This is a genomic window from Caballeronia sp. GAFFF2 (assembly GCF_023631485.1).
Taxonomy (GTDB): Bacteria; Pseudomonadota; Gammaproteobacteria; order Burkholderiales; family Burkholderiaceae; genus Caballeronia.
Map to the genome: position 1 here is coordinate 113900 of NZ_JALQDA010000030.1, position 55770 is coordinate 169669.

Genomic DNA, 55770 nt, shown 5'->3' on the forward strand with positions numbered 1-55770 from the left:
ATTGATTTTATCGATGCCGACTGGCTCGACCAGATCCGTCGGTTCCGTCGCCGACGGCCCGTTGATGCGATCGTAGCCGTGATGTGCAATCGGCATTACAAGAACGCTCCATTTGATTCGGAAGAACTCGCACAGCGGCTCACGCGTCAGGCTCGGACGCTGGGCTGGGCGGCGCCTGTGTATCTTGTGAATGCAACGGATTTCGAGGACAAGCTCCCTGTCTCGGAGGAGGCGATTGGCATTCTTTGGTCCGATAGGCGTCTGAAAGCCGATGCGGTCGAACCCTTGCTCAGCGCGCTTGCTCATCGTCTTGCGGACAGTGGTGTAAGACGCCTCGCTCAAGATGCCCACGATCGGTATGCGGCGCAGGTATCGCAACACATCAGCGAGTTGCATGTCGGGCTGCTCAACCTCGTTTTACAAACCGCTCAGTCTCGCCTCTGGCGTCACCCGGTGCACGGGCTGCTCTTTGCTCCGCTCTTTAAGGAGCGGGAGCTAATCGCATTTCAGCGCGGCGAAACGCAAGACGGCGTGGTGCCGCGCCAGCTCGAGCGGCGCCTCATTTGGCAGACCGTTGCAGAACATAGTGGAGCACCCTATGGACGTCGGGTGGGGTTCTACTGGCCCAACGCGCTCGCGGCCCTGGTAATGGTTGGAGCGATAGGCTGGTGCGCGGCGCTGACCGTCTCGTTCATCGGCAATCGCTCCGTCATGGCCGATGTACGGGCCGCGGTCGACACGGCCCTTGCCACGAAGCTAGGCACGCCGGCAGCAATACGCGCTCAACTCGCCCTACAACAAAAAATCGACACACTGGAATATCGCCAGCAACATGGCGCACCGTGGTACATGCGTGCAGGCCTGAATCACAACGATCGGATACTCGCTGCGCTCTGGCCGACCTATGCAAGCATCGCGGCGCGCAACCTGCGCGATCCGTCCGCCCATCAACTCGAAGCCACGCTCACGCAACTCGCTCAGTCTCGCGCCGACGCACTGCCCAGCACCGAAGAACAGCAGCACGACTACGACGCGCTCAAAACGTATCTGATGCTGGCGCAACCTCAACACGCAGACGCTGCCTACCTCGCCAAGCAGTTGCCGACCACATGGCCCGCAATCGCCGGCATGAGCACGGGCGAATGGCTCGACACCTCGCAACGGCTCGCGTCGTTCTACGCGTCTCATCTGCGCGCGCATCCTGAATGGCGACTCCATGCATCGGATGATCTGACCCAAGCCGCGCGCAACATGCTCGTCAATCAGATCGGCCTGCAGAACTCCGACGACACGCTCTACCAATCCGTGCTGGAGCAGGCGAAGGGCAAATACGCCGATATGTCGCTCGTGACGCTGATCAACGGAGCGGACGCACGCGGCTTATTCACGACGACTCAAACCGTACCGGGCATCTACACGCGCGCCGCATGGGACGGCATGATCGGCGAGGCAATCGACAAGGCCGCCAAGGAAGGGCGCGTGGCGGCCGACTGGGTGCTCGCCGACGAACGCGCCGCGCGCGTGCCGGGCGCGGCGCTCGAAGCGCATCAGGACATCGAGGAAGTGAGGCAGCGCCTGCGCGCGCGCTATTTCGCAAGCTATACCGCCGCGTGGCAGGCGATGCTGAACAGCCTGCAATGGCAGAATGCGACCAATCTAGGCAGCGCGATCACGCAGCTCACGCGCTTGACCGATGCGCAGACCTCGCCGCTGATTGCGTTGATGAAATCGGTTCAGTATCAGGCACAGGCGGGACGTCCCTCGCAGGCGCTCTCGGATACGCTAGTGCGCAAAGCACAGGACCTGATCGGCAACAAGACAGGCATCGCGAGTGCTCAGGAAGTCGATCCGCTGGACAAACCTTTCGGCCCGCTGCTCGCGTTGATGGGCGATGACGTGGTGACGGGCACGGCCAGCAAGTCGAACGGCAAGCCCACGAAAAGCGTCGCCGATTTCAGCGGCGTGAGCCTCGCGCACTTCCTGACGGTGGCCACGACCATGCGCCTGAAGCTGCAGCAAATCGCCACCAGCACCGACGCCCAGGCGATGGCCCGACAGATGGCACAGGCGGTGTTTCAGGGCAAGCTTTCGGAACTCACGCAGGCACGCGACGATGCCGCGCTCACTGCCGCAAGCCTTGGCTCGCAATGGTCGGGATTCGGCGACTGAGCGGGCGCGTACCGGGCGATTATCCGGTGTGTCGCGAGAGCTTCCGTCTGTTCTGCACACCAGTGATCAACCTGTTCGAAGTGGATGCGCTGCCGCTGCGACCTACGGACTGGCATGATCGCGAACATCGCGTTCAACCCGGCGTGGCGGGGCACGTCGAGCCGTATCACGTGCTCGCAGTGACCGCCGCAGATCCGGAGGACAGCGCACGTCACGCATATAGCGCCTTCACGAGCTTTCGCCATCGCGGCTGGACGCTGCAGTACGAGAAGCCAGAGCGCTATTTCCATACGTCGATGCGTTTGGGCGTGACGGGCCGGGAGCTTTGGCTGACGCTATCCGGGCAGTTGTGGGAGCGTCTCCACGCGGACGCTGCGCACGATGAGAACCGTCCGCAACCGGATCGCCATCTGACGGTGAGGGCACTGGCGAACAATGGACGCTTGCCGCGCATGGCGCTTTCCGAGGCGACGATCACCGAGACAGTGTCGGGCTTTACCGGTATCGCGTCGGTGCGCAACCTGAGCGCGCCGACGCTGCCGTTGTATCCGCCGCGCCATCACCCGGAGTACGACTGGCGCTTGCTCGGCCATTTCACGGCGGGCGGCGCGAATGAATTGAACATGATCGGGATGGTGGGCGCACCTGCATTTCGCGAGGCGCTGGAGCTTTACGACTGGTCGCCTGACGACAGTACTCAGCGGCGCATCGATGCTATCGAAGACGTGTGGTTGGCCGAGCATGAGTCGGTGGGCAAAGGACATATGCGACGCGAGGTTCGCGTGTACGTGCGCCTCGATGCTAGGGCATTCGACGGGCCGGGTGACGCAGCGCTGTTCGGTGATGTGCTAAGCCGGTTCGTGGGCCGCTATGCAAGTTTTCATCATGCGATGCGGTTGGTGCTGGACGTCGAGGGTAAGCAGACCGTGTATCCGGTGATGGAGTTCGAGCGGGCGCCATTTTGATTCGCGTTACCGCAGCGCGTCAATCACTACGGTCGTCGCCCGCGACGTCTGCCGGCGGCTTGCGCAATACCTGTGTTGTCTGGAATTGTTGGCGTGGCGCTGCCGGTCGACGACGGCTTCGTCGCACACTGTCCGTACTTGCGTGAGAGACCGCTTCAAGCCGCTCTCCGCACTTCCCTTTCCGCCGCGAACCTGACCACCACAACCAGCCCATGCGGTTCCGCATCCCTTAACACAACCTCCGCGCCGATCCGCGCCGCCACCGTGGCGACGATCGACAAACCAAGACCCGAGCCTTCGGTATCCGTGCCGAGCACGCGATAGAACGGATCGAACACACGCTCCCTTTCTTCCGCCGCAATGCCGGCGCCGGAGTCCTCCACGCGAATGAACGCGCGGCCATCGATCACGCCGGCCGATAAATCCACGCGCCCATCTTCCGGCGTATAGCGGATGGCGTTATCGACGAGGTTCTTCAGCAAGATCGAAAGCTCGGCCTCGGGCACGTCGATCACCACGTCATCCTCCGTACTCGACACGCCGATGTCCAGACGCTTCGCCTCGGCAAGCGGCATCAAATCCTCGAGCACGTTGCGAAAAACTTCCTGTACACGCAGCCTGCTCGGCTTGCCCACGGTCTTGTCCTGCACGCGCGCGAGCGTGAGCAACTGATTGAGCAGCGCACGCGTGCGCGCGAGACCTCGCCGCAACGAGAACAATCGTTCGCGCGCGGCGGCGGGCATCTCCGAGGCGTCGAGGCGCTCGGCCTGCAACGAAAGCGCCGTTAGCGGCGAGCGCAGTTCATGCGCGGCATCGGCGACGAAGCGGCGTTGCATCGCCAGCGAAATGTCCACGCGGATCAGCAGGCGATTGATCGCCACGACGAACGGCGTGATCTCGGAAGGAACCGTATCTTCCGTGAGCGCCGAGAGATCGTGCTCGGGACGCTGATCGAGATCGCCCGCCAAAAGCGCGAGCGGACGAAACATGCGGCGCACGAGCCAATGAAGCGTGATGAGCAAAACCACCGCGAGCGTGCCGAACGGAATGACGGTGGCAAGCGCACTGTTGCGCGCGATCTCGTCGCGCCCCATGGTCTTCTGTCCGACCACGACACGAACGCCGTCTTCGAGCGTCTTCACGATGATCCGCCAGCGCAGGCCAGCCACGTTCGCATACTGAAGGCCGTCCCGCAGGTCGGCGGAGAGCGCGAGCGGCGCGCGTTCATCGAGTGTCTGAATCACGATCTTCGATGCGAAGTCCACACCCGGCACATCGGCAAGCGTTTCGCGCCGCATGACGGCGAGACTGCGCGGCGTCACGAGCGCGGTGATCTGCTTGAGCTGCCCGTCCTGCAACTCGTTCGCCTCGTGAAAAGCCGTCTTGAACGCGATGAAGCCGCCGATGAGCGCAATCGCCACGATCAACACCGACAGCCATGCCGACAAACGAAACTGGAGCGAACGGTTCATGTCTGCTTCGAGACCATCCAGCCCACGCCGCGCACATTCTTGATCGCCTGCGCGCCGAGCTTCTTGCGCAGCGAATGAATCAGGAATTCGACGGCGTTGCTTTCGACTTCCTCATTCCAGCCGTAGATGCGGTCTTCGAGTTCCGTGCGCGAGAGAATGGCGCCGGGGCGCAGCATGAGCGCCTGAAGCAACGCAAACTCGCGGCTCGACAGACGCGTGACGTTGCCCGCGGCCGTGACTTCGCGCGTGGCGGGATCGAGCGAGATGATGCCGTTCGACATGACGGGCGCCGCCTGACCGCTGCGCCGCCGCACCACGGCGCGCATCCGCGCGAGCAGTTCGGACATCTCGAAGGGCTTGAGGATGTAATCGTCCGCGCCTGCATCGAGGCCACGAATACGCTCTTCCACCGCATCGCGCGCGGTGATGATAAGTAACGGAACCAAATTGCCGCCGGCCCGCACCGCGCGCAACACGTCGATGCCGTCCTTGCCCGGCAAGCCCAGATCGAGCAGGGCAACGTCGTAGCTGTGCGTTTCCAGGCTCGTCAACGCAAGCCGGCCGTCACGCACCCAGTCGACAGCGTAGCTGCCGTCCTTGAGGGTGTCTTGCACAGCTTCGCCGATCATGCGGTCGTCCTCGACCAGCAACACCCTCATGCCATTTCTCCGTGGGCTCACCTTCCCCCCCGCGCGCAAAACATCTGCGAAAAGGGCGGCAAAAGCGACTTTACACCGAGTGAGAAGGGGGATGGGGACATCGGCATGGAGGATGCGTCTTCTTGACTGAGTCTGAAGTCTCGAAGCGTAGACTTAGCTGGTGCTTAGGAATAAAAGACCAGGCGAATCGTTTGCTCGATGGGCCATGCCATCCGCGAAAACCCGCATCGCCGCCAATCCTAAGCTTGAGCTAAGTCTCGGCTGCAACGGTGTCGCTCTGCACGGAATCATCGCCCGCCCGTTCGCCCATAAGACAGACATGACCACCACCGCGCCCACGAAAAAAGCCCCGCGACGGCCGCCTTCCGCCGTTCTCGCCCGCCCGTTGGCCTGGGAACATTACGATCTCTCGCAGTCGAATGTCATGTTCGAACGGCTCCCCGCGCCGGGCGAACTCGCGCTCTGGCTCGTGCCTACCGAATTCCGCTTCGTGTCCGCATCGAACGTCGGTCTTTGGCTCACGGTCGCCGAGCGCAAACGCGCGCGCATTCATCCAAACGCGGCGGTGGGACGGCGCTTTGGCGTCGGACGGGCGACGCTTCGGCTGCTGCTTTCCGGGGTGCTCGCGTGCCGGCAACACGAAGTGAAGCTGGAGGAAGGGCCCGAGGAACGCATCGTGGTGGCGAATCTGCGCGATGGCCAGTCGGTCGGCGTCGACATCGCTTATTGCGGTATCTGGATCGTCATTGCGATGGCGGCTGACAGAGTAGGGCTGAAGATAGCGCCGAATCTGTTCGCGCCGCGCGATACGAAGGATTTGTTCGCAGCCGCACGAGCGCGCGCGGAACGCGGTGAGGTGCGATCGCTGCAAGAGCGGGCCGCGCAGGAGACGACGTGGCATACGCTTCCGCTGCTCTTGCCGGGCGAAGCGCGTGGCGCTGTCGTGCTCGAAAGACCGTTCGAACGCGTGCGAGCGTTTGGCTGGGAGCGTCCGTTCGATGCAATTTGACCAACGGCGCTAAGCGTCCGCTAAGGAATCGATTGTTATTCTGCGGAGACTCACGGCTCTCACGGAATACTTCGACATGCAAATCAATACGGAAACGCAGGACCGACACGACCTCAAGGTGCCGGCCGTCACGCTCGGCTTCTGGCTCATCAAGATCGCGGCGACGACGCTCGGCGAGACCGGCGGCGATTGGGTCACGATGTCGCTGAATCTCGGCTATCTGGTGGGCTCCGCGATTTTCGCGATCCTGTTCGTCGGCTTCGTCATGGCGCAGGTGCGGGCGAAGGGCTTCCATCCGTCGTTCTACTGGATCACCATCGTCGCGACCACGACGCTCGGAACCACGCTCGCCGACTTTGCCGATCGCTCCGTTGGGCTCGGTTATCCGGGCGGCGTCTCGTTGATCGTCGTGTGCCTGGTGCTGTGCATCTTTCTTTGGTATCGCGTGGAAGGAACGGTCGCGGTGTCGAGCGTGACCACACCGCGCGCCGAATGGTTCTACTGGATCACGATCCTGTTCTCGCAAACGCTGGGCACCGCCGTCGGCGACTGGCTCGCAGGCGACGATCGCGGCGGTCTCGGCCTCGGCTACGAAGTGAGCGCGCTGATTTTCGGCACGCTGCTGCTTGCCGTGTGCCTGATGTACTTCTTTACGCAGATTTCCCACACGCTGCTCTTCTGGCTCGCGTTCGTGCTGACGCGGCCGCTCGGCGCCACGCTGGGCGATTTCTTCGATAAACCCGTCGACCAGGGTGGACTCGCTTTCAGCCGCTTCACGGCTTCGGTCGTTCTCATCGTGGCGATGGTCGCGGCTGTGTGGATCACGGATCGAGTCGATAAGCGCAAGGCAGCGGCGTATCCGTGACCTGAGTCACGCAAAAAAAAATTTTGACGCGCTATCATCCGGGAAAACCCGTATTTGTCCGAGTGCCGGCGATCCCGGCCGACGATGAATCGGCATTGTCCCTTTGCATCGGCGGCGGCCAAAAGCCGTGTCCGATCTCCGACCGGATGTCGACCCATGATTGCGATCGTCTTTCGACGAGCGGCTGACCGCCTGCTCGTAGCAGATCCCGGCCTCGCGCGCTTCGTCACGGCGCTTCGTGCGACGCTCGCCACGTTGATTAGCGCCTTCATCTGCATCGAAGTGGCCGCGCGATTCGGGTCACCGCCGGTGGTCGCCGGACTAGCCGTGCTGTTCTGCATGATCGCCCCGCTGTTCTTGCGCGATCACACGCTGCGCGGCTGGTTAGTCTCCCTTTCTTCCCTCTATCTCGTCGCCGTGTCGAGCTTCGCCACGGCGGCCGCGCTCGATGCCGTGCCGTTCGTCGCCGATGCGGTGTTCATCGCGCTGCTCTTCGCCGGCATGCTGGTGCAGGCTTGCGGACCTCGAGCGCTTGGCAGCGCGCTGATCGGCATCGTGACTTTTTACTTTGGCGTGTATCTGCATCCATCGTCGAACAAGGCTGGTTTGATCCTCGCGCTGTCGATGGTGGCGCCGTGCGTGATCGTGTGCGTCGCGCGCGGAATCGTGCCGCAACGCCGGATTGCCGCGATACAACTGGCGATTCGCACCGTCGCCTTGCGCGCAAGAGACGTGCTCCGCGAAACGCACCGCGCGGGGCGCATGCACACGGCGTTGTCCTCGATGAACGAAGCGGCCATCGCCTTCGAAGACCGGCTCGCGCTTCTAGACCCGGACGACGCCGGCGCGCTGCGCGAAGCGCTCGTGGAACTCGAAGTCGCCGCAGGCCAATATGTCTTCGATGCAACGAGCCGCCCCGCACGCGAAAGCGCCTTCCGCTCGGCGATTGCGAAGCTCGAAGGCATCGAGACGACGGACTCGAAGCGCAAGAACGCGCCGCCGCCGCGCAAGAGAATCGACATGAGCCAGCTACGCACGAGCCTTTCGTGGCTGCCCGCCTTGCGCACGGGCGCGGCAGCGCTGATGGCCATGCTCGCGGGTCACGTGCTCTCGTCGGAGCGCTGGTTCTGGGCCGTCATCACGGTGTTCGTCGTGTTCCTCGGTACGCGTTCGCGCGGCGACACGCTGTATCGCGCCATGCAGCGTATTGCCGGAACACTCGCGGGCGGACTGGTCAGCGCGCTTCTGGTGACGAGTCTGCACGATCAGCCCGCCGCGATTGCAGCCGCCATGCTGCTCTGCGTTTTCGGTTGGGCGTACTTCATCATGAGCGCATACGGGCCGGGCGTGTTCTTCATCACCGTGCTCGTGGGTCTGGTCTATGGCGGTCTCGGCCTTGCCGTGCAACCGCTGGTCGAACTGCGGATCGAAGAAGTGGCCATTGGATGCCTCGCCGCCTTGATCGCCGCGTTCACCGTCAAGCCGCTCGATACCGCGAGCCATATCGAGGCGCGCTTCGTCGGCGTGGTCGATGCCTTGATCGAAGGCGTGAGCGTGGCTTCAGCCAATGCGGATGAAAACCAGGGACGGGCCGCCGCCGCGGTCAGAGCGCTGGATCGTCAATGGCACGACTTCCGCGTTGCATTGCGTCCTCAGCGCGTCTTTGTTTGGGAGCCGCGTTACGAGCAGATCGCCGGAGCCTTGCAGTGCTGCGTCCACAACGTGCGCGCCATGCTCAGCGAGCGCTCCGATACGCGACAGGATGCTGGCAGCGAACACAGCTTCGGCTCGGTGATGGCGCGGCTGGAAAGCATACGCGCGCGTTATGCACGGCCGATACGCAACACGCTTCCTATCGATACCCGCACCAGCGATGCACTCGTCTCGCTCGATGGCGCCGTCGCGCTGCTTGCGTCACGCATTCGCGATGCACAAGCCAGCCGCGATATCTCCGTCACGTGGCGCACGCTTGCTTCGTTACGGGCGCGAATCGGCTTCCATTGAGGCAGACGGCACGTGCGGTTAATTGTCGAGATAAGGCGCGAGGTCTCGCGTCGCATCCGCAAATTTGGCGCTCAGATAATCGAGCAGCGCCCGCACGCGCGGCGCCATGTACTGACGCCGCTGAAACAACGCATGCACGGGCGTGTCGGGGCAACGCCATTCGGGCAGCAGAAGCTCGAGCCTGCCAGCCTGCAGATCCGCGCCGATGTCCCATATGGACTTCATCGCCACACCGTGTCCTTCGAGCGCCCATTGCCGCGCGAGTGCGCCATCGTTCGTCTCGCGTGCATGCGTGAGCGGAGCGGTGAAATTCTCGCTGTGGGCATCGCGCATGAAACGCCATTCGTTCGCCACGCCAGCAGCTGAACTCAGCAAAATGAAGCGATGCCGAGCGAGCGCCGCGACGTTCTCTGGCCTGCCATGCGCCTCGATATAAGCCGGTGACGCGCATAGCGTGCGACGGTTCGGCGCCATGCGCTTGGCGATCATCGTGCTGTCGGCGGGCACGCCGAAACGTATCGCGAGGTCGATATCGTCGAGTAGCAAATGCGACAGCGAGTCCGACAACACCAACGCAATGCTCACCTCGGGATGCATCTCGTTGAAGGCGTCGAGCCATTGCGTGAGGACATGGCGGCCGAAATCCGACGTGGCCGAGACGCGCAACTTGCCGCTCACCACGGCGCGTCCGGCGTGCAGCGCGGCGTGGGCGTCGTCGAGTGTTTGCAGCGCGTGCTGGCAGTGCGACAGGTATGTGCGGCCTTCGTCGGTCAGTCTCAGACTGCGCGTGGTGCGCTCGAAGAGTTGCACGCCGAGCGCGCTTTCGAGTCGCACGAGCCGCGCGCTGGCCGCAGCCGGCGATAGATCGAGCTTGCGGCCGGCCGCCGAAAGACTGCCAAGCGCCGCTGCTTCGACGAAGAGCCGGATGTCACCCAGGTTATCCACGCGCTGCCGCTCCAGGTTTGGTAGGTGGGACGATCGCGCCGAGGTGCGCGTGGGTATCATACCCGCGCCCTTATTTGCTCACCACGCCGAGTTGCTGCAGGAAAGCGAGGTTGTCTTCGAGATGCCAATTGTCGGTAATCTTGCCGTCGCGGATACGGTAGATATCGGTCGCGATGAAATCCACCGGTTGTTCGTTGCCCTGCACGCCGTTGAACGTGCCGGTGAAATGCCCCGTGAAGTGCAGATGCGTGACGACGCGGTCGCCCGCGACGATCATCTGTTTGACCGCAGCGTGGACGTCCGGCACGGCTGCATGAAACGTTTTCGATGCAGTCAGCGGCCCGGCAATGCCCTGCGGGCGGCCGGGCGGCAGCGTGCGGTCCGTGAAGTCGTCGGCGAGCGCGGCGCGTGCCTGAGCTTCGTCGCCGGTAGTCCAGAACGTGTCGTAGGTGCGGGCCGCGTGAATCTGCCGCGCCGCCTGCTGCTTCGACAGAGTTTTGTCGACGATAAGCGTCTGCGGCTCGACGAGGCTGTCGGCGGCGGACGCCGGCAGCGCACTTGCAACAAGTGCTGCACCAAGGGCAGCGGACACGATACGTAAGAGCGACATGATGTTCTCCGTGAATGGCTGTTCGTATGAGGTTTACGCGGCGCAACGCGGACTTCGGTTATTGCTTGCAATGCGCCTTGCATGAAAGCCATTCTGCTTTCATCGATGTCGCTTGATAATGGGTCTGCCTCTTGAATGATTCTTCAGCGAAACCAAAAAGTGCCGCGCGTCTTCAAGCCTTCGCGGCCGGCGCATAAAGCGTGATGCCGAAGCGCGACGCGGCCTCGCGCATGCGGGCCTTGTCCGCGTCGGTCGGGTCGTGCGGGACGACCTGGCCGCTTTGCGCATCGGCACAAGCATCGACGAAGCGGTCGAAGCCTGCGGGCGTGCAGATCACGAGATAACGGGCTGTCTGCGCGCCGGAATTGATGAGCTGATGCCGCGAGCCACGCGGCAGCACCGCGGTCGAGCCAGCCAGCAAGCGATGCCGCGTACCATCGACGATGGCATCCAGTTCGCCTTCCAGCATCAGCAGCGTCTCTTCCTCATTCTCGTGACGATGCATGGGCGTGGCGCGTCCGGCAGGCGAGAACATTTCCAGCATGCAGTAAGCATCGTCCGTATGATTGCCGGACACGAGCAGGCGAGCGCGGGAACCGCCGAAATCGTATTCGACCGGGTTATCGTTCAACATGAACATGAAAAATTCTCCATATAGTTCGTATGACGTACTAATGAGACATGAGCCGAAATCACTCTCACCGCGCTACTCTAAGCGAATATCGGCCATGCATTGGGGGCAGCCGTGCCACGTCTTTCACGCTAATCTGTCGCGAATGACGCCATGAAGAATCTCAGCCAGTTCGTTAATTTTTCTGCTGTCGCGCGCCACGGCAGCTTTGCGCAAGCAGCACGTGAACTCGGGCTTGCGCCTTCATCCGTGGCGAAAAGCGTCGCACGCTTAGAAAAGGATCTCGGGGCGCGGCTTTTTCACCGGACCACGCGCGCTGTCACGCTCACCGAAGAAGGTCGCGCGCTGTTTGCGAAAAGCGCGCGCTTGCTCGAAGAAATCGAAGCGCTCGATCTGGACTCTGTCAGCGACAACGACGAGCCCGCAGGCGTGCTGCGCATTGGCGCACCGATAGGCTATGGCGTGCGTGTCGTGTTGCCGGTGCTCGCGCGTCTGCGCGAACGTTATCCGCTACTCGAATTCGATCTGCGTCTTTCCGATGGACGCGTGAGTCTCACCGACGAAGGACTCGATGCGTCGATCCGCTTCGGCGAGCTCGAAGACTCGTCGCTAATTGCGCAAAAGATCGACGAGCAGGCGCTCGTGTTATGCGCGAGCCCGACGTACCTCTCGCGGCACGCAAGAATTCGCGCGGTGAGGGACCTCGAAGATCACACGTTGATTGCGTTTCGTCTGCCGACGAACGGGCGCGACCGGCCGCTCGAATTCATCGAGAACGGAGAAAAGGTATCGGTGGAACCGCAAGCGCCGTTTCGCATCAGTCACGGCGAGGCGCTGGCGGAGGCCGCGTTGCTCGGTATCGGCCTTGCGCAGATGCCCGAGTTTTTCGCGCGTCAGTATCTCGCGACGGGCGCGCTCGTCGAAGTGCTGGCGAATTGCCGCCCCGCGCCGCTTGCCGTGAATCTCGTGCTGCCGGGCTCGCGTGTGCGGCCCGCGCGGGTACGCGCGTTGATCGAAGCATTCACGGCAAGTGCCTGACGCGCAAAGCCTCAATGGCCCGTTTCGTGCTTGCTCTGCTCGGCGACGGTGAGAATGGCTTCGGGCATGACCTCGAGGCGCGCCTTGGGAATGGGGTCGCCGCTTTCGTCGGAAAGACCGTAGCTGCCTTCCGCGATTTTTTGCAGCGCGCGTTGGATGTCGGCGATACGCAAGTCGTTCACGTTGCGCAGCGCCTGATTCGATACGTATTGCTCGCGTCGCTGTGCGTCGTCTTCGTATTCCTCGGCTTCGGCGCCTTGTTCTTCCTGTAGATTTCGCTCGCTCGCAATCGTGCCTTCTTCGTTGCCGAGCAATTCGCGCTGCAATGCTTCCAGACGTTCGCGCTGCTTTGCGATGAACTCGTCACTCAAGCCGTTTTCGTCGGTGGCCATGATGGTGCCTCGAGTAAGTGTTCATCAAACGTACGCTTCGGCAGTCGGCATTGTCAAGGCAACTTGTTCGTGGCCGTGCTCCGACAAAAGCAGGGCCGCTCAGGTCTCGCTCCACATGCGCAGCAGATTGTGATAGCAGCCGACGAGCGTTCGCTTTGCGGCTTCATCGCCTTGCGTGGCGTTCAGGCGTTGAATGGAGTTGTCGAGATCGAAGAGGAGGGCGCGTTGAGCGTCGTCGCGCACGAGGCTTTGCGCCCAGAAGAAGCTCGACACGCGTGCGCCGCGCGTCACGGGCCGTACTTGATGCAGGCTCGTCGCGGGATAAACGATCGCATGTCCCGCGGGCAATTTCACTTCCTGCACGCCATACGTGTCTTCTATGACGAGTTCGCCGCCATCGTAGTCTTCGGGACGGGACAGGAAGAGCGTGACGGAGACGTCGGTACGCACGCGTGCGCCATGACCCGGCACGATACGGATTGCGCCATCGACATGACTGCCGAAGTGCATGCCGCCTTCGTAGCGATTGAAGAGCGGTGGATACACGCGATTGGGCAGCACCGCGCTGATGAAGAGCGGATGCCGTTCGAGCGCGCCGACGATGGCGTCGCCCATTTCATGCGCAATGGGCGAGCCTTCCGCGATCTGCCGGTTATGTTTGACCGGCGCGCCCTGATAGCCAGCGGTTGCGCGGCCGTCGACCCATGAGTCCGTGGCGGCTTCAAGCCGTGCGCGCATGGCGGCGGCATCTTCGGGCGTGAGAACGCCGGGTATGGAGAGGATCATCGTTCTGGCTTTTCAACTGCGCGCGCCGCGCCTTGGTTCGGCGTGGCGCGCGCAGGCACATCAACGGAAGCGGTAATTCAACGTCGCGAGGAAGGTGCGGCCGTAGCCCGGCACCGCGCGTCCGCCATCCGACGGGATCAGCGCGTCGTAGTAACGCTTGTCCGTCAGATTCAGCACGTTGAACTGGATATCGTAACGCTTCTGATGATAGGCGGCCATCGCGTCCCAGCGCACGTATCCGCCCACCTGAACGAGATTGTTGTTCGCTGCATAGCGCGAGGACACATACGAAGGCCCGCCGCCGATCTGCCATGCCGGCGTGAAGTCGTAGGTCGTCCAGAAGTTGAGCATGTGATGCGGCGTGTTGGCGAGCGTGTTGCCGGTCGTGCCGTCGAGCGCCTTCTGCACGGTGCCGTCCATGTAGGTGTAGCCGCCGAACATCTGCCACTGCTTCGTGATGTGGCCCGCGACGCCCAACTGATAACCGCGCACGCGGACGTCGCCATCGAGCGTGTATTCGCCGGTCGAAACCTGCGTGCGAGCGTTGGTCTTCTCGATGTTGAAGAGCGACTGCGTCACCGAAAGGCCGCCGTTCAGCAAGTCCCACTTCGAGCCAACTTCGTACGAACGGTTCTTTTCAGGCGGCGTGTTCTGCTGATTGTTGGTGAGCGTCAGTGCTTCGAGCGACGGGTTGAACGACGTCCCGTACGACACGTAATACGATTGCCAGTCGGCCGGCTGCCACACCACGCCGGTACGCACGCTCGTGAAGAAGTTGGTCTGCGTGGCGTAACCGGGCGCGTTGATCGAATTGTTGATCGACGCTTCATAGCGGTCCCAGCGCACACCGCCAATCCACTTCCAGTTCTCGCCGATGGACACCGTATCGTTCAAATAAAGACCAATGCCGTTCGCGCTCGATTCGGCCAGATTCGTCGCGACTTCACGATAATTCGCCGGGCGCGGCACGTATGCCGGATCGACGAGCGGCACGATGGCGAGCGTATTCGAAGGCAGGCCGGGCGTGGTCGCCGTGAAGCTCTGGTTGCTGTAGGTCTCGTGACTCAGATCGACGCCGACGAGCATGTCGTGCTTCAGGAAGCCGGTTGCGAACTTGCCCTGAAGATCGGTCGTGTTATAGACCGAGTGATCGTTGATGTTGCGGTCCTTGCCCTGCAGCCGCACGAAGAGCGACGACAGCGGCAGTGCCGTGTAGTTGCCGTTCGCAAGCGCGGTCGAGGTTCCGAGCGGACCCGTCAGCACGGCCGCTGCGTTGGTCGCGCGCGCCTCGGTGCTGTAGTGGCTGAACTGCGTCTGGTTGCGCAGCGTGAACATGTCGTTGAAGCGATGTTCCACACGCGCGTTCACCGTCTGCACGTCCTGGATCGTGCGGTCGTCCGTGAAGCCGTAGAAGGTTTTCCTATCGACCGGCGCGGGATGGCCGTTCAGCGGCGGAATGCCATAGTCGGGCTGATCGTAGTTATGCTGGATCAGCGCGGACAAGGTCACCTGCGTGGGCGTACCGATGCCGAACTTCACTTCCGGGGCCACGCCGTAATCCTTGTTCTTCATCTGATCGCGGGTCGAACCGAGATCCTGTCCGAACGCGTTGATACGGAACGCGGAGGTATCCGTGAGCGGCTGGTTGATGTCGACCGTGCTGCGATAGCGGTCGTGCGTGCCCGCTTGCACGGAAACATCGGCGCGAGGCTTCAGGTTTGGCTGCTTGCTGACCTGATTGATGACGCCGCCCGTGGAACCGCGCCCGAAGTACAGCGACGACGGGCCATACAGCACGTCGATGGATTCGAGATTGAAGGTATCGCGATAGTACTGGCCGCGGTCGCGGAAGCCGTCGAGATAGATGTCGGTGCGCGCCGTGAAGCCGCGCAGGTTGATGTTGTTGCCGATCTGGCCGCCTTCGGCCGCGCCGAGGGTTACGCCCGGCACATTGCGCAAGGCGTCGGAAAACGAACTCACCGCTTGCGATTGCAGCACTGCTTTCGGCACGACCACGACGGCCTGCGGAATGTCGCGCAGCGCTGTCGGAACCTTGGCGCCGACGCTCGAGACTTCCGGCTGGAAGTCGGCTTGCTGATCGGCCTGTCCCGTGACCTTGACCGCCGGCAGCGCGGCGGTTTCCGGTGCGGATGCGTTGCTCACCGGGGCATCGGCCTGGGTCGTCTGCGTCACTTGCGGGGCGGTTTGCGCGTAAAGCGGCGCCGCAATCGGCGCAACGGTAAACGCGGCCAACGCCGCGGCAAGCGGTGTTTTCCTCAACATGTCGTTCCTCAAATTTTTTCGACCGCATGCGTGTCGCTGACGCATGCGCAATTGACTTGTTCTTGGCTCGGCATCCACGAATCAGAAATAAGCCCTTAATTCAGGTGAATGCGAATCACTATCATTACACAAAGGCCGAAATATTTGGAAAGAATTTCACAATTCCAGGGAACTTTTTCCGAAATGGTCAGGCGATTGTAAGGGTGCGTACAGTGCCGGTACTAGATGCGTAAGATGCAAAACGCCCGCAACGCGCGGCGCTGCGGGCGTGAATGCGGGCCAATCAGCGACGGCATCCTTTTTCGAGAACGATGGTTTCGAACAACTCGTAGTCCGCGGTGGGCGTCTGGTCCGCGCCCGGCGCGTGGTAATAGTTCATCGTGATCGATGTCTTGCCGCCATGCTCGCCCGGATCGCAGTCGAAAACGGCGATGCCGTAGCCCGTGCCCGTATCGCGTTGCGCGGACCAGATGGCGTCTTCCACCGCATCCGCTACGGGACGCACGAACGTGCCCGCCGTCGCGCCCGGAATGGGCCGGTTGCGTTTCGTGAAGACCTGCGCTTGCGGATTGCCCGTGCCCGCGTCCGTGCCGTAGACGTCGAGCGGCGCGCTGGTGCCGCCGCCGCCGAGAATCAGATGGACCGTGCCGTGCGAAGTATCGATAGGATCGTTCGCGCGATGCGCTGTCATCACCGGACGCGGTTGCAAGGTGTCGACGCGTTCGCCCGTCGTCGCATCGCGGCCTGCGTGATGATTGCAACCGCGCACGGGATGGCTGCGCTCGTAATCGTGATCGTGGCCGCATAGCACGAGGTCCACGCCGTATCGGTCGAACAAGGGCAGCCATGCTTCGCGAATGCCCTTGTCGGAGCCATTGCCCGTCTTCGACGAACTCAGCGCGTCCTGATGCATCTGCACGATGATCCAGTCGATGTCGTCGTCGCGCGACGCATCGCGCAGCGTCTTTTCGAGCCAGCGCGTCTGCTCCCCCTGACTGTAGCCGCGAATGTAGAACGACGTGCCCGGTTCGATGGCCGGATTGCCCGTGCTCGCGGCCGGCACGAGCGGAGCGGGACCGGCGACGAATGCGGCGGCATCCTGATACACGACGTCGTCGGCATCGAGCGAAACGAACAGCACCGAACTGACGCGGAAGCTATACCAGCGCCCCGGAAACTGCGTGCCGTTGTCGGGCAACGTGTAGCGCGTGACATAGGAATCGAAGCCCTGGCGGCCGTTGTTGAACTCGACTTCGTGATTGCCCGGACAAGGCATCCACGGACGATTCGCGGCAGAGACCTGCGCGTTATTGCCGAAGTCGCGCCACACTTCAGGCTGATGAGCGGCGTTGAGATTCGCGTAGCAGAGATCGCCGTTGAGCAAGTGAAAGAGCGGGTCGAAACGTTCCACGGCTTGCACCGCGAAACGGCTTTGCGGCGACGACAACACCCAGCCCGTGTTCGGCGTCGCGAGGTCGCCATAACTCGTGAAGCGGAACTTGCGACGGCCGCGCGGCGCCGTGCGAAAGCTCGCGCTGAAAGGCTGGGCCGCGTTGCTGTCGTTATCGGCGGTGACTTCGTAGTGATACGTCGTGTCCGGATGAAGGTCGCCAAGACGCGCATGATACGTGCAGACAATCTCGCCGTTCAGACCATCGGTATAAGTGCGTTGTACGCCGTGAATCACGCTTGCATGACCTTCGTGCGTTCTGATGCGAACACGCGGATGCACGGCCTGCGCAAGCGATGCCCAGCTCACGACGACTTCGCGCGTCGGGTCTTGGCCCCAAGTCAGATGCACTTGTTCGGGCGTGCCATCCGGGCCGGGCGATGCCGCGTTCGCCGTCGCGCTCATGACATTGGCCGCGGTGGCTATGCCGGACGCACCGGCGAGCTTGAGAAAGCCTCTGCGCGATGCAATGGATGCGGAGTCTTGCGGGTTCTTCGTTACCATGGACGGGCCGTCTCCTCGTTTGATCAGGACGCGATGTGTCCGGAGACATTATTACTATCGGTATGACCCGGCTATGACAAACGGCCTGCACGACCGGCTTAGGTGAAAACAGGAGCGAAGAATGGCAAGCAACGAGTACGTGGTGTTCAAGGGAAAGGTAAGGCTTGGCGTTCCCTTTCTGGACGGTTACAAAGGCGACCCGCACTATGTGATCGTAAGCGACGACGAGAAGGGCAACGAGTTTCGCATCGTCACGAACGTGAAGTCGGATAGCTCGCTGACGGGTCCTGCGGGTTACCTCGTGTTGTATGTGCTGAATCAGAACTTCGACAACGCGATCACGGCAGACCTCGCGAAACTGAATGCGGGCGTCACCACATCGAGCTTTCCGAAACTCGACTACGTGCACGAAGAAGGCCTCGTCGATCTAAGCGCCATGCGTCCTATTCCGCTCGACACGGCAAGCGAGCACAACGACATCAACGCGCTCGTCAACGAGATGCTGCAGCTCGATATGTCAGCCGATCCGGTGAACTATGTTTATCCGACGCCGAGCTACAAGGATGAACGGCGCGGCTGGAAACCAACGAAGGACGTCACGGTTTATGGTTTCGGCTTTCTCTTTCAGCCGGGAGAAGACGGGCTTCACGAGACGCATATGAATCAGGGCAATCCAAAGCCCATGAAGGGTAGCCACGTGAAGGATCATTCGAATGAAAACGGTGTGTCGCAGGATGGTGCCGTGATCGTCGAAGTGGATGGCAAGTATCAGGCGCTCTTCGTGGCGTTTCAAACGCAACTCGTGCCGACAGATGATCGCGGCTTTCCGATTCCGGGCGAGTCGCATCCCATACTCGACTGAACTCAGCATGCGAATTCATCCTGCCATACCGATCATCCGCATCTTTGCCGTCGATCGGGCCAAGGAGTTCTATCTCGACTTCCTCGGCTTCACGCTCGAATGGGAGCATACGTTCGGCGAGAACTTTCCCCTCTACGCGCAGATCAGGCGCTCGGACCTCACGTTGCACTTGAGCGAGCATCATGGCGATGCAACACCCGGTTCGACCATCTTCGTGCCGATGGAAGATATCGATACGTTGCATCGCGAGCTGGAAGCGAAGGCGTATCGATATGCGAAGCCCGGCGTCGAAACGGTGGACTGGGGACGCGTGATGGAAGTCGCCGATCCGTTCGGCAATCGCATTCGGTTCTGCGAAGTGGCGAAGAACTGACGGCAATCCCAGGCTACACGGCCAACGCCGCCACGATCACTTGCGGCAGTGCGAGCAAACGCTGCGGCGCGAGCAGCAGCTTTGCCTCGCGGATGCCTGCGCCCATCACGATGCGCTCGCGCTCCATCACGGACGCTTCCACGAGCACGGTCATCGACTCAGGCAAGCCAAATGCGGTGATGCCGCCGTACTCCATGCCCGACAACTCCGTGGCCGCTTCGCGCGACGCGAACGAAATACGTTGCGCGCCGAGTTCGCGTTTGACCGCGCCGTTCACGTCGAGCCGGCGCGTCGCCAGCGTGACGATAGCGGCGAACTGTTCGCCTCCGTCCTTCTTGAAGCGCACGACGATGGTGTTCGCGCAGTCGTCGAGATCGATACCGAAGCGCGCGCTGCAGGCGGCGGTATCGGAGGCGTCGTCGGGCACGCGAAACACATCGACGTTTGCGCCGTTCAGCGACGCGAGCACGGATGCGGGCAGGCGCGCGGCCGCTTCGTCGGCGGACATGATGTCGAGATTCAGAGCGTAATCGGCTTGTGGCGTGTTCATGAGCGTTCGATAAAGAGGCTTCAGGCAAAGGCCCGAAGTGCCGAAAAAAAGCCAAGCGTAACCGAATCCAGTGAGCCGCGCAGCGCTGCAACCATGCTGGAAGCATCGACCGGATATACTTGTCCCTCGTGGAATCGAATGCGAACAGGCAAGCAAGCCGCGTTCGCGCTCGAAAAGATATCTTTGTTCAGGGGCTGGAATGAGTCGATCGACGGTCACGTACCGGGGCTATGAGCTGGTTATCAAGAACGCGTCCAACGGTGTGGCGCAATGTTGGGCGTGGAAGGATCAGAAGGCCGCGTTCAAGGAAACCGGAGAGACGCTCGACGACGCCGAACGCACCGTGCGTGCGGCGATCGATGCGGAAATGGGACCGGCGACCGGCGCGGGAGATGCGGCAGTGGACGCCTACATCGCGGCGTTCAAGGCTATCTTGCCCGTCAGCGCAGGGCAGCGGAAGATGCTCGTCGCGCACTATCAGGCGCCCGCGCGCACCATCACCGCCATGCAGTTGGCCAAGGCCGCGGGCTATGCCAGCTATCGCGGCGCCAATGTGCAATACGGCAATCTGGGCAAGCTCATTTACGAGCAGCATCCTGTCGACCTGCCGCGCCGTCCGCGCGACAACTCGCTCATCTTTACGTATGCCATAGCCGATCCCGGCGCGGTGGCGGCTGGCAGCGTGCTCGAAGGCTATACCGAAGAGCACGAAGCCGAATGGAGCTGGCCAATGCGCGCGGCAGTCGCACAAGCGCTGGTCGCATTGGGCATCGTGAAGGCCTGAGGCACATGACCCAAGCATGATCAAACTCTGCCTGCTCGATTTCGACGGAACGTTGTGCGCCACGCATGACGCAATTCGCACCTGCATCGAATTGACCTTCGATCATTACGGTGTGGAGCGGCCCGATGCCGCGCGCGTCGAGCACGTGATCGAAGCGGGCGTGGTCATGTCCGAGGCCATGCAGCAGCTCATGGGCTCGCGTCTGAGCGTGGCTCAAGCGGATGAATGGGCGGCCACGTATCGCGCGTATTACGTCGAACGTGGACTGCAACATACGCAGCTTTTCGCCGATGTCGAACGCGTGCTCACGGAGTTGCAAACCTTGGGCGTTGCCCTGGTGATCACGAGCAACAAGGCGGAAGCGTCGGTGAAGAAGGCAATCGATCATTACGGGATCGCCCACTTCTTCGACATGCTCGTATGCGACCCGCCCGGCTTGCCGAAGAAGCCGGATGCGGCGTGTTACGAGCAACTTATCGCGCCTCGCTATCCGCATGTTCCCCGAGGTGAGATTGCCGTCGTCGGCGACACGCAAGCGGATCTGGGCCTTGCACGCAACATCGGCGCCATTGCTTGCTGGGCCGCGTATGGCTACGGCGACAAGGCGCGGTGCGCGGCGATGGAGCCGGATATCGTATTGCAGGGCTTCGGTGAACTGGTTGAGAAGCTGAAAGCTTAAGCGCGCGATGAACCTCGGGCGAAGCCGCGCGCATCGCCCAAGTTTGCCGATTTTCGATAACTCCCCGGTTTTTGAGCCGCTAGGATTGCCTTCGACGAGGCCTTCCAAGAGCGAGCCGCCCATGAGCTTTACCGAAACGATCGGCGTGCGCACCTACCGCTTCGCCGACCTTAAAACCCTGCTGGCAAAGGCAAGCCCTATGCGCTCGGGCGACCAACTTGCGGGCGTGGCCGCAACGAGCGAGGAAGAACGTGTCGCCGCTAAACTAGCGCTGGCGAACGTGCCCTTGCAAAGGTTCCTCGAAGAACCGCTCATTCCCTACGAGCAGGACGAAGTCACGCGGCTGATCGTCGATGAACACTCGCGCGAGGCCTTCGCGGACATCGCGCATCTCACCGTCGGCGATTTCCGCAACTGGCTCTTGAGCCACACGACCGATACCGCCGCGCTCGAACGCATCACCTTTGGCCTCACGCCTGAAATGATCGCGGCCGTGTCGAAGCTGATGCGCAATCAGGACCTCATCGCGGTTGCACGCAAGCGGCCGGTCGTGACGCGCTTTCGCAATACCATTGGTTTGCCGGGGCGCATGTCGGTGCGTCTGCAACCGAATCATCCGACCGATGACGTGAAGGGCATCGCGGCATCCATGCTCGATGGCCTGATGTACGGTTGCGGCGATGCCGTCATCGGCATCAATCCCGCCAGCGACAATCTTGCCGCGATCACGACCCTGCTCGTGATGATCGACGAATTTCGCGAGCGCTTCGGCGTACCGACGCAGTCCTGCGTGCTCACGCATGTGACCAACACGATCACGGCCATCGAGAAGGGCGCGCCTGTCGATCTCGTGTTTCAGTCGATTGCGGGCACCGAAAAGGCCAATACGAGCTTCGGCATTTCGCTCGCGTTGCTGCAAGAATCGTTCGAAGCCGCGCGCTCGCTCAAACGCGGCACCGTGGGCGACAACGTGATGTACTTCGAGACGGGACAAGGCAGCGCGCTGTCGGCGAACGCGCATCATGGCGTCGATCAACAGACCTGCGAAGTGCGCGCGTATGCCGTCGCGCGCAAGTTCGAACCGCTGCTCGTCAACACGGTGGTCGGGTTCATCGGTCCCGAGTATCTTTACGATGGCAAGCAGATCATGCGCGCCGGTCTCGAAGATCACTTTTGCGGCAAGCTGCTCGGCGTGCCGATGGGCTGCGACATTTGCTACACCAATCACGCCGAAGCGGACCAGGACGACATGGACAGCCTGCTCACGTTGCTCGGTGTCGCGGGCATCAACTTCATCATCGGCGTGCCGGGCGCGGACGATGTCATGCTCAACTATCAAAGCACCTCGTTTCACGACGCGCTCTATGCGCGCGAAGTGCTCGGCCTGCGCCGCGCGCCCGAGTTCGAAACCTGGCTCGAAACGATGCAGATAGCCAATGCGCGCGGCGCATTGATCGATTCGGCGACGCGTCAGCCCTTGCTCGAAGCATCGCGCGAATGGATGGGAGCCGCATGAGCGATACGCTCGTCAAGAACCCGTGGCAGTCGTTGCGGCAATTCACGAACGCGCGCATTGCGCTCGGCCGCGCGGGCAGTGGCATGCCGACCGAACCGTTGCTTGCGTTCAATCTCGCGCATGCGCAGGCGCGCGACGCCGTGCATCATCCCCTCGATGTCGACGCACTTCGCGCGCGTCTTGCCGATGCCGGCTTTGCGAACGTTGTCGATGTGCATAGCGCGGCGCCGGATCGCGCGCATTATCTGCGTCGCCCCGACCTTGGCCGCCGTCTCGCCGATGAAAGCCGCGCAATGCTCGACGCAACGTGTGCGCGAAACCATGACGTGCTCTTCGTGATCGCGGACGGCTTGTCGGCGTTCGCTGCATCGAAGCAGGCCGTGCCTTTCTTGCAGGCGATTCGTTCGAGACTCGACGACTGGAACATCGGACCTGTCGTGATCGCCCGGCAAGGACGCGTCGCGCTCGCCGACGAGATCGGCGAAGTAATGCGCGCGCGTATCGTCGTGATGTTGATCGGCGAACGGCCGGGCCTGAGCTCGCCGGACAGTCTCGGCATCTACGTGACTTACGCGCCAGCGGTAGGCCGCAGCGACGCCGAGCGCAACTGCATATCCAACGTGCGTCCGGAAGGTTTGAACCACGACGCGGCGGCGTACAAGCTGCATTATCTGCTGACGCATGCGCGTCGTATGGGCCTTACGGGCGTCGCGCTCAAGGACGACAGCGACGCGGCTATCGCCGCGAAAGAACCACTGACGTCGATTGCGTGCCACGCCTGAACGACACACTTCATTTTGGCGATCTATATTCGTCCCATGAGAAGCGCAGCGAGACCATCCAAGCCGAACGCTGACGCGCCGCGCGGTCCGTGCGTGCATCGGCTCGTCTCGCACGATGCGGACGAGCAGGCGGGCAATCTGCGCGGCTGGCGGCAGGTCTACGATCAGTTGAGCGCCGGACGCTTCGTCGGCACGCTTGCCGAGATCGACTTCGACGACGTGCAGTTGTTTCGCGAGACGACGAGCCAGACCTTGCGCCAAAGCTGCGAAGTGCCGGTCGATGCGTGCTGGTTCGGCATCCCGCTCTTGCGCGATGGCGCCGGGCGCATACAGTCGCGCGCCATCGATGAAAACGCGCTTGCGGTTCGCCCGGGCGGCGTCGAGTTCGAACTGTTGACGCCGTCCGGCTACGAAATTCTCGGCGTGGTTGCAACGCATGATGCGCTGCGCCGTCATGCCGAAGACGTCGAGCATATCGATCTCGAATGCGCCATGTCGCGCGGTGAGATCGTCGTCGTGGGTGCGGGAGAACGTGCGCGACTCGCGGCATCGCTCATGATCATGTTGCGAGGCGAAATCACACCGACCGAGTCGATGCGCTCGTCCTTGTTGTCGTGGCTCTTCGAGTGCGGCGCGCTGCAATGCGGCGAGCCGGTCGCGCTGCCCGTGGCCTCGCGTCGTCATGCGATCGCAACGCAAGCGCGTCACTATGTGCTCGAAAATCACGACCGCGCCGTGAACGTGCCCGAACTGTGCACGCATCTGCATGTGAGCCGCCGCACGCTTCAATACTGTTTTCAGGAAGCATTCGGCATGGCGCCGAATGTCTATTTGCGCGCCATACGCCTCAACGGTGCGCGACGTCAGCTACGACATGCCGGTGCCGCGCAAAAGACGCAAACCGTTCAGGACGCTGCCGCTGCATGGGGTTTCTGGCACCTCAGCCAGTTCGCGCTCGACTATCGCAAGCTTTTCGGCATGCGTCCTTCGGAAACGCTCAACACCGCAACCGCGCGAGCTCACGGCTTTGCCACGATCGACAGATAGCGCGCCGGCATCTTGACGCCATAGCATGCGTGCGGCGTGGCTGCATCGAAATACACGCTGTCGCCTTTTTCGAGCATGAGCGGTGCGTAGTCGCGCATCATGAATATCAACGAGCCATCGGTGACGTAGATGAACTCCTGTCCGTCATGCGCCGAGAGCACATGCTTGCCGGTATCGGCACTGGCTTCGATGAGCGTCGGCTCCATCGACTTCGTCACGAGGTCCGCGCCGAGCCATTCAAAGATACCGGTGGAGGTCGGATGCTTCACGCCATGACCCGCGCGGCTCACTGCCCGACAGCCTTGCGCAAAGGACTTTTCGTTGCCGCCGACCATGTCGGGCCAACGGATATCGAGCGCCTTCGCTAGCCGCGACAACACCGAATAGGTCGGCGATATACGGCCATTCTCGATACGCGAGATGGTCGAGATCGCCACCGACGACAACTCCGACAACGCCGCGAGCGTCATGCCCCGCGCGTGCCGATGATGCGCGATGGTCTCCCCGGGACTCGCTTCGCTGGTTTCTTCAACAGGCGTGGGTGCGGGCGCCGCCTCGGCTCCTGGCTTGCGCTTGGGCTTGCGCACGACCGCCGCCTTTGCCGCAGGGCTCGTTCTCTGCGCCGCCTTTCGCGGGCGATTTTCTGTTTGCATGGTGTCTCTTGTATTCGTTCGATATGCGGGGAACCGCCACTTCGCCATCACGACATGGTGACATAAGCGCCCGGCGTTTGCATGTTTTTGCGTATATGCAAAAGTTTTTCTTGACCATCAAATTTTAGCTCAATACGATGGTTTTCATGGTTTTGCATATACGCAAAAACCGCCGACGTTACCCGATGAATCCATTCAGGAAGGGCTGACCACCATGTTCGACGATCCTCTCACCCACGCCATCGACGCACTCAAGTCATCCCGGCGAGGCTTTCTCAAGACGGCGGGCTACGGGGTCGTCGCAGGACTCGGCGCAAGCACGCTCGGTCGCGCGGCACTCGCCGCACCGACGCTCGCGCCGATCAAAACCGTGCGTCCCGGCTATCTGACCGCTGCGTGCCTCGGCGACATGCCGATTGCATCCGTGCGCGACGGCAAGCTCGTGGGAACGGACTTCGACATGCTGCAGTTGATCGCCGAGCGTCTGCAACTGAAGATCGACGTGCAGCAGATGACCTTTTCCGCCGTGATCGAAGCGGTGAAGTCGGGCCGCGTGGACTGGTTCGGCGGCAACTTCGCGTGGACGCCGATCCGCGCCAAACTGTTGTTGCTCACCGATCCCGTTTTCTACACGGGCGCCTACGTCATCATGCGGCAAAACCAGACGCAGAAGAGTTCGCTTGCCATCGCAGACTTGAGCGGGCACACCATCGGCACGGCGACGGGTTATTCGGTCGTGCCCGACATGAAGAAGGTTCCGGGCATCGTCGAAGTGAAACTGTATGACGGTATCGACTCGTGCTTGCGCGATGTCGTCGCGGGGCGTCTCGACTTTGCCGTGCTCGACGCGCCGACCGTGGACTACATGATCCAGCAGAATCCGTCGTGGGGACTGAAACAGATTCCCATCGGTTTCGACGCAGCGTACCCCAGCCTCACGGGCAAGTTCGCGTCGATCTGGGGCGTGAGTCCGGACAAGAAGGATCTGTTCGACGGCATCAACGAAGGCGTGCGCTGGCTCTGGCGCACCAACCAGATCAAGCCGATTCTCGCGAAGTACGGGATCGACAATCCCGACTACTTGCAGCCGTTGCCGACCGACCCGCGCACCGGCGTGGACCGCGACGCGAAGGGCGCGCTGATTGGCCCGTTCGCGCACGATTCGCGGGACTTCAGCAAAGCCTTCGCCTGAAGGCCGGATCATCATGGGACACCGCGATATGTCTGCGACGCTAAGCGCCACTCCTTCGGTCGATACGCGCATGCTCGTGCGTATCGACCGCCTGCACAAGTCCTTCGGCACGCATCATGTGTTGAAGGGCATCGACCTCGATGTGATGCCGGGGCAAAAGGTGTCGCTGATCGGACCGAGCGGCTCGGGCAAGACCACGCTGTTGCGCTGCGTGAACTTTCTCGAGACGCCGAGCGCGGGGCATATCTTCATCGACGGCGCGGCTATCGGCGAGCGTCGTCACGGTGACGGCTGGCAAGCGATGTCGGGCCGCGAACTCGCCGCCATGCGCGCGAATATCGGCATGGTGTTCCAGCGCTTCAACCTGTTTCCGCACTTGAGTGTGATCGACAACGTCCTGCTCGGACCGCGCAAGGTGCAGAAGCGCAGCGGCCGCGAGTTGATCGACGAAGCGCGTGCGTTGCTAACGAAAGTGGGCATGGACGAGAAGCGCAACGCGTTTCCCGATCAATTGTCGGGCGGCCAGCAACAACGCGTGGCCATTGCGCGCGCGCTCGCCATGAAGCCGCGGCTCATGCTTTTCGACGAAGCGACTTCCGCGCTCGATCCCGAGCTCGTGGGCGAAGTGCTCGGCGTCATGCGCAAGCTCGCGGACGAAGGCATGACGATGATCATCGTGACGCACGAGATGCGCTTCGCTGAAAGCGTGTCCGACAAGGTCGTGTTCATGGCCGATGGCAAGATCGTCGAGGAAGGACCGCCACGGCAGATCTTTCACGATGCAAAGGTCGAACGCACGCGCGCGTTTTTGCGCGCGGTGTTGGAGCACTGACATGGCGCTTCTCACCGCGTGGGCTCACAGCCTGCATTTTCTGCCGTATTTCGTGCGCGTGTTGTGCGTGAGCGCGGTGACCACCGTGGTGCTGACCGCGAGCGCGTTCTGCGTGGCCTTCTTGCTGGGCTTCGTGATCGCGCTCATGCGGTTGTCGCGCAGTGTCGTGTTGAAGGCGGTGGCGAACGTCTATCTCGAACTGTTCCGCAACGTGCCCTTGCTGACGCAGTTGTTCGTGCTGTACTTCGGGCTCGAACGGATCGGCGTCACGCTGCCCGCATTCGTGGCCGCAACGCTCGGCTTCGGTCTCAACGGCGCGGCGATTCTCTCCGAGGTGTTCCGTTCGTCGATCAACGGCGTCGACCGAGGCCAACGCGAGGCGGCGCTTGCCATCGGCATGACATGGCCAATGGCGCTCGCAACCGTCGTGCTGCCGCAATCGATGCGGCTCGCCTTGCCCGCGCTCGCCAACTTCGCCATCGGGCTATTGAAGGATACGTCGCTCGCTTCCGCCGTGGCGGTGCCGGAACTCGTGTTCCGCGCAAGGATGCTCGTGAGCGAGACGTATCAGACCAACCTCATCTACTTCATCGTGGCGATCATCTATCTGCTGCTGAGTCTGGCGTTGTCGCGTCTTTCGACGGCGACCGAGCGCGGACTCGGCAAACCGAGGGCGGCGCTGTCATGAACTATTCCGAACTCTGGTCTTCCATGCACGACGAGCTGTTTCAGGCGGCATGGGCAACGCTGCGTCTGGCGCTTGGCGCCAACGCTATTGGCGTCGTGCTCGGGATGGTGCTCGCCATCGTCAGGATGGGCAGTCGTGGCATGGCCGCGCGTTTAGCACGTGTCTATATCGAAGTGTTTCGCGGCACGCCCGCGCTCGTGCAACTCTTTCTCGTGTACTTCGGCTTCGTTGCCATTGGCATTCGCTTCGATTCGTATCAGGCCGCCGTGCTTGGTCTCGGCATGAACGCCGCCGCGTACTTCGCGGAGATCTTTCGCGCGGGCATCGAAGCGGTGCCACGCGGACAAAGCGAAGCAGCCGCGAGCATCGGCATGACGAGCGGCGCGGCCATGCGCTGGGTCGTGCTGCCGCAAGCCATTCGCCTGGTGCTCGCGCCTTCGGGCAATGTCGCCATCTCGCTTCTGAAGGACACGTCGGTGGCCTCGCTCATCGCCGCGCCCGACCTCATGCTGCGCGCTCAGGACTTGAGCTCGCAGTATTTCATGCCGTTCGAAATCTACGTCACCGTAGGGGCGTTCTATTTCGTGCTGTGTTATCCGCTGTCGCAATTGATGCGTCATATCGAGCGACGTCAGCCTGCTCACGGCTGATACAGCGGTCTTTCCCAACCAGAGTCTCTCAAGACAGAACAGAAGGAGTAAGTGTATGCGCAAGGTCATCGAAACCGGTTTGCCCAACGGAAGCGCGCCGGTCGAATGGGCGACCGTCTCGAACGGCACGCTCTACACGGCGAGCATTCCCATTCGCGCGGACGGTTCGATCGAGGATGGCGACATCGCCACGCAAGCCGAACTGACGTTCGCGAATCTCAAGCAGATCGTCGAGTCGGCGGGCGCGACCATGGACGACGTCACGCAGGTGCAGGTCTTTCTGACGGACAAGAGCTATTTCGAAGGCATGAACGAGGTCTATCGCCGGTTCTTCACGAAGCCGTATCCGAACCGCGCGACCATCATCGCCGATCTCATGGTGCAAGGCGGCAAGATCGAAATCCTGGCTCATGCCGATGTGAGCAAGGTTGCCTGATGAAGCATGTGATCGTCATCGGTGCGGGCATCATTGGGACGACGACCGCGCTCGCGCTTGCGGGCGCGGGCTGCCGCGTCACCGTGATAGACAGCCGCCGTGAAGCAGGCCTGGAAACCAGCTTCGCCAACGGCGGCTTGCTCGCGGCCAACAGCGCGTTGCCGTGGTCTTCACCCGGCACGCCGATGCAATTGCTTAAATGGCTCGGCCGCGAAGATGCGCCGCTTCTGCTGCGGCCTCGCGCAATCCCCGGTCTTGGCATGTGGGGTGTGCGCTTTCTGGCCAACTGCCGCGCGGCCAAGTACTACAAGACGGCTGCGACGCTCACCGCGTTCGGTCAGCAAAGCCTCGCGGCCATGGAGCGTCTGCTCGGCCAGAAGCGCATTGACGCGGGCATCCAGCGTGGCGGCCTGCTTGAACTGATTCGCGGCAAGGACGCCGAGCGGCGCGCGGAATCGTTCGCGCGCATGCTCGAGCGCATGGGCGCAAAGGTCAGGCGACTCGATGCAGCGCAAAGCGTGGCGCTCGAACCATCGCTCGGAGGCATTGCACATAGCATTGGCACGGCGCTCCTGCTCGAATCCGATGCCTGGGGCGACGCGCATGCGTTCAGTGTCGCGACCGCCGCCGCAGCCGAACACGAAGGCGTGACGTTTCGGTGGGGAAGCGCGGTGAGCGGTATCGACCTGCAGCGCGGTTCTGTTGCCGGCGTTCGTCTTGCCGACGATTATCTGAGCGCGGATAGCGTCGTGATATGCGCGGGCGCGATGTCTCCGTCGCTCGTCGGCCCGCTCGGCGTGCGCCTGCCGATGGCGCCCGTCAAAGGCTATTCGCTTACGCTCCGTGCCGACGAACTGGGATTTCTGCCGCAACGGCCTATCGTCGACGATTACGAGCATATCGGCGTAACGCCGCTCAAGGACATGCTGCGCGTGGCGGGCACCGTCGAATTCGATGGCTTCGACAAGACGCTGCGGCCCGGTCGCGTGGAGAACCTGAAACGCGCGCTGACGCGGCTTTTTCCGCAGATCCGGATGCCTGCCGAAGTGCGGCCCTGGTGCGGGCTACGGCCCATGGCGGCAGATGGATTGCCGATCATTTCACCGACGGCGGTGCCGCGTCTTTTCGTCAACACGGGACACGGCGCGCTCGGCTGGACGCTTGCGTGCGGCTCGGCCGATCTCATCACGTCGATGGTCACGAGCCGGAGCGATGCGCGCGACACGCCGTTCAGTCTCACGCGCAGCTTCTGGTGAAACGAAGCGCGATAATCAAGTCAATGCAAGAGGGCAAGTCATGTCGGGTGAGGGAAGACGCGAAGTCATCGTGATCGGTGCGGGCGTGGTCGGCGTTGCGTGCGCGCTGTGGTTGCGAAGAACGGGTCTCGACGTGTTGCTCGTCGATAAGGGCGAGATAGCGGGCGGCGCTTCGTTCGGCAATGCGGCCACCATTGCGGACTACGCATGCACGCCCGTGCCGCAGCCGAAAATCTGGGGCGACATTCCCGGCTTGCTGTTCGGCGCGGACTCGCCGCTTTCCATTCGCTGGTCGCGCCTGGGAAGCTATGCAGGATGGCTCGCTGCGTTTCTCGGGCAATGCAACCGGCGCGCTTATGTCGCCAATAGCGAAGCGCTTGCATCGTTGCTGCATGGTACGCACGAGGGATATGCGCCGCTTCTCGAAGACAATCCACACGCTGGGTCGTTCATTCGGCGCGATGGTTGTCTCTACTCTTATCGCACGCAAGGAGCGTTCGAGCGCGCCGCGAGCGATATCAAACTGCGTGGCTTGCTGGGCATTCGTCAAGAGGTGATAAGCGCGGCCGAACTCACGCAACTGGAACCCGCCATGCAGCAGCGCACGGTGGGCGGCGTGCTATTTCCTGCCGCGTGCCATCTCGTCGATCCGCAAGGCTTCGTGCAGGCGCTGGCCAAACCGCTGATCGACGAGAAGCGTTACGCACGCATGGAGGTCAGCGATATTTCGAGCAGCACCGCGGGCATCTGCCTGCGTTCCGCTGCCGGCGAAACGCTACACGCCGACAGAATGGTGATTGCGGGCGGCGCATGGTCCGCGAAACTCGCGGCGCAAATGGGCGATTCCATCCAGCTTGGCGCGGAGCGCGGTTATCACGTCGAGTTCCAGCTGGATAAGCCGATGTTCACGCGGCCGACTTGCGTCGTTGAGTCGAGCTTCTATATGACGCCGTTGCGTGACCTGCGGCTGCGTGCTGCGGGGACTATCGAGTTGAGCGGGATCAAGTCACCGTTGAACCCTTCGCGCACGGCGTTCATCGAACGAAGCATCCGCCGCAACGTGGATATCAAAGCGCCCGTGTCCAGTAGCTGGCTCGGTATCCGGCCGACCATGCCGGACTACTTGCCGGTGATCGGACCATCTTCGGCGGACAAGCGCGTGATCTACGCGTTCGGGCATCAGCATCTCGGCATCACGCTGGCGGGAACCACGGGCGACATGGTCGCGCGATTGATTCACGGCAAGAGTCCCGGCGCAATCGAGCGCTTCTCCGCGGACCGTTTTAAATAATCGATACTGCCGCCGCGCGCGCCTTACTTCGCTCGACGTCTGCGCGTAGTCCCCCACGGCGGCGTCTCGAACGATTGCACCACCCAGTCGATGAACGCACGCGTTTTCGCGGCCGCATGCTTGGAAGACGCGCGCACCACGCTGAGTTGTTCGCCCGCGTCCACCTTCCAGCCGGGCAGCACTTGCACCAGCTCTCCGCTCTGCAATTCGCGGCCGACGAGCCAGTCCGTCCCATACATGATGCCGACGCCCGCGCGCGCCGCATGCAGCACGGCATCGATCTCATCGGTCGTCATTCTCGCGTTGATGCGAATGGCGCGGTGCATGTCGTCGCGTTTCAGATGCCATACCGGATGCGTGGAGAGCCGCGAAAAGCCGATGCATTCATGGCGCATCAGGTCTTCGGGCTTCGTGGGACGTCCGTGCGCGGCGAGATAATCCGGCGATGCGCACAGTAAGCGCCGCATGGTCGCAAGCGGCCGCGCGACAAGCCGGCTGTCTTCCAGTTTGCCGATACGCACGCCTACATCGAAACGTTCTTCGATCAGATCGACATAACGGTCCGTGTACGTGCATTCGACATCGAGCGAAGGATAGCGCGCAAGGAACTCCGGCATGCGCGGCGCAATCCACATGCGCCCGAACCCTGCGGGCAAGCTGATGCGCAAAAGTCCGCGCGGCGTCGCAGCTTGCGAGCGCGCTTCGTCTTCCGCATCGCGCATGATGTCCCACGCTTCGCGCACGCGATCGCGATAACGCGTGCCTGCTTCCGTCGCCGATACGCGGCGTGTGGACCGTTCGAGCAAACGAATGCCAAGACGCGTTTCCAGTTCCGCGATACGTCGGGAAATGACCGAGCCGTCGCGCCCCAACTGGCGGCCTGCCGCCGTAAAACTCCCGGTCGCGAGCACCGCGAGAAACGCCTGAACCTGATCCGTTTCGATGCCGTTCATTGATGCACCCCACGCACGAATGTTATGCCGTATGGGTCGATTATAGAGGCGCGTCTTCGCTAGCATGACCTCTGTGCTTAACGAAAAAGGAGCGCACCGTGAAAGCGTATCGACTGAAGGCAGGCAAGCCCTACGAATTGACGTTGACCGATAACGCACTCGAGCCCGTACCGGAAAGCGACGAAGTGCTCATCCGCATTCGCGCGGCGGGACTCAACTATCTCGATCTCATGGTGGCGAACGCGCGCTTCGGCAACGTGGACGCGAGCTTCGTGCCGGGTGCGGATGGCGCGGGCGAGATCGTCGAGGTCGGATCGCGCGTGAAAGGCTGGAAGGCGGGCGATCGCGTGATCGCCGGAATGATCGTGGATTGGGCCGCAGGACCGCTCACGGTAGCGAACGGCGAGCGTCTTCGCGGCGTCACCATGCCGGGCTCGCTCGCGGAATATGCGGTCGTGCCCGCTACCGCGCTCGTCGCCATTCCCGCTGCCATGCCGTTCGTGCAGGCCGCAAGTTTGCCGGTCGCCGCGACGACCGCATGGAACGCCATCGTCGCGGGCAATGTGCGGCCGGGGTCCACCGTGGCGTTGCTGGGTACGGGCGGTGTGAGTCTGTTTGCGCTGCCGCTTGCCAAGGCGGCGGGCGCGCGCGTGATCATCGCGTCTTCATCGGACGAGAAGCTCGCCCGCGCGCGCAAGCTGGGCGCGGACGTCACCATCAACTACCGGACCACGCCCGCGTGGGACGTCGCGTTGCTCGAAGCCACGGAAGGGCGTGGCGCGGATCTCGTCGTGGAAACCGTCGGCGTGGCGACTTTCGAGCGCTCGGTGAACGCGGCGGCAATCGGTGGAACGATCTTCGTCGTCGGGCTGATAGGCGGCGAGGAAACGAAGATGCCCTTGCTCAAGGTCATGGTGAAGACCTTGCGCATTGTCGGTAATCAGACTGGCTCGACGGCCAATCTCGCCGATGCGGTCAAGGCCATCGCACAGTCCCGAATCGAACCGGTGATCGATCGCGTCTTTCCCTTCGATGCCGCGCAGGATGCCTATGCCTATCTCGAATCGGGTGGCCACTTTGGAAAAGTGGTGATAGACGTCACTTGATGCCGGTTGTCGTACAACTAGTCAATCGTAATGCACCTTTTGGCGCTATGTAAGGAAAGCATTCTGTGTGTGAAGGACCGCATGAAACCGGCAGTTCGTAGGGTTTTCACGGACGCGAGGCAAGCAACTGACTTGTATGATGACGTATCTTTACAGATTCGTCGTCAGGTCTCGCGTGCGCGCATTCCTCACGCGCTTCGATAGCACCCAAAGGAGAAGACATGCGATTCCGCTACCGCTGGATAGTCGCCGCGCTGCTGTTCTTTGCCGGCATGCTCAACTATCTGGACCGCGCGGCGCTCTCCGTGGTCGCACCGCTCGTCAAGAGCGAACTGCATATCAACGACGCGCAACTCGGCGTGCTGTTCAGCAGTTTCTTCATCGGATACTGCGTGTTCTGCTTTATCGGCGGATGGGCGGCCGACAAGTTTGGTCCGCGCAAGGTGTTCGCCATTGCTGCCGCGTTCTGGTCACTGTTCTGCGGCGCCACGGCATTCGCGGGCAACTTCGCCACGCTGATGGTGGCGCGCGTCGCGTTCGGTGTCGCCGAAGGCCCAATGGGCACGACGACCAACAAGTCGATCTCGAACTGGTTCCCGCGCAGTGAAGCGGGCCGCGCCGTGGGTCTCACGAACGCTGGTCAGCCGTTGGGCGCCGCCATTGCCGCACCGATCGTCGGGCTGGTCGCTTTGCAGTTCGGCTGGCGTATTTCCTTCGTCGTGATCGCGGTGCTCGGCTTCGTATGGATTGCGTTCTGGTTGCGGTGCTTTCGCGATCATCCGGAAGATCATCCTGCCGTGACGCGCGAGGAAGCCGCGCATATCGCGAGCGACAGGCTCGTGCCGCATCACGCGGAGGGTTCCGCTGAAGCAGGCTCGCAAGCGGGCGTGATGCACTATTTGCTGTCGTTGCCGGTGCTCGGCGTGGCTGCCGCGTTCTTCGCGTTCAACTACGTGCTGTACTTCTTCTTGTCATGGTTGCCGAGCTACTTTACGGACTATCAGCATCTCGACATCAAGCACATGAGCGTGATCGGCATCCTGCCGTGGCTCGGCGCGACGGCGGGCTTCGTGCTCGGTGGCATCATCTCCGACGCGCTCTACAAGAAGACCGGCAACGTGCTCTTCGCGCGCAAGACGGTCATCATTCTGGGACTTGGCGTGGCGGCAATCTGCGTGTTGCTGGTGTCGCGCGTGAGTTCGCTTGCGCCTGCCGTCGCGTTGATCGCGGTGGCGAGTCTCTTCGCTTTCATGACGCCGCAAGCGTGCTGGTCGCTGTTGCAGGACATCGTGCCGCGCGATCGCATTGGCGCAACGGGCGGCTTCGTACATTTGCTCGCGAATCTCGCGGGCATTCTCTCGCCGAGCATTACCGGCTTTCTGATTCAGTACGGCGCGGGTTACTCGTCGGCTTTCATTCTCGCAAGCGCGTTGTCGGCACTCGGCATGCTGGTCTTGTGGGTCGCCGTGCGTGAAACGCAAGTCATGCGGCTGCGTGGCGCGCCAGTCTGAAGTAACAACGAAGGTAGAAGCCAAGCTGACTGGTAAGCGTCGGGCATCGATCTTGCGCCCGATGCTCGAGGCAAAGGGACCTGGCGAACGATGTTCGTCACGCGCACCTGCATCGCGGAGCACCGCTTTCGCCATGCCGCCAGTCACGGAGCATCGCCTTGCCTTCACCCAATTCTTCGATACTCGAACGGCTCGCTCGTTCGCCTCTTCCGGTCTTCGTGCTCATTGCTGTCGCTGGCGGCACGGATGCGCTCGTCATGCTTCACAGCAAGGAATGGCTCGCGGTCTATATGACCGGCGATTCCACCAAGCTGAGTCAGTCGCTTGTTCAAGGCGCGTTCGAAAAGACGATTCCGCTCATCTGCGTCATCGCGTGCTTTCTTGCGTTCACGACGCTTGCCGCGTGGCTTGGAACGCGCTTTCCCCGATGGCGCGCCGCCCTGTCCCTCACGCTCACCGCAATCCTTCTCGCTTGCGCCGTGCCGCTCACGGGCGAGCAGTTCTCGCCGCTCACGACGTGTCTCGTCGCGGCAGGCATGGGCGCGATCAATCAGGCGCTCGCCGATCAGCCGGGCGTCACGTTCATTACGGGTACGTTCATTAGCGTCGGCAGGCAACTCGCTAGCCGCAAGTTCGGCGCGGCTGCGCTCGGCATGCTGCGCTGGATATCGTGGATCGTCGGCGCAGCTGCGGGCACGGTGCTGAATATTCTGTTCGGCCCTGGTGCGCTGGCGGCCATTGCGCTTGCCGCACTCGTCTGCGCACTCACTGCGACCGTGTATGGCAGCACCATGCACGCGGAACGGCTCGCGCATTGATTGCTGTTCGATTCGTCCAGCAATCGTTCAACGATGGAGAAACTACTCATGTCTGGCAACGATACGACTCCCTATTCCGTCACCGGCCCCGGCACCGCCGATGGCCCGAAGCTGCCCGCATCCGGCGAATGGCAAGCGCCCGCGGAGATCGACGTGGGCAGCGTCAAGGACGGCAAGGTCGAGTTCCCGAACTGGAAGGGCGATGCGGACAAGCCATCGCCTCCGCCGCCAGCACCGACATCGCCGGACAAACGTGTTGGCTTTGCAATCGTCGGTCTAGGACGTTTGGCGCTCGAACAGATTTTGCCGGCGTTCGTGAACAGTAAGCACGCGCGGGTTGCGGGGCTGGTGTCGGGCAGTCCAGACAAGGCGCGGGCGGTTGCCGCGCAATACGGCGTGAACGAAGCGGCCGTCCATGACTACGATGACATATCGCGTCTCGCCGACAATCCCGACATTCAAGCGGTATACGTCGTCACGCCTAACGGCTTGCATCTGCCGCACGTCATTGCAGCAGCGAAGGCCGGCAAGCATGTGCTATGCGAAAAGCCGATGGCCAACACCGCCGACGAGGCGCGCCAGATGATCGACGCCTGCGCGAAGGCGAACGTCAAGCTCATGGTGGCTTACCGTTGCCAATTCGAAGTCTTCAACAGTGCAGCGATGAAACTCGTGCAATCGGGCGAGCTGGGAAGGGCGCGCATCATCGAGGCGACCAATGCGCAGGTGCAAGGTCCCGGCGGTCAATGGCGTTTGAGGTCGGCCCTGGCGGGCGGCGGCGCGTTGCCGGATATCGGCTTGTACTGTTTGAATGGCGTGCGTCATGTGCTCGGCGAGGAACCCGTCGAGGTCTATGCGCAGATCGTGAATCCCGCCGATGACGAACGCTATCGGGAAGTGGAGGAAACCATCGCGTTCACGTTACGCTTTCCCTCGGGCGCGATTGCGCAGTGCGCAAGCAGTTATGGCGCGCATGAATCGAAGGATATGCGTATCCGTATGGAAAGAGGCTGGATCGATATCGAGAACGCGTTTGCGTACAAGGGACAGCGCATGCGCATTGCGCGACGCAAGGACGATTTCGAAGTGGTCGAAGAGCAGCGGCTCGAATTCAAGGATCAGTTCATGCTTGAAATCGACCACTTCGCGCAGTGCGTGCGCGATGATCGCCAGCCCGACACACCGGGTGAAGAAGGTCTGCGCGATCAGGTGTTGATGGAGGCGATTTATCGGTCGGCGCTAGAAGGGCGGCCGATTGCGGTGGCCGAGAGCGCTTGAAGATTCGAAGCGCTCTCGCCGCACATCAAAGCGTAGGCGAGAGCGCCAGGTACGGCGTGATATTGCGCATGGCGCGCGCAACGTAGTCTTCTTTTTCGGCCACAGGGGCCACATAATGCAGCGCGCTTTCGGCCGCTTCCACGCCTTCGAATCGCGCAATAACCCAAGCTGCCAGATACTGCGAAGCAAGACAGCCGCCAGCGGTTGCCACATTGCCGTTCGCGAAAAACGGCTGATTCAACACATCGACGCCGGCTGCCTCAACCCACGGCTTCGTCGTCAGATCGGTACAAGCGGGAACACCCCCAAGCAACCCGAGCTTTGCCAGCACGAGCGTGCCCGAACACTGCGCGCCGAGTAACTGCCGCGCCGGATCGAACCGCATCTGCGCCATGAGCGCTGCATTGGCGACGACTTCGCGCGTCAGCAATCCGCTTCCGACGATGACCGCATCCGCGTCACTCGCCTCGCGCAGGGAAATGTGGCCTTCGATTACCACGCCGTTCATCGACTTCACGCGCGTTTCGGGTGTCGCAATCGACACGCGCCAGTGTGGCTTTTTGATGCGATTGAGAATGCCCAGCGCGATGAACGAATCGAGTTCGTTGAAGCCTTCGAACGTGAGAATGGCGATATGCATGATGGCGCACCGTTGAGCGTTTGAATGATCGAATGAGCCGATGCTAAACCAGGAGTCCATTACAATCAAATAATTGTCATGGATACATCTTCGCATGGCCCAGCCCCGCTACAAGACGCTCGTCGATTCCTTGGCCGCCGATATCCGCGCGGGCCGTTTGCGCGCGGGCACGCGCCTGCCCACGCATCGCCAGCTTGCGGCCACGAAGGGCCTCGCTCTCGTCACGGCGTCGCGCGTCTATGCGGAACTCGAAGCCATGGGCCTCGTGCGCGGCGAGACCGGGCGCGGCACTTTCGTGCGGGAAATCTCGCTGCCGCCGGGCCTGGGTGTCGATCAGCACGTGTTGGGATCGGACATGATCGATGTCAACTTCAATTATCCGTCGCTGCCGGGTCAGGCCGAGTTGCTGCGCAACGCCTTGCGCCAGCTCGCCGCTTCGGGCGATCTCGAAAGTCTGCTTCGTTACCAGCCTCACGGTGGCCGTCCGCATGAACGGGCAATCGTGGCGCGACATTTGAAGGCGCGCGGGCTTGCGGTGAGCGCGAACGAAGTGTCCATCGTCAACGGCGCACAAGCGGGGCTCGCGGCGACCGTCGTGGGCTTGCTTCGTCCCGGCGATGTCGTCGCGGCCGATGCATTGACGTATCCCGGCTTCAAGGTACTGGCCGAGGCGCACGGGCTCGAACTCGCGCCGATTCCAACGGCCGGCTCCGGGCCTGATCTGGATGCGCTGGACCACTTATGCAAAACGCGCCGCGTGCGGGCGGTCTACGCCATGCCCACGCTGCACAATCCGCTTGGCTGGGTGATGAGCGCGCATCGTCGCAAGCAACTCGTGGCGATTGCAAGAAAGCACGAGCTTTTGATCATCGAGGACGCCGCATACGCCTTCCTCGTCGACGATCCTCCCGCACCGCTGGCCGCGCTCGCACCCGAGTCGACCGTCTATGTCTCCGGGCTTTCGAAGAGCGTCGCGACGGGCTTGCGCGTGGGTTTCGTGGTGGCATTCGCCGACGCCATGAAAGCGATCGAACGCGCTATAAGAGCGACCACTTGGAACACGCCGGGCGTGATGACGGCAATTGCTTGCGGATGGCTCACCGATGGCACCGTGCGCCGGCTCGAAGCGGAGAAGCGTCGCGACGCGAGGCATCGTCAGGCAATGGCCGCCGACATCCTCGCGGGCATGCGATGCGTCCGTCATCCTGCGTCGTATTTCGTGTGGCTGCCGCTCGCGGAAGAGGTTCGCGCCGATCAGGTTGCAGCGTCACTCATGCGCGAGGGCATTTCGGTGGCAACCGCTGAACCTTATTCGGTTTCGCCGCATGTGCCGCATGCCATTCGGCTGGCGCTGGGTTCCGTCGAGCGCGATGTGCTGCGCGATTCGCTCGAGACAGTGAGGCGGGTGATCGGCGAGTACGCATATTGAAGATGCACCGGCGCGTCAGGGAAACTGCTTGACGTTGAGATCGAACGGCGGGGCATTGCGACTCTTGAGCAGATGCACGAACCTGTCCTGTGTCGCTCGCGCATGCGCGGGCAGATACTTCACGAGCGCCGCGCGGTCCTTGCGCTTCACGATATCGATGATCTTGTCGTGCTCACGCAAGTTCCTGTCGAACTGCAGGTCCTGCTCTTCGGGCGTCGATTCGGCTTCCATCTTGTAGAGATGCACTAAAAGCCGCCGGACATGGCGGTGCGTCGATTGCGCGAACTCATAGAAAAAGCCATTGCCCACGGCCTGATTCATTCGCATGTGGAACTTCTCGTTGAGCGCGGTGATGTTCAGAAACGCGCGCGCCTGAACCTGCGTGACGTATTGCGTCTGAATCGTCGTCAGGTCTTCCGCCAGTCCCGGTTCGAACCGCATCATCTGCGCGAGGATATTCTCGGCTAGCTGATGCGCGACGAGAATCTCGCCGATCTCCTCGAAGTCGAGCCGGCGCACGAAGGTCCCGCCGCGGTTGGGCACGATATTCACGAAGCCTTCCGCGACCAGCCTGTTGATGGCCTCGCGCGCAGGCGTGCGTCCGAGCATGAAGTCGTTCAGCAGCATGGGTTCGTCTATACGGCTGCCCGGCGAAATCGTCAGATCGATGATGCGCGAGCGAATGGCGTTCACGGCCGAATCGGTTTGGCTCATCGAGCTTTCGGCGGCGACGGGTTCGGCTGCATCGAGTATCGATTGCGATGGATCGTCGGATGACACGAGCGCGGCTTTCGCCGACGTCTTGCGCGACACGGTTCTGCCGGCGGTCTTCGCGGCGGCGGTTTTCAGCTTCGGCATAGTCTCTCGTTTTCCCGCCCTGGCGCAGGCGTTCAATTTCGTATATGCGAAGTATATAGGATGTCGGCTATTACGCCTTCGCCTTGCTCAATAACGCTCTTGCGCGCATGAACAACTATTTTTTTGAAAAGTATACGCGACGTATATTCACATGCTAAGGTTGGGTCGTTGCTCATCGACGAGCAATTCGAAGCACCCGGCTTCTTCACTGACGACCCAGGTTCCAAACACATTCTGGCGCTGACCCGGAAGGACCCTGGCACGCCTGCGAACAGGCCGTTCGTGCACGACACACCAATAAAGGAGAACGAGTTGAGCGACGCAATAGAAGGAATCGAAACGCTCGTCGGCCAGAAAGTACGGCGCGACATCAGCCGTCTGGTCGCCTTCGCGAAGGGCAATCTGGCGCGCGCCGCCGCGAGCATTGCGGGACAACGTGAGCCGCATATCGGCATCGTCTGCGGATTTTTCGTGCGTCATGCCGAGCCGCCTTCGCCCGAAACGGACGGGCTCAACGGCATGGCGCAACTGGCAGCGGGTTTTGTCGAAGCGGGCATGCGCGTGACTGTCATTACCGATGCGCCTTGCGCCAAGGCCGCATGGGCCGTGACGCGCGTGTTGCCGGGCAAGGTCGCGCTCGAAGTGGTCGATGTCGACGACACCGCCGTGCGCGATCTGCGCAAGCGCCTCGAAACGGCGGAGCATCCGATTACGCATCTGATCGCCATCGAACGTTGTTCGCTGGGCTCCGACGGGCGCGCGCATCGCGAGCATGGCTGGGATATCTCCGACGACACCGCCGCGCTCGACTACCTCTTCGCCGACGAAGGATGGCAGGCGCCGTGGAAGACCATCGGGATCGGCGACGGCGGCAATGAGATCGGCATGGGCGTGTTGCCGAAAGAGATCGTCGAAACAGACATCCCGAACGGGCCGCTCATCGCCGCGCGCACGCCGGCCGACTATCTGATCGTGTCTGGCGTCGCCAACTGGGGCGCGTATGGCTTGCTCGGCGCGGTCGCGGAGCTGAAGCCGGAGCTGGCACAGCCGCTTCTCGCGCATTTCAACGGCGCGTTCGAGAAGGAGGTGCTGGCGGCGGCCGTGGAGATCGGTCAGGCCATCGACGACAGCCGCGTGGATCGTCCCGGCAAGCTGCAGATGACCATCGACCGGTTGCCGCTGGAAGACCACGTTGCGATCATCGACGGCATTCAGGCGCTCGTCGCGCCTTCGTCTTCGCCGGGCATGGCGCGCTAGGGGGCACGGGCCATGAGACAGGATCTTTCGATCGTATTGCTGCATGCCACGCCGGTCGCGATGGAGCCTATCCATCGCGCGTTCGCAGCGGACTGGCCCGAAGCGCGCTTGAGCAATCTGCTTGACGACGGTCTCACGGCCGCGCGCGCAGCGGACGAGCAACTCACGCCGGCGCTGATGCAGCGCTTCGTGAATCTCGTGCGCTATGGCTACGAATCGGGCGCGGACGCGATTCTCGCGACCTGTTCGGCGTTTGGTCCGGCCATAGAGAAAGCGGATCGCGAGTTGCCAGTGCCGGTCTGCAAGCCGAACGACGCGATGTTTCAGGACGCGCTTGCCTGCGGCAGCCGTCTCGCGATGATCGCGACCTTCGCCCCGGCTGTGCCGACGATGGAAGCCGAGTTCGCCGAGGAAGCCGCGTGCATCAATCCGCAAGCGACGCTCGATACGTTCGTGGCCGCCGAAGCCATGACGAAGCTGCGTGCGGGCGATGCATCGGCACACAACGCGCTCGTGGCCCAGGAAGCCGCCAAGCTGCATGGCTACGACGCGATCCTGCTCGCGCATTTCTCCACTTCGCGTGCGCAGGCGCTCGTGACAGAAGCGGTGCGTGTTCCCGTGTTCGCCGCTCCGCAAAGCGCGGTGCGGCGGCTCAGAAGCCGCCTTGGTCTTTGAGAGAAGGAGCTAACCGATGATCCACGAGACAAGGCCGCTTACGCTCATGAGCACGCTGGCCGTGAAAGGCGCGCTCACGGAAAGCGTGCTGCCCGCCTTCGAGAGGCACCACGGCTTGACTGTGAACGCGACGTTCGATCCTACCAACGTGCTGCTCGAACGCATCGTGCGTGGCGAGCGTGCGAGCGTGATGGTCGCGGTGACCTCCGCCATCGACGATCTCATCGCGCAACGTGTTCTGAGCCCGCGCGGGGCGCGTGCAATCGTGCGCACCGGGATAGGCGTGGCGGTCGCGAGCGATGCGTCTGTGCCGCCGCTTCGCACCGTCGACGAGTTGAAGCGCTGTCTGCTAGCGGCCAAGTCCGTTGCGTATTCACGCAGCGGCGCGAGCGGCGTCTACTTCGCGACCTTGCTCGGGCGGCTCGGAATCGCGCAGCAGATCGACACGAACGCGACCGTCATCCCCAAGGGATTCACGGGCGAATGCGTGACACGCGGCGATGCGGATGTGGCCATTCAACAACTCAGCGAACTTGCGATGGTGTCGGGCGTAAAGATCGCCGGTCCGCTGCCCGAGGAAGTGCAGTCGTACACGTGCTTCTCCATCGCCGCCTTCGCGGGTGCCGACGAAACGCCTGAAACCGAAGCCTTGCTCCTCGCACTCGATTCGCCCGCCGCACGCGATGCCTACGAGAAGTTCGGCCTCGAGTGTCTCGATTAATTCAGCAGCCACAGCCTTCCGCCGGCCATGAACTATCAATTCGATTTCAGCTTCCTGCAGCAGTACTGGGGCGATCTGCTCTACGGCATCTGGCTGACGATACGCATGACCATCGTCGCGACCGTGCCAGGGTTCGCCTTGGGCGTGGCGCTTGCCGTGGGCCGTCTGCATGGCGGCGCCGGTCTTTCGCGTGCCATTCGCGCGTATGTCGAGGTGATCCGCAACACGCCGCTCGTGCTGCAAGTGTTCTGGGTTTTCTTCGGGCTCGCGGCGATCAAGCTGCACGTACCCGCGTTCGAGGCAGCCGTTGCAGCGCTCGTGGTCAACGTCAGCGCCTACACCGCGGAGATCATGCGCGCGGGGCTGGAAGCGGTGCCGCAAGGCCAGATCGAAGCGGCGTCGTGTCTCGCGATGTCGCGGCGGCAAGTGTTGTGGCATGTCGAGATTCCGCAGGCGGTGGAGAAGATGTATCCCGCACTCGTGAGCCAGTTCATCCTGATGATGCTCGCCACTTCCATCATGTCGCAAATATCGGCGGAGGAACTCACGGGCATTGCCGATCTGATTCAGTCGATCACGTTTCGTGGTTTCGAGGCGTACATGGTGATCGCGCTCGCTTATCTGGCGCTCGCCAGCGCGTTGCGCTGGGCGTTGCTTGCGGCAGGCGCGTTCATGTTTCCGCGTCTGGGTCTCGCGGGTGCGCGCGGAGGACGTTCATGATCTTCAACCTCACGGACGCCCAGCTCGCCTACATGCTCAAGGGCACGCTCGCCACCGTCGAATTGTCGGTCGCGGGAGCGGTGGGTGGCGCGATCATCGGCTTGCCCGTGGCGCTCTTGCTCGTGTCGGGACGCGGCATTGCGTTGAGGCTCGGCCGCGCCTACGTCACCGTGATGCAGGGCATTCCGCTGCCTGTCGCGATGTTCGTCGTGTACTTCGGCATCGGGCTCTTCGGCTTCGACGTGTTGCCGGTCATTGCCGCATCCGTCGCGCTCGCCGTCAACGCCGGCGCCTATCTCGCCGAGATATGGAAAGGCGCGATTCTCGCCGTGCCCGCCACGCAATGGGAAGCGGGAGAGTCGCTCGCGCTCTCGTATCTGCAGCGCATGGTGCACGTGATCCTCCCGCAAGCGCTGCGCATCTCGGTGCCACCGACAGTTGGCTTCGTCGTCGCGCTCATCAAGAACACGTCGTATGCGGTCGTCATCGGCATGAGCGAGCTGACCTACACGTCGCGCATGGTCAACAACACCACGTTCGAGCCGTTCGTCATCTTCACGCTCGCGGCTGGCGTGTATTTCATTCTCTGTTATCCCGTGGCGCGCATGAGTGTCCGGCTGGAACGCATGGGACGCTTCGGTGCGAGACTCGGCAAGGATTCGACGCAATGAACAACATCGTCACTTTCAAGGGCGTGCGCAAGGCTTACGGTTCGACCGAAGTGCTGAAGGGTATCGATCTCGATGTGCGCAAGGGCGAAGTCGTCGCGCTCATCGGCCGCTCGGGGTCCGGCAAGAGCACGGCGCTACGCTGCGTGAACGGCCTCGAACGCATCACTGGCGGAACGCTGGAAGTATGCGGGCACAAGCTCGGCGATACGGAAGTGGACCTGCGCGCATTGCGGCTCGACGTGGGCATCGTGTTCCAGAGCTACAACCTGTTTCCGCATCTGACCGTCAAGCAGAACATCACGCTCGCGCCGCTCAAGGTGCGCCGTCTCGCGCGCGCCGCCGCTGAAGAACTCGCGGCACACGTGCTCGATCAGGTGGGACTCGGCGCGCGTGCATCGGCGTATCCGCATGAACTCTCGGGCGGTCAGCAGCAACGCGTGGCGATTGCGCGTTCGCTCGCCATGCAACCTGCCGTGATGCTGTTCGACGAAGTGACATCCGCGCTCGATCCCGAACTCACCGGCGAAGTGCTGCGCGTGATGGAACGGCTTGCGCGCGATGGCATGACCATGCTGATCGTCACGCACGAGATGGCGTTTGCGCGTTCGGTCGCGCAGAAAGTGGTGTTTATGAACGACGGCGTGGTTTGGGAAGCGGGTAGCGGCGCGATGCTCGAAGCGCCCAAAACCGCCGAGCTTCAAGTTTTCGTAGGCAACGGGCTGTAACCCTTTTACTCATCAACCTTTGAACCAGAGGCACGCGAAATGAACCTGAAGCGCGGCTGGACCCGATTCCTTGCAATGACCTTGACCTTATGCGCGCTTAATAGCGCGGCCAGCGCCGACACGCTCGCCGACATCAAGTCGCGCGGCAGCATCAACGTGGGTATCGACTTCACACATCCTCCTTACGGCATGATCGACGCGAACGCCGTGCAGACCGGCACCGACCTCGATATCGCGCGCCTGATTGCGAACGACCTCGGCGTGAAGCTGAATATCGTCCCCGTGAACGGACCCAACCGCATTCCGTTCTTGCTGACGGGCAAGGCGGATATCGTCGTTGCGTCGTTCTCCGTCACCGATGAACGCAAGAAGGTGATCGGCTTCAGCCGCCCGTATGCCACCGAGCCGATCTTCGTCGTCGCGCCGGGCAAGAACACGCTGAAGGATGTCGAGAGTCTTGCCGGCAAGACGGTGGCTACGGCGCGCGGCACCACGGCCGATCTGGATCTCGTTGCGGCGATCAAGGACAAGGGCGTGAAGGACGTGAACATCGTCCGCTATCTGGACGAGGCCACCGAGCGTACGGCGGTGTCGTCGGGTCAGCAGAGCATCTTCGTGGCTGCGCTTGCCGATGCGCTTGCCGTCAAAGAGACGAGCCCCGCATCCAACTTCGAGTATCAGTTCCAAGTGGCCGAAGACCCGCTCGCCATCGGCCTCAAGCGAAACGATGCCGCCATGCAAGGCTGGCTCGATACGTGGGTTGCGAGCAATCTTCAGAACGGCAAGCTCAACGCGGTCTGGAAGAAGTATTTCGGAATCGACATTTCGCGCAGCGTTTATTGAACGGGCGGTGACATGAATTCATCGAATGCTTCCACCCTGCTCACGCCGGTACGGCTATTCGGCAATCTTGCGTTCGTAAGCGGACAGCTTCCGCGCGAGGCGGGCGAACTGAAGTATCGCGGCAAGGTAGGCGAAGAGATTGCGATGCCCGACGCCGAAGCCGCGGCCGCGCTTTGCGCGCATGCGTGTCTCGCGGCGCTGGAGCGCGCGCTCGGCTCGCGCGAGAAGATCGCGGCCGTGCTCAAGTTGACCGGCTTCGTTGCCTGCTCGCCGGACTTCACGGCGCAGGGCAAGGTGATCGACGCGGCCTCGCGCGTACTCATCGACGCGCTGGGCAGCGAAGTCGGCGGCCACGCACGCAGCGCGATCGGCGTGCAGCAGCTTCCGCATGGCGCGCCGGTGGAAGTCGAGCTGATCGTCGGACTGAAGTGATGCAGACATCGAACGGTACTTCGCTCAGGTTCTGCGCGAACCTCAAGTGGCTCTTTACGGAGCTGCCCTTTCTCGAACGCTTCGAGGCGGCCGCAAAGCAGGGCTTTAGCGCGGTCGAGTACGCGTCGCCTTATGAGTTCGAGCCTGCGATTCTCAAGGCGAAGCTCGATGCCACGGGGCTTCGGCAAGTGCTGATCAACACGCCCGCCGCGCCGCCTGGAAGTATCGGCGGTAACGGGTTCGGATGCATTCCCGGCGAACGGGCGCGGTATCGCGATGGCGTGTTGCGTGCGCTGCATTACGCGTCGGCGCTGAAGTGCGGGCTCATTCACGTGATGGCTGGACTTGCGCCAGGCGGCGTGCCCGTTGAACAGGCGCGCGATACGTTGCGCGAAAATCTCGCATGGGCTGCGGATGCGGCGCGCGATAGCGGCGTCACGCTGCTGCTCGAATGCCTCAATCAGATCGACGTACCAGGCTACGCTCTGCGCAGCCTCGAAGATACGCATGCGTTGATGAAGGAGATCGCGCAACCTAAGGTGCGCCTGCTTTTCGATGTCTATCATTGCCGCATGAGCGGCCTCGATGTCGTCGAGCAATTCGCCTTGTACGCGCCCGACGTCGCGCACATTCAATTCGCCGACGCACCCGGCCGCCACGAACCCGGCACCGGCGACATGCCGTGGAACGAGTTGATCGCGAGTATCCGGGCGCAGGGTTACGAAGGCTGGATTGGCTGCGAGTATCGGCCTCGTGAATCGACGGTCGCGGGGCTCGGGTGGCTCAATGCCTTCAAAGGAGCACCCTAGCGCTTGAATATCGCTTCCAGGTCCACTTCCTCCTCGACCACATCCAGATTGAGCGCGCTTTGAATGTGATCGAGGTGATGCAGCATCAACTCCGCCGCCTTGTCGCCGTCGCCCTTGGCGATGGCATCGACGATAGCGGTGTGTTCATCGGCGCGGCAACTCGACGTTATCGGCGCGTTATAAAGCAGGATGACGAGGCACGTCAGTGTCGATAGTTCGCGCACGCTGCGCGTGAACGACGAGTTACCCGCGAGCGTCGCCACGAGATTGTGAAATTCGCCCGAGAGCCGGATGACCGCGCGCTTGTCCGAACGCTCGCGCGCGTCCATTTCGAGCCGCAAGTGCTCGCGCATTTGCGCGAGCTTGTCAGGCGTGATGCTGCGCGTGAGCCGCGCAATGACCGCGGGTTCGATCACCCTGCGCGCTTCGAAAACATCGCGCGCCTGGTCCACCGAAGGCTTCGCGACGAACCAGCCTTTCTTCGGATACACCTCGACGATCTGTTCATAGGCAAGCCGGCTCAACGCGTCGCGCACGCGTGCCCGGTTCACGCCGAAGATACTGGCCAGACGTTCTTCGGCGAGCTTCGTGCCGGGCACGAGCCGATGCTCCAGTAGTGCGACGTAGATCTGTTCGTAAATCTCTTCGCTGGTGTTGTCGCCGTCGCCTGTCTTGCGGGGCTTGAGTTTCTGCGTTTCGCCGACGGTTTTTAGCATGTGCCGCGTCTGATGGATTGCCGCATGTCGAAAGAGACATGCCGATGGTCAGGCTCGCTTCGCCCGACCGCTTACCGCACGAACGGATGTTCCTTGATCCAATGGTTCGCAATGTCGATACGCCGCGTGACCCACACGTCCTCGTGCTTCATCACATGATCGAGGAAACGCTGGAGACCCGCCGCGCGCGCCGGATGACCGATGAGCCGCATATGCAGCCCGACCGACATCATCTTCGGTTGTGTCGCGCCTTCGCTATACAACATGTCGAAGCTGTCGCGCATGAATTCGAACCACTGATTGGCCGTGCCTACCGACCCGGCGAACTGACCGTCGTTCGTGGTCAGCGAGTAGGGTATCACCAAATGCGGCTGGCCCTGAACCACCTTCCAGAAGGGCAATTCATCGCCGTAGTAGTCGGAATCGTAGAGAAAGCCGCCTTCCTCGACGAGCAGCCTTCGCGTGTTTACGGAAGGCGAATAGCGGCAATACCAGCCGTACGGACGCTCGCCCGTCGTGCGCTCAAGCGACTCGATCGCGCGGCGAATATGCTCGCGTTCCTCTTCCTCGCTCAGGTCGTAATGCTTGATCCAGCGCCAGCCGTGACTGCACACGTCGAAGCCTGAATGGCGTATGGCTTCCGCTGCCTGCGGATTGCGTTCGAGCGCCAGCGCGCAGCCATACACGGTGAGCGGCAGGCCGCGCTCCCGAAAGAGCCGCATGAGGCGCCAGAACCCCACGCGGCTGCCGTATTCGAAGAGACCTTCGGCTGCAAGATCGCGGCCGCGCACGCCGGAGTTCAAGCCGTGCGATTCGGTGAACCAGGTCTCGGTGGCGGCTTCGCCATCGCCGATGGAAGGCTCCGAGCCTTCCTCGTAATTCATCACGAAGTTGATGGCGATACGCGCGTTGCCCGGCCATCGCGCGTGGAGTGGATGCGCGCCATAACCGATGAAATCGCGATCGAGATCCATGCTGCACTCCTGTGTCGTGTCGTGGTGTTTCGAAAGGATGAGCGGGCTCAAAGCATCACGTCGCCGCCATTGGGCGAGAGCGTCTGACCGATGAAATACGCGCCGCCCGTTTCCGATGCGAGCAAGAGCGCGGTGGGCGCGATCTCGCCGGTTTCACCGAAGCGGCCGGCGGGAAGCTGCGCGAACTTCATCGCGCGCCATTCGTTTGTGAAGCTCGCGAGCATCGCGGTTTCGACGGGGCCCGGCGCAATGGCGTTGACGGTCACGCCGTGCGGCGCGCCTTCGTAGGACAGCGCGCGCGTGAAGCCGACCACGCCCGCCTTCGACGCGCAATAGTGGCTCATGTCGTACGTGCCCTTGTACGCGAGTTGCGAGGCGATGTTGATGACGCGGCCGTACTTCTGCGCGATCATGTCCGCGAAAAACTGCTTGGTGACGAGGAACGTGCCGCGCAGATTCACGGCCATCATGCGGTCCCATTCGTCGATGGACAGATCGACGAACGGCGTCTCGCCGCTGATTCCCGCCGCGTTCACGAGAATATCGACGGGGCCGAGATGCTCGCGGCTCCATGCGTTCAGGCGCGCGACGGCATTGGCATCGGTGACGTCGCATTCGGTCACGGCGGCTTCTGCACCGCTGGCGGCGAGTTCGTCGGCGAGTGCTTGCGCGCCGGCTGCATCGCCGATATGCGAAATGCCGACCTTTGCGCCCTGAGCCGCGAACAGTTGCACGATGGCGCGGCCGATACCCGTGTTGCCGCCGGTCACGAATGCCGTGCGGCCCTTCAGCGAGAACGATTCCATGCTGATGCTCCTCCTTGATTCGATCATGCGGTTTCGGCCGATGTTTCGGCGAGCCATTGCGCGTAAGCGCGAATGCCCGCTTCGAGATCGAGGCGCGGCCTGTAACCCAAGTCCGTGGCCGCCGCCGAAATGTCGAAGCGTTCCTGATTCTCGTCGAGCGGATCGGGACCGGGCGCGAGTTCGATATCCGCGCCGGGCATCACGCGGCGTACGATATCCGCCACTTCGCCGAGCGTCGCGCGCACGCCACCGGTGATGTTGTAGGTGCGGCGCGGCAGCGACGGCGCATCGAGCGCGGCGACGAGCGCGGCGGCGGCATCGTCGACATGAATGTACTGGCGATGAAAGTCGAGGCCGAACGGCACGTGCGTCGGCTGCTTCGTCATGGCGTCGGTAAGCATGCGGCGGATCATGCAGTCGGTCGTGCGATGCGGGCCGTACACCCACGACAGCCGCAGACTCACGCCATCCACGCCGTATTGCCGCGCGTAGGCGCTGACGAGTTGCTCGCCGCAGACCTTGCTCGCGCCGTAAAGACTGGCGGGCGCGAGCACGACATCTTCGGGGACGGGACCAGGCGGCGTATCGCCATAAGCGCTCGTCGACGAGCAATACACGAAGCGGCGCGCGCCATGTATGCGCGCTATTTCCAGCATATTGGCCGTGCCGCCGATGTTCACGTCGAACATGGCGGCGGGGTTATCGCGCGCGACCATCGGCCCGGAAAACGCACCGCAATGAATGACGCCCGACACGCCGCCGCGCGCCAGCGCATGCAGTCCGTGCACGTGGCGCAGATCGCATTCGGCGACGGTGACATCGTCTATGCGCAACCCGCCGCTGCGATCCATCGCGACGACTTCATCGCCACGCGCGTTTAAAAGCCGGACCACCGCGCGGCCCACGAGCCCCGCCGCGCCCGTTACGATGATTCTCTGCGGCACGCTCATTGTCTTTCTCCCGCGACATCGAGATGGTGAACCGTCTTTGCGACTTCCTCTATCGGCAACTCGGCCTTCAGGAGCTTGCGCGTGTACTCTTCGACCGGCCGCTCGAATACGGTTTCAGCCTCGCCAGTTTCGATGATCCTGCCGTTGCGCATGACCGCGACATAGTGCGCGAGCGAGCGCACGGAGTTCAGATCGTGCGTGATGAACAAGGCGGACAAGCCCATCTCTGCCTGCAGGTTACGCACGAGGTCGATGATCTGCGCACGCACGCGAATATCGAGCGCGGTCGTGCATTCATCGAAGACGACGAAGTCGGGATTGGCCGCGAGCGCCCGCGCAATGCCCACGCGTTTCTGTTCGCCCGCCGTCAACTCATGCGGATACGCAGTCGCGCGCCGTCGCGACAGATTCACGAGATCGAGCAGATGCAGCACGCGCGCCTCGCGGTCGGCGCGCGTGAGCTTCTCGCCGAGCGCGAACGGCTCTGCAATCAGATCGCGGACCTGCCAGCGCGGATTGAGCGATACATAAGGCTCCTGGAAGACCATCTGCATGCGCCGCCGCACGGCCCGGAACGCGCGCTCCGACAGATCGAGCGTGTTCACGCCATCGAAGCGAATCACGCCGGAGTCCGCATCGAGCAGACGCAACAAGCATTGGCCGGTCGTCGTCTTGCCCGAGCCGCTTTCGCCGACGAGCGCGAGGGTTTCGCCCTTCGCGATGGCGAAGGACACATCGTCGATCGCGCGCACGACGGCATGATTGCGGTCCGAGACGAAGGTCTTCACCAGGTGTTCGACTTCGAGCAAAGGACGGCGCGCGGCGGCCTTGTCGGCGTCCGTGCGCAGATCGGGTTCGCGCGGCGCGGGGCGCGCTTTCGCGGCATCGAGCAACTCGCGGCTGTACGGTTCTTGCGGGCTGCGCAGAAAAGGTCCGACCGAAGCGAGCTCGATCAGCCGGCCGTCTTTCATGATCGCCACGCGGTCGCAATAGTTGGCGACAACGCCGAGATCGTGCGTGACCATCACGACGCCGAGGCCCAGATCACGGCCCTTCTGCGCGAGCAGATCGAGCACCTGCAACTGGATTGTCGCGTCGAGACCGAGCGTGGCGTCGTCGGCGAGCAAGACCTTGGGCTGGGCGATCAACGCCATCGCAATGACCACGCGCTGCGCCATGCCGCCCGATAGTTCGTGCGGATAAGCATGCGCGCGCGCTTCCGGATTCACGATCCCCACTTGCTTAAAGAGTTCGATCGCCTCGCGCCACGCCGCCTGCCGTCCAATGCGTTTATGCACGCGCAACACGCGCACGATCTGCGCGCCGACCGTCTCCACCGGATCGAGCAGCATCTTTGCATTGGTGCCGATCAGCGCGACCTCGCCGCCGCGAAAGCGCCGCTTCTCGCGCGCGGGCATGTCGAGCACGGATTGCCCCGCGAGCATCACCCGCCCGCCGTCGATGTGTCCGCCCTCCGGCAACAGGTCGATGATCGAGCGCGCCAGCACCGACTTGCCCGCGCCGGTTTCGCCGACGATGCCGAGAATCTCGCCCTGGCGCAGCGTGAAGCTCACTTCATCGAGAACGCGGCGGGCGGGAGTCTCGCCGAACGAGACGGTGAGCCGTTCGACTTCCAGCAGCACGGGTCGCGAAGACGCGTTCATTGCTCACCTCGCGAGACGGGTTCCGCAATACGTTTGACGGCATCGCCGAGAATGGCGAAGGTCAGCACGGACACGATGATGGCAAGGCCCGGAAAGAGCGCCGCCCACCACACGCCGAGAATCATTTGCTGCGCGCCGTTGGCAACCATCAAGCCCCATTCGGGCGTCGGCATGCGCACGCCCGCGCCGACGAACGAAAGACCCGCGGTTAGAAGAATCGCCATGCCGATGCTGATCGAAACCTGCACGATGGCCGGCGTGATCGCGTTCGGCAGAATGTGGCGGAACATGATGCCCGCGTCCGTCGCGCCGCTGCAACGCGCCGCGCTGATGAACGGGCGGTCGCGCAACGAGAGCACTTCGGCGCGGATCAGGCGCGCGAACATCGGAATGAAAAGCACGGCGAGCACGATCGCCACGTTCCAGATTTCCTGGCCCATGACAGACACCAGCGCCATGCCGATAACGAACACCGGAAACGACTGAATGAAGTCGAACACGCGCATCACGAGTGTGCTCAACGTATTCCGGTAGTAGCCGATGAAAAGACCAATCGGCACGCCGATCACGAAGGCAATCGCCACCGCCGTCACGCTGATCAGCAGGTTGATGCGCGTTGCATAGATCACGCGCGAGAGAATGTCCATGCCTGATACATCGGTGCCGAACCAGTAGTGCCACGAAGGCGCCTTCAGAATGTTGGACGGGTCCGCTTCTATTGGCGAATGCGGCGCGATGAGCGGCGCGAATACGATCAGCACGATCTGCAACACGAGCAGCGCAAGCCCGAAGATCAGCGCTTTGTCGAGACGCTGGCGAAAAGCGGAGAGCGCGTTCATCGGTTTCATATTTCGATCCTCGGATCGGCGAGTCCGTAGAGCACGTCCACCGCCGTGTAGACGAGCAGAATGAAGGCCGCCGCGACGAGCACGAAACCCTGCAACGCGGGATAGTCGCTGTTCATGACGGCCTGCACCGCGTATTGCCCGAGGCCGCCCCACGCGAAGATGGTCTCCACGAGCACGGCCGCGCCAAGCAGGAAGCCAAACAGAAAACCGATCATGGTGATGATGGGCGGCAGGCTGTTGCGCAGCGCGCTTCGCACGAGCATGGGCTCGGAAAGCCCGGACGCGCGCGCATGGCGGATGAACTCGCTGCGATAGATGCCCTCGAAAGTCGAACGCGTGAGCTTCATCAGGCCGCCCATGTTGACGATGGTGAGCGTGAGCACCGGCAGCCACAGATGCGCGACCGCCGAGCGCCACGCTTCCCAGTCCCCGGCAATCACGCTGTCGATGGTGTAGAAGCCGGTGACGGTGGGCGGCGGCGTGACGAATGAATCGACGCGCCCGAATGGCGCGGGCGCAATGCCCGCCATATGAAAGAGCGCGTAGATGAGGAGGAGCCCGACCCAGAAGTCCGGTATCGCGCCGGCGGCAAGTCCGTAGACGCGGCTCGCGCGATCCACCAGTCCGCCCGGTCGCACCGCCGAGGTCACGGCGATTCCAACGCCGAGCACGACGGTGAGGATCATCGAATAGGTGATGAGTTCGAGCGTGGCGGGCACGCGTTGCAGCAGATCCACGGTGACGGGGTTCGAGGTGAACATCGAGGTGCCGAGGTCGCCGTGCATCAACGCGACGAGATAGCCGCCGAATTGCGACCACACCGTGCCGTTGAGATGCAGCTTCTCGCGCAACGATGCAATGGCGTCTGGCGTCGCCATGTTGCCGAGCATGAGCAACGCGGGGTCGCCCGGCAGGAGGCGGATCAGCAGGAAGGTCGCGAACATCACGCCGAACATCTGCGGGATGAGAATGCCGATCCGCGCGACGACGATGCGAAGCGGTCGCGGCGCCGAACGCCACGCGGTGAAGAGGGACATCGCGAACTCCTTCAGGATGATCGCGCCGCGAAGACGCCGCCGGCTTGCGCGGCGGCGTCACGGCGTCAGGACCTCAGTTCTTGGAAAAGTCGTACCAGGTATTGCCGTTGGTCGTGTTCCAGCTATAGCCCTTGATGTTGGCGCGCGTGGCAAGCTGATAACCCGGATTGATGAGGAACACCCACGGTGCTTCGCCCATCACGAGTTGCTGCACGCGCTCCATCGAAGTCTTGCGCTTGGCTTCGTCGGTCATCGAAAGACTGTCGTTGATGAGCTTGTCGACTTCCGCATTCTTGTAATGCGAATAGTTGATGAGCGACGCGCTGTTGAGCCAGAGATTCGTCACGTACGCGGCATCCGGCACGATAGCCATGTCGCGGAAGAAGTACATGGGAATGGTGCCCTTCGAATAGCGCTCGACGAGCGTCGATGCAGGCAGCTTCTGCAATTCCACGTCCACGCCGATCTTCGAGAAAGCCGTCTTCAGGATGATCGCCAGTTCTTCCTCGGTCTGGTCGCCGGTGGGATAGCCCAACTGCGTTTTGAAGCCCTTCTCGTAGCCCGCTTCCTTCAGCAAAGCACGCGCTTTGTCGAGGTCCTCGGTGTAGTGGTAGTACTGATCCGTGTACGCGGGATAGATCTCCGATACCGGGCTTTTGGTGGGCCGCGCCGTGCCGTAGAACACGGACTTGAGGATCTGCTCGCGCGGCACCGCGTAGTTCAGCGCCTGACGCACCTTGTCGTTGTTGAAGGGCGCAACGGCGTTGTTCATTTCCACGCGCTGAATGTAATTGCCGTAGACCTTCCATACTTTCACGCCGGGCATTTTTTCGAGCGTGGCCTGTTCGCGCGGCGCGAGCCATTCGGCCACATCGACGGCGCCCGCCTGCAACGCCGCGAGACGGTTGGCCGACGTCGGCATCTCGCGGAACACGATACGCGTGAGCTTCGGCGCGCCGCGATAGTAGTTCTTGTTGCTCTCGTAGACCACTTCCTGGCCGGGCGAATACTTCGTGACCTGATACGGCGCGAACGATGCCGAATGGCTCGCGAGCCAGCGCGATCCCCACGGGTCGTCCGGCGTGATGTGCTTCTTGATCTCGACCGAATCGATGATGCCGAGATCGTTGTTCACCCACAGCCGTTCGATCAGCGGCGACGAACCCGGCAGCGTGACCTTCACCGTGTGGTCGTCTATTTTCTTGAAGGCCGTGTCGAAGTCGGTGATCTTCAGCACCTGCGTCATGTACCAGCGGAACGTCGCCTTCAGATTCCAGCCGCGCTGGAAGGTCCACATGACGTCGTCGGCGGTGAGCGTGTTGCCCGCATAGCTCTTGACGCCGGGGCGTAGATGGAAGGTGATCGAAGTCTTGTCGGGCGAAGTCTCCCAGCTTTCAGCGAGCGCACCCTTGAGCTTGCTGAAGTCCTCGACGGTCACGCCGTTTTCACCCGGCTTCATCTCATAGGTGAGCAAGCGTTCGAACACGTTGCGGCGCGCCTCGTGACTGGCTTCGGTCGGCGGATATTCCTGATCCAGCGACTCCGGCGTGCGCGGCCCGGCCACGACCAGAACCGAATTGTTGTTCTGCGCGAAAACGGGCATGGCAAGCGCGCCGATGCCGAGCGCGGCGGCCGCCGCGATAAGCCGCGCAAGCTGGATGGAACCCGCTCGCGTCAATGCGGACGCGGGCTTGGCGTCGTAGGTTTGCGACATGACACGCTCCTTGCGTGAAGATGAGACCGGTGGAATCGGATGGAACCGTTGATGCGAACTCGAAACAGACGCGTCGCGCTTCATCGCGCCGCGCGGCCGGCAGGTTTGGCCGGAACGATGGTGGGCAGGCCGCGCGGCAAGAAGCGTCCGCGTCCCGGCGTGCCGAAGTAGCGCCTTCCGTCCCACACGACTTCGCCGCCCGCGATGGTGTAGGCCGGCCAGCAATCGAGCGAGCGGCCTTC

The 55770-nt window shown here is 62.3% G+C and carries 57 protein-coding genes (2 of these 57 only partly in view); 34 read left to right on the top strand and 23 right to left on the bottom strand.

The genetic code is table 11. From position 1 onward, the window contains the following. Positions 1-2169, top strand: partial view of an ImcF-related family protein gene (locus NCT04_RS22740; protein WP_250467824.1) — the 3' portion only. The gene continues 456 nt to the left of window position 1, outside the view; 2169 of the gene's 2625 nt are visible here — the last part of the coding sequence; the start codon falls outside the window, past its left edge; the stop codon is at positions 2167-2169. Beyond that, a complete protein-coding gene (locus tag NCT04_RS22745; protein WP_250467825.1) occupies positions 2148-3134 on the top strand; it encodes a type VI secretion system baseplate subunit TssF in 987 nt (328 codons plus the stop codon). Before NCT04_RS22740 ends, NCT04_RS22745 begins: the two co-directional genes overlap by 22 nt. Positions 3135-3289: 155 nt before the next feature. Here the strand turns inward: NCT04_RS22745 and NCT04_RS22750 are convergent, their stop codons facing one another. Then, positions 3290-4606: an ATP-binding protein gene (locus NCT04_RS22750; RefSeq protein WP_250467826.1), complete on the bottom strand. Its 1317-nt coding sequence runs from the start codon at positions 4604-4606 to the stop codon at positions 3290-3292. Beyond that, positions 4603-5265: a response regulator transcription factor gene (locus NCT04_RS22755; RefSeq protein WP_244831123.1), complete on the bottom strand. Its 663-nt coding sequence runs from the start codon at positions 5263-5265 to the stop codon at positions 4603-4605. Before NCT04_RS22755 ends, NCT04_RS22750 begins: the two co-directional genes overlap by 4 nt. 319 nt (positions 5266-5584) lie before the next feature. Here NCT04_RS22755 and NCT04_RS22760 point away from each other — a divergent pair, with 319 nt between their 5' ends. From NCT04_RS22760 to NCT04_RS22770, 3 genes are all read left to right on the top strand, one after another. Then, positions 5585-6274 carry a 4'-phosphopantetheinyl transferase family protein gene (locus tag NCT04_RS22760; protein WP_250467827.1) on the top strand — a complete coding sequence of 230 codons (690 nt, stop codon included), beginning with the start codon at positions 5585-5587 and terminating at the stop codon, positions 6272-6274. A 76-nt stretch (positions 6275-6350) separates the two neighbouring features. After that, the gene (locus tag NCT04_RS22765) at positions 6351-7139 is read left to right on the top strand and encodes a COG4705 family protein (protein WP_244831125.1); all 789 of its coding nucleotides are present in this window, start codon (positions 6351-6353) and stop codon (positions 7137-7139) included. A 156-nt stretch (positions 7140-7295) separates the two neighbouring features. Beyond that, positions 7296-9143 (top strand): FUSC family protein, encoded by a 1848-nt coding sequence (locus tag NCT04_RS22770; protein ID WP_250467828.1) that lies wholly within the window; start codon positions 7296-7298, stop codon positions 9141-9143. 18 nt (positions 9144-9161) lie between these two features. Here NCT04_RS22770 and NCT04_RS22775 read toward each other — a convergent pair whose 3' ends face one another. The 3 genes from NCT04_RS22775 to NCT04_RS22785 all read right to left on the bottom strand — a co-directional run bounded on the left by NCT04_RS22775 (position 9162) and on the right by NCT04_RS22785 (position 11338). After that, entirely contained in the window at positions 9162-10088 is a 927-nt protein-coding gene (locus NCT04_RS22775; RefSeq protein WP_250467829.1) for a LysR family transcriptional regulator, read from the bottom strand. A 70-nt stretch (positions 10089-10158) separates the two neighbouring features. After that, positions 10159-10698, bottom strand: coding sequence for an ester cyclase (locus tag NCT04_RS22780; RefSeq protein WP_250467830.1), 540 nt, complete (start codon positions 10696-10698; stop codon positions 10159-10161). A gap of 172 nt (positions 10699-10870) precedes the next feature. Further along, positions 10871-11338, bottom strand: coding sequence for a cupin domain-containing protein (locus tag NCT04_RS22785; RefSeq protein WP_250467831.1), 468 nt, complete (start codon positions 11336-11338; stop codon positions 10871-10873). 144 nt (positions 11339-11482) lie between these two features. Here NCT04_RS22785 and NCT04_RS22790 point away from each other — a divergent pair, with 144 nt between their 5' ends. Next, positions 11483-12367, top strand: coding sequence for a LysR family transcriptional regulator (locus NCT04_RS22790; RefSeq protein WP_250467832.1), 885 nt, complete (start codon positions 11483-11485; stop codon positions 12365-12367). 11 nt (positions 12368-12378) lie between these two features. Here the strand turns inward: NCT04_RS22790 and NCT04_RS22795 are convergent, their stop codons facing one another. The 4 genes from NCT04_RS22795 to NCT04_RS22810 form a co-directional block, all read right to left on the bottom strand. Continuing rightward, positions 12379-12759: a TraR/DksA family transcriptional regulator gene (locus NCT04_RS22795; protein ID WP_250467833.1), complete on the bottom strand. Its 381-nt coding sequence runs from the start codon at positions 12757-12759 to the stop codon at positions 12379-12381. A gap of 99 nt (positions 12760-12858) precedes the next feature. Continuing rightward, complete coding sequence (locus tag NCT04_RS22800; RefSeq protein WP_244831132.1) at positions 12859-13545, bottom strand: Fe2+-dependent dioxygenase; 687 nt, start codon at positions 13543-13545, stop codon at positions 12859-12861. A gap of 60 nt (positions 13546-13605) precedes the next feature. Then, complete coding sequence (locus tag NCT04_RS22805; protein ID WP_244831133.1) at positions 13606-15828, bottom strand: TonB-dependent receptor; 2223 nt, start codon at positions 15826-15828, stop codon at positions 13606-13608. A 283-nt stretch (positions 15829-16111) separates the two neighbouring features. Continuing rightward, positions 16112-17782, bottom strand: coding sequence for a purple acid phosphatase family protein (locus tag NCT04_RS22810; RefSeq protein WP_250467834.1), 1671 nt, complete (start codon positions 17780-17782; stop codon positions 16112-16114). A gap of 121 nt (positions 17783-17903) precedes the next feature. Here NCT04_RS22810 and NCT04_RS22815 point away from each other — a divergent pair, with 121 nt between their 5' ends. Continuing rightward, a complete protein-coding gene (locus NCT04_RS22815) occupies positions 17904-18644 on the top strand; it encodes a DUF2278 family protein (RefSeq protein WP_250467835.1) in 741 nt (246 codons plus the stop codon). A 7-nt stretch (positions 18645-18651) separates the two neighbouring features. Further along, the gene (locus NCT04_RS22820) at positions 18652-19017 is read left to right on the top strand and encodes a glyoxalase superfamily protein (RefSeq protein ID WP_250467836.1); all 366 of its coding nucleotides are present in this window, start codon (positions 18652-18654) and stop codon (positions 19015-19017) included. 13 nt (positions 19018-19030) lie between these two features. Here NCT04_RS22820 and NCT04_RS22825 read toward each other — a convergent pair whose 3' ends face one another. Further along, complete coding sequence (locus NCT04_RS22825) at positions 19031-19567, bottom strand: YbaK/EbsC family protein (protein WP_250467837.1); 537 nt, start codon at positions 19565-19567, stop codon at positions 19031-19033. A 199-nt stretch (positions 19568-19766) separates the two neighbouring features. Between NCT04_RS22825 and NCT04_RS22830 the strand changes: the two genes are divergently transcribed. The 5 genes from NCT04_RS22830 (at position 19767) to NCT04_RS22850 (ending at position 24375) form a co-directional block, all read left to right on the top strand. Continuing rightward, positions 19767-20351, top strand: a complete 585-nt coding sequence (locus NCT04_RS22830) for a hypothetical protein (protein ID WP_250467838.1) — start codon at positions 19767-19769, stop codon at positions 20349-20351. 16 nt (positions 20352-20367) lie between these two features. After that, on the top strand, positions 20368-21030 hold the full coding sequence (locus NCT04_RS22835) for an HAD family hydrolase (protein WP_250467839.1): 663 nt from the start codon (positions 20368-20370) through the stop codon (positions 21028-21030). A 121-nt stretch (positions 21031-21151) separates the two neighbouring features. Then, positions 21152-22546, top strand: a complete 1395-nt coding sequence (locus NCT04_RS22840) for an ethanolamine ammonia-lyase subunit EutB (protein ID WP_250467840.1) — start codon at positions 21152-21154, stop codon at positions 22544-22546. After that, complete coding sequence (gene eutC / locus NCT04_RS22845; RefSeq protein WP_250467841.1) at positions 22543-23328, top strand: ethanolamine ammonia-lyase subunit EutC; 786 nt, start codon at positions 22543-22545, stop codon at positions 23326-23328. Before NCT04_RS22840 ends, eutC begins: the two co-directional genes overlap by 4 nt. 36 nt (positions 23329-23364) lie before the next feature. After that, positions 23365-24375, top strand: coding sequence for a helix-turn-helix domain-containing protein (locus tag NCT04_RS22850; protein ID WP_250467842.1), 1011 nt, complete (start codon positions 23365-23367; stop codon positions 24373-24375). On the opposite strand, the gene NCT04_RS22855 is transcribed toward NCT04_RS22850, so the two are convergent. Further along, complete coding sequence (locus NCT04_RS22855; protein WP_250467843.1) at positions 24348-25028, bottom strand: helix-turn-helix domain-containing protein; 681 nt, start codon at positions 25026-25028, stop codon at positions 24348-24350. The genes NCT04_RS22850 and NCT04_RS22855 overlap by 28 nt on opposite strands. A 214-nt stretch (positions 25029-25242) precedes the next feature. On the opposite strand from NCT04_RS22855, the gene NCT04_RS22860 reads away from it, so the two are divergent. Genes NCT04_RS22860 through NCT04_RS22890 form a run of 7 tightly spaced genes read left to right on the top strand, consistent with a single transcriptional unit; the run spans position 25243 to position 31373 of the window. Continuing rightward, the gene (locus NCT04_RS22860; protein ID WP_244831143.1) at positions 25243-26220 is read left to right on the top strand and encodes an ABC transporter substrate-binding protein; all 978 of its coding nucleotides are present in this window, start codon (positions 25243-25245) and stop codon (positions 26218-26220) included. Between the two features lie 28 nt (positions 26221-26248). Further along, entirely contained in the window at positions 26249-27052 is an 804-nt protein-coding gene (locus NCT04_RS22865; RefSeq protein ID WP_284507916.1) for an amino acid ABC transporter ATP-binding protein, read from the top strand. A 1-nt stretch (position 27053) separates the two neighbouring features. After that, positions 27054-27740, top strand: coding sequence for an amino acid ABC transporter permease (locus NCT04_RS22870; RefSeq protein ID WP_244831144.1), 687 nt, complete (start codon positions 27054-27056; stop codon positions 27738-27740). Then, on the top strand, positions 27737-28390 hold the full coding sequence (locus NCT04_RS22875; RefSeq protein WP_250467844.1) for an amino acid ABC transporter permease: 654 nt from the start codon (positions 27737-27739) through the stop codon (positions 28388-28390). Before NCT04_RS22870 ends, NCT04_RS22875 begins: the two co-directional genes overlap by 4 nt. Before the next feature lie 55 nt (positions 28391-28445). Further along, on the top strand, positions 28446-28826 hold the full coding sequence (locus NCT04_RS22880; RefSeq protein WP_244831146.1) for a RidA family protein: 381 nt from the start codon (positions 28446-28448) through the stop codon (positions 28824-28826). Next, on the top strand, positions 28826-30082 hold the full coding sequence (locus tag NCT04_RS22885) for an FAD-dependent oxidoreductase (RefSeq protein ID WP_250467845.1): 1257 nt from the start codon (positions 28826-28828) through the stop codon (positions 30080-30082). The genes NCT04_RS22880 and NCT04_RS22885 overlap by 1 nt, the downstream gene beginning before the upstream one ends. A 40-nt stretch (positions 30083-30122) precedes the next feature. Further along, complete coding sequence (locus tag NCT04_RS22890; RefSeq protein WP_250467846.1) at positions 30123-31373, top strand: NAD(P)/FAD-dependent oxidoreductase; 1251 nt, start codon at positions 30123-30125, stop codon at positions 31371-31373. Positions 31374-31396: 23 nt separating this feature from the next. Here the strand turns inward: NCT04_RS22890 and NCT04_RS22895 are convergent, their stop codons facing one another. Further along, on the bottom strand, positions 31397-32326 hold the full coding sequence (locus NCT04_RS22895) for a LysR family transcriptional regulator (RefSeq protein ID WP_250467847.1): 930 nt from the start codon (positions 32324-32326) through the stop codon (positions 31397-31399). Positions 32327-32424: 98 nt separating this feature from the next. On the opposite strand from NCT04_RS22895, the gene NCT04_RS22900 reads away from it, so the two are divergent. The 4 genes from NCT04_RS22900 to NCT04_RS22915 all read left to right on the top strand — a co-directional run bounded on the left by NCT04_RS22900 (position 32425) and on the right by NCT04_RS22915 (position 37039). Continuing rightward, entirely contained in the window at positions 32425-33432 is a 1008-nt protein-coding gene (locus NCT04_RS22900) for a zinc-dependent alcohol dehydrogenase family protein (protein ID WP_250467848.1), read from the top strand. Between the two features lie 221 nt (positions 33433-33653). After that, on the top strand, positions 33654-34943 hold the full coding sequence (locus tag NCT04_RS22905; protein WP_250467849.1) for an MFS transporter: 1290 nt from the start codon (positions 33654-33656) through the stop codon (positions 34941-34943). 158 nt (positions 34944-35101) lie between these two features. Next, the gene (locus NCT04_RS22910; protein WP_250467850.1) at positions 35102-35761 is read left to right on the top strand and encodes a DUF1275 family protein; all 660 of its coding nucleotides are present in this window, start codon (positions 35102-35104) and stop codon (positions 35759-35761) included. Between the two features lie 48 nt (positions 35762-35809). Further along, entirely contained in the window at positions 35810-37039 is a 1230-nt protein-coding gene (locus NCT04_RS22915) for a Gfo/Idh/MocA family protein (protein WP_250467851.1), read from the top strand. A 25-nt stretch (positions 37040-37064) separates the two neighbouring features. Here NCT04_RS22915 and NCT04_RS22920 read toward each other — a convergent pair whose 3' ends face one another. Continuing rightward, entirely contained in the window at positions 37065-37679 is a 615-nt protein-coding gene (locus tag NCT04_RS22920) for a DJ-1/PfpI family protein (protein WP_244831154.1), read from the bottom strand. Positions 37680-37773: 94 nt separating this feature from the next. Between NCT04_RS22920 and NCT04_RS22925 the strand changes: the two genes are divergently transcribed. Beyond that, a complete protein-coding gene (locus NCT04_RS22925) occupies positions 37774-39108 on the top strand; it encodes an aminotransferase-like domain-containing protein (protein WP_250467852.1) in 1335 nt (444 codons plus the stop codon). A 15-nt stretch (positions 39109-39123) separates the two neighbouring features. Here the strand turns inward: NCT04_RS22925 and NCT04_RS22930 are convergent, their stop codons facing one another. Beyond that, on the bottom strand, positions 39124-39966 hold the full coding sequence (locus tag NCT04_RS22930; RefSeq protein ID WP_244831156.1) for a GntR family transcriptional regulator: 843 nt from the start codon (positions 39964-39966) through the stop codon (positions 39124-39126). Between the two features lie 312 nt (positions 39967-40278). Between NCT04_RS22930 and NCT04_RS22935 the strand changes: the two genes are divergently transcribed. The 9 genes from NCT04_RS22935 (at position 40279) to NCT04_RS22975 (ending at position 46819) form a co-directional block, all read left to right on the top strand. Next, entirely contained in the window at positions 40279-41223 is a 945-nt protein-coding gene (locus NCT04_RS22935) for a glutamate cyclase domain-containing protein (RefSeq protein ID WP_250467853.1), read from the top strand. A gap of 12 nt (positions 41224-41235) precedes the next feature. Beyond that, positions 41236-41898, top strand: coding sequence for an aspartate/glutamate racemase family protein (locus NCT04_RS22940; RefSeq protein ID WP_250467854.1), 663 nt, complete (start codon positions 41236-41238; stop codon positions 41896-41898). Between the two features lie 16 nt (positions 41899-41914). Next, complete coding sequence (locus NCT04_RS22945; protein ID WP_250467855.1) at positions 41915-42619, top strand: substrate-binding domain-containing protein; 705 nt, start codon at positions 41915-41917, stop codon at positions 42617-42619. 27 nt (positions 42620-42646) lie between these two features. Continuing rightward, on the top strand, positions 42647-43339 hold the full coding sequence (locus NCT04_RS22950) for an amino acid ABC transporter permease (protein ID WP_250467856.1): 693 nt from the start codon (positions 42647-42649) through the stop codon (positions 43337-43339). Further along, on the top strand, positions 43336-44010 hold the full coding sequence (locus NCT04_RS22955) for an amino acid ABC transporter permease (protein ID WP_244831161.1): 675 nt from the start codon (positions 43336-43338) through the stop codon (positions 44008-44010). Before NCT04_RS22950 ends, NCT04_RS22955 begins: the two co-directional genes overlap by 4 nt. Then, positions 44007-44735, top strand: coding sequence for an amino acid ABC transporter ATP-binding protein (locus NCT04_RS22960; protein ID WP_250467857.1), 729 nt, complete (start codon positions 44007-44009; stop codon positions 44733-44735). The genes NCT04_RS22955 and NCT04_RS22960 overlap by 4 nt, the downstream gene beginning before the upstream one ends. 75 nt (positions 44736-44810) lie before the next feature. After that, on the top strand, positions 44811-45578 hold the full coding sequence (locus NCT04_RS22965; RefSeq protein ID WP_244831163.1) for a transporter substrate-binding domain-containing protein: 768 nt from the start codon (positions 44811-44813) through the stop codon (positions 45576-45578). 12 nt (positions 45579-45590) lie between these two features. Further along, positions 45591-46010, top strand: a complete 420-nt coding sequence (locus tag NCT04_RS22970) for a RidA family protein (protein ID WP_244831164.1) — start codon at positions 45591-45593, stop codon at positions 46008-46010. Then, a complete protein-coding gene (locus tag NCT04_RS22975) occupies positions 46010-46819 on the top strand; it encodes a hydroxypyruvate isomerase family protein (RefSeq protein WP_250467858.1) in 810 nt (269 codons plus the stop codon). The genes NCT04_RS22970 and NCT04_RS22975 overlap by 1 nt, the downstream gene beginning before the upstream one ends. On the opposite strand, the gene NCT04_RS22980 is transcribed toward NCT04_RS22975, so the two are convergent. From NCT04_RS22980 to hydA, 9 genes are all read right to left on the bottom strand, one after another. After that, complete coding sequence (locus NCT04_RS22980; RefSeq protein WP_244831166.1) at positions 46816-47535, bottom strand: GntR family transcriptional regulator; 720 nt, start codon at positions 47533-47535, stop codon at positions 46816-46818. The two genes, NCT04_RS22975 and NCT04_RS22980, sit on opposite strands and share 4 nt — an antisense overlap. 71 nt (positions 47536-47606) lie before the next feature. After that, on the bottom strand, positions 47607-48509 hold the full coding sequence (locus NCT04_RS22985; protein ID WP_250467859.1) for a polysaccharide deacetylase family protein: 903 nt from the start codon (positions 48507-48509) through the stop codon (positions 47607-47609). 47 nt (positions 48510-48556) lie between these two features. After that, positions 48557-49315, bottom strand: a complete 759-nt coding sequence (locus tag NCT04_RS22990; protein WP_250467860.1) for an SDR family NAD(P)-dependent oxidoreductase — start codon at positions 49313-49315, stop codon at positions 48557-48559. A 23-nt stretch (positions 49316-49338) separates the two neighbouring features. Then, complete coding sequence (locus NCT04_RS22995; protein ID WP_250467861.1) at positions 49339-50265, bottom strand: NAD-dependent epimerase/dehydratase family protein; 927 nt, start codon at positions 50263-50265, stop codon at positions 49339-49341. After that, positions 50262-51929 (bottom strand): ATP-binding cassette domain-containing protein, encoded by a 1668-nt coding sequence (locus tag NCT04_RS23000; RefSeq protein WP_250467862.1) that lies wholly within the window; start codon positions 51927-51929, stop codon positions 50262-50264. The genes NCT04_RS22995 and NCT04_RS23000 overlap by 4 nt, the downstream gene beginning before the upstream one ends. Then, complete coding sequence (locus NCT04_RS23005; RefSeq protein ID WP_250467863.1) at positions 51926-52777, bottom strand: ABC transporter permease; 852 nt, start codon at positions 52775-52777, stop codon at positions 51926-51928. Before NCT04_RS23005 ends, NCT04_RS23000 begins: the two co-directional genes overlap by 4 nt. Continuing rightward, complete coding sequence (locus tag NCT04_RS23010) at positions 52774-53814, bottom strand: ABC transporter permease (RefSeq protein WP_244831172.1); 1041 nt, start codon at positions 53812-53814, stop codon at positions 52774-52776. Before NCT04_RS23010 ends, NCT04_RS23005 begins: the two co-directional genes overlap by 4 nt. Before the next feature lie 73 nt (positions 53815-53887). Further along, positions 53888-55528 (bottom strand): ABC transporter substrate-binding protein, encoded by a 1641-nt coding sequence (locus tag NCT04_RS23015; protein WP_250467864.1) that lies wholly within the window; start codon positions 55526-55528, stop codon positions 53888-53890. Positions 55529-55608: 80 nt separating this feature from the next. Beyond that, positions 55609-55770, bottom strand: partial view of a dihydropyrimidinase gene (gene hydA, locus NCT04_RS23020; RefSeq protein ID WP_244831174.1) — the 3' portion only. 1284 nt of this gene lie beyond the right edge of the window; 162 of the gene's 1446 nt are visible here — the last part of the coding sequence; the start codon falls outside the window, past its right edge; it ends in the stop codon at positions 55609-55611.

What these genes read in the sequence shown, in the direction of transcription:
- NCT04_RS22990 (WP_250467860.1), bottom strand. Translation starts at nt 49,315, where the DNA reads ATGGAATCGTTCTCGCTGAAGGGCCGCACGGCATTCGTGACCGGCGGC.
- NCT04_RS22810 (WP_250467834.1), bottom strand. Translation starts at nt 17,782, where the DNA reads ATGGTAACGAAGAACCCGCAAGACTCCGCATCCATTGCATCGCGCAGA.
- NCT04_RS22825 (WP_250467837.1), bottom strand. Translation starts at nt 19,567, where the DNA reads ATGAACACGCCACAAGCCGATTACGCTCTGAATCTCGACATCATGTCC.
- eutC (WP_250467841.1), top strand. Translation starts at nt 22,543, where the DNA reads ATGAGCGATACGCTCGTCAAGAACCCGTGGCAGTCGTTGCGGCAATTC.
- NCT04_RS22760 (WP_250467827.1), top strand. Translation starts at nt 5,585, where the DNA reads ATGACCACCACCGCGCCCACGAAAAAAGCCCCGCGACGGCCGCCTTCC.
- NCT04_RS22790 (WP_250467832.1), top strand. Translation starts at nt 11,483, where the DNA reads ATGAAGAATCTCAGCCAGTTCGTTAATTTTTCTGCTGTCGCGCGCCAC.
- NCT04_RS22885 (WP_250467845.1), top strand. Translation starts at nt 28,826, where the DNA reads ATGAAGCATGTGATCGTCATCGGTGCGGGCATCATTGGGACGACGACC.
- NCT04_RS22770 (WP_250467828.1), top strand. Translation starts at nt 7,296, where the DNA reads ATGATTGCGATCGTCTTTCGACGAGCGGCTGACCGCCTGCTCGTAGCA.
- NCT04_RS22930 (WP_244831156.1), bottom strand. Translation starts at nt 39,966, where the DNA reads ATGCCGAAGCTGAAAACCGCCGCCGCGAAGACCGCCGGCAGAACCGTG.
- NCT04_RS22795 (WP_250467833.1), bottom strand. Translation starts at nt 12,759, where the DNA reads ATGGCCACCGACGAAAACGGCTTGAGTGACGAGTTCATCGCAAAGCAG.
- NCT04_RS22745 (WP_250467825.1), top strand. Translation starts at nt 2,148, where the DNA reads ATGGTCGGGATTCGGCGACTGAGCGGGCGCGTACCGGGCGATTATCCG.
- NCT04_RS22750 (WP_250467826.1), bottom strand. Translation starts at nt 4,606, where the DNA reads ATGAACCGTTCGCTCCAGTTTCGTTTGTCGGCATGGCTGTCGGTGTTG.
- NCT04_RS22800 (WP_244831132.1), bottom strand. Translation starts at nt 13,545, where the DNA reads ATGATCCTCTCCATACCCGGCGTTCTCACGCCCGAAGATGCCGCCGCC.
- NCT04_RS22835 (WP_250467839.1), top strand. Translation starts at nt 20,368, where the DNA reads ATGATCAAACTCTGCCTGCTCGATTTCGACGGAACGTTGTGCGCCACG.
- NCT04_RS22905 (WP_250467849.1), top strand. Translation starts at nt 33,654, where the DNA reads ATGCGATTCCGCTACCGCTGGATAGTCGCCGCGCTGCTGTTCTTTGCC.
- NCT04_RS22875 (WP_250467844.1), top strand. Translation starts at nt 27,737, where the DNA reads ATGAACTATTCCGAACTCTGGTCTTCCATGCACGACGAGCTGTTTCAG.
- NCT04_RS22955 (WP_244831161.1), top strand. Translation starts at nt 43,336, where the DNA reads ATGATCTTCAACCTCACGGACGCCCAGCTCGCCTACATGCTCAAGGGC.
- NCT04_RS22985 (WP_250467859.1), bottom strand. Translation starts at nt 48,509, where the DNA reads ATGGATCTCGATCGCGATTTCATCGGTTATGGCGCGCATCCACTCCAC.
- NCT04_RS22780 (WP_250467830.1), bottom strand. Translation starts at nt 10,698, where the DNA reads ATGTCGCTCTTACGTATCGTGTCCGCTGCCCTTGGTGCAGCACTTGTT.
- NCT04_RS22865 (WP_284507916.1), top strand. Translation starts at nt 26,249, where the DNA reads ATGTCTGCGACGCTAAGCGCCACTCCTTCGGTCGATACGCGCATGCTC.
- NCT04_RS22755 (WP_244831123.1), bottom strand. Translation starts at nt 5,265, where the DNA reads ATGAGGGTGTTGCTGGTCGAGGACGACCGCATGATCGGCGAAGCTGTG.
- NCT04_RS22995 (WP_250467861.1), bottom strand. Translation starts at nt 50,265, where the DNA reads ATGAGCGTGCCGCAGAGAATCATCGTAACGGGCGCGGCGGGGCTCGTG.
- NCT04_RS23000 (WP_250467862.1), bottom strand. Translation starts at nt 51,929, where the DNA reads ATGAACGCGTCTTCGCGACCCGTGCTGCTGGAAGTCGAACGGCTCACC.
- NCT04_RS22970 (WP_244831164.1), top strand. Translation starts at nt 45,591, where the DNA reads ATGAATTCATCGAATGCTTCCACCCTGCTCACGCCGGTACGGCTATTC.
- NCT04_RS22830 (WP_250467838.1), top strand. Translation starts at nt 19,767, where the DNA reads ATGAGTCGATCGACGGTCACGTACCGGGGCTATGAGCTGGTTATCAAG.
- NCT04_RS22870 (WP_244831144.1), top strand. Translation starts at nt 27,054, where the DNA reads ATGGCGCTTCTCACCGCGTGGGCTCACAGCCTGCATTTTCTGCCGTAT.
- NCT04_RS23015 (WP_250467864.1), bottom strand. Translation starts at nt 55,528, where the DNA reads ATGTCGCAAACCTACGACGCCAAGCCCGCGTCCGCATTGACGCGAGCG.
- NCT04_RS22925 (WP_250467852.1), top strand. Translation starts at nt 37,774, where the DNA reads ATGGCCCAGCCCCGCTACAAGACGCTCGTCGATTCCTTGGCCGCCGAT.
- NCT04_RS22860 (WP_244831143.1), top strand. Translation starts at nt 25,243, where the DNA reads ATGTTCGACGATCCTCTCACCCACGCCATCGACGCACTCAAGTCATCC.
- NCT04_RS22805 (WP_244831133.1), bottom strand. Translation starts at nt 15,828, where the DNA reads ATGTTGAGGAAAACACCGCTTGCCGCGGCGTTGGCCGCGTTTACCGTT.
- NCT04_RS22820 (WP_250467836.1), top strand. Translation starts at nt 18,652, where the DNA reads ATGCGAATTCATCCTGCCATACCGATCATCCGCATCTTTGCCGTCGAT.
- NCT04_RS22855 (WP_250467843.1), bottom strand. Translation starts at nt 25,028, where the DNA reads ATGCAAACAGAAAATCGCCCGCGAAAGGCGGCGCAGAGAACGAGCCCT.
- NCT04_RS22895 (WP_250467847.1), bottom strand. Translation starts at nt 32,326, where the DNA reads ATGAACGGCATCGAAACGGATCAGGTTCAGGCGTTTCTCGCGGTGCTC.
- NCT04_RS22965 (WP_244831163.1), top strand. Translation starts at nt 44,811, where the DNA reads ATGACCTTGACCTTATGCGCGCTTAATAGCGCGGCCAGCGCCGACACG.
- NCT04_RS22945 (WP_250467855.1), top strand. Translation starts at nt 41,915, where the DNA reads ATGATCCACGAGACAAGGCCGCTTACGCTCATGAGCACGCTGGCCGTG.
- NCT04_RS22975 (WP_250467858.1), top strand. Translation starts at nt 46,010, where the DNA reads ATGCAGACATCGAACGGTACTTCGCTCAGGTTCTGCGCGAACCTCAAG.
- NCT04_RS22940 (WP_250467854.1), top strand. Translation starts at nt 41,236, where the DNA reads ATGAGACAGGATCTTTCGATCGTATTGCTGCATGCCACGCCGGTCGCG.
- NCT04_RS22880 (WP_244831146.1), top strand. Translation starts at nt 28,446, where the DNA reads ATGCGCAAGGTCATCGAAACCGGTTTGCCCAACGGAAGCGCGCCGGTC.
- NCT04_RS22840 (WP_250467840.1), top strand. Translation starts at nt 21,152, where the DNA reads ATGAGCTTTACCGAAACGATCGGCGTGCGCACCTACCGCTTCGCCGAC.
- NCT04_RS22960 (WP_250467857.1), top strand. Translation starts at nt 44,007, where the DNA reads ATGAACAACATCGTCACTTTCAAGGGCGTGCGCAAGGCTTACGGTTCG.
- NCT04_RS22815 (WP_250467835.1), top strand. Translation starts at nt 17,904, where the DNA reads ATGGCAAGCAACGAGTACGTGGTGTTCAAGGGAAAGGTAAGGCTTGGC.
- NCT04_RS22785 (WP_250467831.1), bottom strand. Translation starts at nt 11,338, where the DNA reads ATGTTCATGTTGAACGATAACCCGGTCGAATACGATTTCGGCGGTTCC.
- NCT04_RS22915 (WP_250467851.1), top strand. Translation starts at nt 35,810, where the DNA reads ATGTCTGGCAACGATACGACTCCCTATTCCGTCACCGGCCCCGGCACC.
- NCT04_RS22890 (WP_250467846.1), top strand. Translation starts at nt 30,123, where the DNA reads ATGTCGGGTGAGGGAAGACGCGAAGTCATCGTGATCGGTGCGGGCGTG.
- NCT04_RS22920 (WP_244831154.1), bottom strand. Translation starts at nt 37,679, where the DNA reads ATGCATATCGCCATTCTCACGTTCGAAGGCTTCAACGAACTCGATTCG.
- NCT04_RS22850 (WP_250467842.1), top strand. Translation starts at nt 23,365, where the DNA reads ATGAGAAGCGCAGCGAGACCATCCAAGCCGAACGCTGACGCGCCGCGC.
- NCT04_RS23005 (WP_250467863.1), bottom strand. Translation starts at nt 52,777, where the DNA reads ATGAAACCGATGAACGCGCTCTCCGCTTTTCGCCAGCGTCTCGACAAA.
- NCT04_RS22950 (WP_250467856.1), top strand. Translation starts at nt 42,647, where the DNA reads ATGAACTATCAATTCGATTTCAGCTTCCTGCAGCAGTACTGGGGCGAT.
- NCT04_RS22980 (WP_244831166.1), bottom strand. Translation starts at nt 47,535, where the DNA reads ATGCTAAAAACCGTCGGCGAAACGCAGAAACTCAAGCCCCGCAAGACA.
- NCT04_RS22765 (WP_244831125.1), top strand. Translation starts at nt 6,351, where the DNA reads ATGCAAATCAATACGGAAACGCAGGACCGACACGACCTCAAGGTGCCG.
- NCT04_RS23010 (WP_244831172.1), bottom strand. Translation starts at nt 53,814, where the DNA reads ATGTCCCTCTTCACCGCGTGGCGTTCGGCGCCGCGACCGCTTCGCATC.